Source organism: Hymenobacter sp. HD11105 (genome assembly GCF_054051685.1).
In genome coordinates this window covers 173,014-230,684 of sequence record NZ_JBSWBR010000005.1, presented here as the reverse complement: position 1 = coordinate 230,684, position 57,671 = coordinate 173,014, and the positions used below count along the sequence as shown (strand labels likewise).

Annotated in this window: 49 protein-coding genes, 1 tRNA gene and 1 pseudogene (2 of these 51 only partly in view); 38 read left to right on the top strand and 13 right to left on the bottom strand. The window is 52.3% G+C overall.

The window, feature by feature from the left end; genetic code table 11:
* The 9 genes from ACW9KT_RS16695 to porN form a co-directional block, all read left to right on the top strand.
* Positions 1-190, top strand: partial view of a hypothetical protein gene (locus ACW9KT_RS16695; RefSeq protein WP_457082426.1) — the end only. The gene continues 227 nt to the left of window position 1, outside the view; the window shows 190 of its 417 coding nt (coding positions 228-417); its start codon lies beyond the left edge, outside the window; it ends in the stop codon at positions 188-190.
* 66 nt (positions 191-256) lie between these two features.
* Positions 257-1,324, top strand: coding sequence for an MraY family glycosyltransferase (locus ACW9KT_RS16690; RefSeq protein ID WP_457082424.1), 1,068 nt, complete (start codon positions 257-259; stop codon positions 1,322-1,324).
* Positions 1,325-1,400: 76 nt separating this feature from the next.
* The gene (locus ACW9KT_RS16685) at positions 1,401-2,525 is read left to right on the top strand and encodes a DUF4271 domain-containing protein (protein WP_457082422.1); all 1,125 of its coding nucleotides are present in this window, start codon (positions 1,401-1,403) and stop codon (positions 2,523-2,525) included.
* A gap of 76 nt (positions 2,526-2,601) precedes the next feature.
* On the top strand, positions 2,602-3,432 hold the full coding sequence (locus tag ACW9KT_RS16680; RefSeq protein ID WP_457082420.1) for a uroporphyrinogen-III synthase: 831 nt from the start codon (positions 2,602-2,604) through the stop codon (positions 3,430-3,432).
* A 140-nt stretch (positions 3,433-3,572) separates the two neighbouring features.
* Positions 3,573-4,568, top strand: coding sequence for a PorP/SprF family type IX secretion system membrane protein (locus ACW9KT_RS16675; protein ID WP_457082418.1), 996 nt, complete (start codon positions 3,573-3,575; stop codon positions 4,566-4,568).
* A 237-nt stretch (positions 4,569-4,805) separates the two neighbouring features.
* Positions 4,806-5,825, top strand: coding sequence for a T9SS ring complex lipoprotein PorK/GldK (gene porK, locus ACW9KT_RS16670; protein WP_457082416.1), 1,020 nt, complete (start codon positions 4,806-4,808; stop codon positions 5,823-5,825).
* Positions 5,826-5,898: 73 nt separating this feature from the next.
* Entirely contained in the window at positions 5,899-6,702 is an 804-nt protein-coding gene (porL, locus tag ACW9KT_RS16665; protein WP_457082414.1) for a type IX secretion system motor protein PorL/GldL, read from the top strand.
* Between the two features lie 61 nt (positions 6,703-6,763).
* Positions 6,764-8,344, top strand: coding sequence for a type IX secretion system motor protein PorM/GldM (porM, locus tag ACW9KT_RS16660; protein ID WP_457082412.1), 1,581 nt, complete (start codon positions 6,764-6,766; stop codon positions 8,342-8,344).
* Positions 8,345-8,390: 46 nt separating this feature from the next.
* Positions 8,391-9,275: a type IX secretion system ring subunit PorN/GldN gene (gene porN, locus ACW9KT_RS16655; RefSeq protein ID WP_457082410.1), complete on the top strand. Its 885-nt coding sequence runs from the start codon at positions 8,391-8,393 to the stop codon at positions 9,273-9,275.
* Between the two features lie 106 nt (positions 9,276-9,381).
* On the opposite strand, the gene uvrC is transcribed toward porN, so the two are convergent.
* From uvrC to porW, 3 genes are all read right to left on the bottom strand, one after another.
* A complete protein-coding gene (uvrC, locus tag ACW9KT_RS16650) occupies positions 9,382-11,193 on the bottom strand; it encodes an excinuclease ABC subunit UvrC (protein ID WP_457082408.1) in 1,812 nt (603 codons plus the stop codon).
* Between the two features lie 210 nt (positions 11,194-11,403).
* Complete coding sequence (locus tag ACW9KT_RS16645) at positions 11,404-13,737, bottom strand: penicillin-binding protein 1A (RefSeq protein ID WP_457082406.1); 2,334 nt, start codon at positions 13,735-13,737, stop codon at positions 11,404-11,406.
* A 75-nt stretch (positions 13,738-13,812) separates the two neighbouring features.
* Positions 13,813-16,830: a type IX secretion system periplasmic lipoprotein PorW/SprE gene (gene porW, locus ACW9KT_RS16640; RefSeq protein ID WP_457082404.1), complete on the bottom strand. Its 3,018-nt coding sequence runs from the start codon at positions 16,828-16,830 to the stop codon at positions 13,813-13,815.
* A gap of 219 nt (positions 16,831-17,049) precedes the next feature.
* On the opposite strand from porW, the gene ACW9KT_RS16635 reads away from it, so the two are divergent.
* The 8 genes from ACW9KT_RS16635 to atpG all read left to right on the top strand — a co-directional run bounded on the left by ACW9KT_RS16635 (position 17,050) and on the right by atpG (position 23,170).
* Positions 17,050-17,295, top strand: coding sequence for an AtpZ/AtpI family protein (locus tag ACW9KT_RS16635; RefSeq protein WP_457082402.1), 246 nt, complete (start codon positions 17,050-17,052; stop codon positions 17,293-17,295).
* Between the two features lie 97 nt (positions 17,296-17,392).
* Positions 17,393-17,785 carry a hypothetical protein gene (locus ACW9KT_RS16630; protein WP_457082400.1) on the top strand — a complete coding sequence of 131 codons (393 nt, stop codon included), beginning with the start codon at positions 17,393-17,395 and terminating at the stop codon, positions 17,783-17,785.
* A 33-nt stretch (positions 17,786-17,818) separates the two neighbouring features.
* Positions 17,819-18,889 (top strand): F0F1 ATP synthase subunit A, encoded by a 1,071-nt coding sequence (atpB, locus tag ACW9KT_RS16625; protein ID WP_457082398.1) that lies wholly within the window; start codon positions 17,819-17,821, stop codon positions 18,887-18,889.
* Between the two features lie 68 nt (positions 18,890-18,957).
* Positions 18,958-19,227 (top strand): ATP synthase F0 subunit C, encoded by a 270-nt coding sequence (atpE, locus tag ACW9KT_RS16620; protein WP_084443863.1) that lies wholly within the window; start codon positions 18,958-18,960, stop codon positions 19,225-19,227.
* 213 nt (positions 19,228-19,440) lie between these two features.
* Positions 19,441-19,938, top strand: a complete 498-nt coding sequence (locus ACW9KT_RS16615; protein ID WP_457082396.1) for a F0F1 ATP synthase subunit B — start codon at positions 19,441-19,443, stop codon at positions 19,936-19,938.
* An 84-nt stretch (positions 19,939-20,022) separates the two neighbouring features.
* Positions 20,023-20,583 carry an ATP synthase F1 subunit delta gene (gene atpH, locus ACW9KT_RS16610; RefSeq protein WP_457082394.1) on the top strand — a complete coding sequence of 187 codons (561 nt, stop codon included), beginning with the start codon at positions 20,023-20,025 and terminating at the stop codon, positions 20,581-20,583.
* A 9-nt stretch (positions 20,584-20,592) separates the two neighbouring features.
* Positions 20,593-22,173 (top strand): F0F1 ATP synthase subunit alpha, encoded by a 1,581-nt coding sequence (gene atpA / locus ACW9KT_RS16605; RefSeq protein WP_457082392.1) that lies wholly within the window; start codon positions 20,593-20,595, stop codon positions 22,171-22,173.
* Positions 22,174-22,276: 103 nt separating this feature from the next.
* On the top strand, positions 22,277-23,170 hold the full coding sequence (atpG, locus tag ACW9KT_RS16600) for an ATP synthase F1 subunit gamma (protein ID WP_457082390.1): 894 nt from the start codon (positions 22,277-22,279) through the stop codon (positions 23,168-23,170).
* A gap of 77 nt (positions 23,171-23,247) precedes the next feature.
* On the opposite strand, the gene ACW9KT_RS16595 is transcribed toward atpG, so the two are convergent.
* Positions 23,248-23,976 (bottom strand): HAD family hydrolase, encoded by a 729-nt coding sequence (locus tag ACW9KT_RS16595; protein WP_457082388.1) that lies wholly within the window; start codon positions 23,974-23,976, stop codon positions 23,248-23,250.
* 181 nt (positions 23,977-24,157) lie between these two features.
* Between ACW9KT_RS16595 and pafA the strand changes: the two genes are divergently transcribed.
* From pafA to ACW9KT_RS16575, 4 genes are all read left to right on the top strand, one after another.
* Positions 24,158-25,867: an alkaline phosphatase PafA gene (gene pafA, locus ACW9KT_RS16590; RefSeq protein ID WP_457082386.1), complete on the top strand. Its 1,710-nt coding sequence runs from the start codon at positions 24,158-24,160 to the stop codon at positions 25,865-25,867.
* A gap of 176 nt (positions 25,868-26,043) precedes the next feature.
* A complete protein-coding gene (locus ACW9KT_RS16585) occupies positions 26,044-26,631 on the top strand; it encodes an inorganic diphosphatase (protein WP_133274276.1) in 588 nt (195 codons plus the stop codon).
* 86 nt (positions 26,632-26,717) lie between these two features.
* Positions 26,718-27,401 carry a DUF6766 family protein gene (locus tag ACW9KT_RS16580; protein ID WP_457082384.1) on the top strand — a complete coding sequence of 228 codons (684 nt, stop codon included), beginning with the start codon at positions 26,718-26,720 and terminating at the stop codon, positions 27,399-27,401.
* A gap of 66 nt (positions 27,402-27,467) precedes the next feature.
* A complete protein-coding gene (locus ACW9KT_RS16575; protein ID WP_457082382.1) occupies positions 27,468-28,358 on the top strand; it encodes a UbiA family prenyltransferase in 891 nt (296 codons plus the stop codon).
* A gap of 40 nt (positions 28,359-28,398) precedes the next feature.
* On the opposite strand, the gene ACW9KT_RS16570 is transcribed toward ACW9KT_RS16575, so the two are convergent.
* Complete coding sequence (locus ACW9KT_RS16570; RefSeq protein ID WP_457082380.1) at positions 28,399-29,913, bottom strand: NAD(P)H-hydrate dehydratase; 1,515 nt, start codon at positions 29,911-29,913, stop codon at positions 28,399-28,401.
* A gap of 193 nt (positions 29,914-30,106) precedes the next feature.
* Between ACW9KT_RS16570 and msrB the strand changes: the two genes are divergently transcribed.
* Both msrB and sdaAA read left to right on the top strand, forming a co-directional pair.
* Positions 30,107-30,565, top strand: coding sequence for a peptide-methionine (R)-S-oxide reductase MsrB (gene msrB, locus ACW9KT_RS16565; RefSeq protein ID WP_457082378.1), 459 nt, complete (start codon positions 30,107-30,109; stop codon positions 30,563-30,565).
* Between the two features lie 176 nt (positions 30,566-30,741).
* Complete coding sequence (sdaAA, locus tag ACW9KT_RS16560) at positions 30,742-31,650, top strand: L-serine ammonia-lyase, iron-sulfur-dependent, subunit alpha (protein WP_457082376.1); 909 nt, start codon at positions 30,742-30,744, stop codon at positions 31,648-31,650.
* 58 nt (positions 31,651-31,708) lie between these two features.
* Here the strand turns inward: sdaAA and ACW9KT_RS16555 are convergent, their stop codons facing one another.
* The 4 genes from ACW9KT_RS16555 to ispF form a co-directional block, all read right to left on the bottom strand.
* On the bottom strand, positions 31,709-32,803 hold the full coding sequence (locus ACW9KT_RS16555; protein ID WP_457082374.1) for a hypothetical protein: 1,095 nt from the start codon (positions 32,801-32,803) through the stop codon (positions 31,709-31,711).
* A gap of 102 nt (positions 32,804-32,905) precedes the next feature.
* Positions 32,906-34,279 carry a LutB/LldF family L-lactate oxidation iron-sulfur protein gene (locus ACW9KT_RS16550; protein WP_457082372.1) on the bottom strand — a complete coding sequence of 458 codons (1,374 nt, stop codon included), beginning with the start codon at positions 34,277-34,279 and terminating at the stop codon, positions 32,906-32,908.
* 231 nt (positions 34,280-34,510) lie between these two features.
* Entirely contained in the window at positions 34,511-36,205 is a 1,695-nt protein-coding gene (locus ACW9KT_RS16545; RefSeq protein ID WP_457082370.1) for a M28 family peptidase, read from the bottom strand.
* A 103-nt stretch (positions 36,206-36,308) separates the two neighbouring features.
* Positions 36,309-36,788, bottom strand: coding sequence for a 2-C-methyl-D-erythritol 2,4-cyclodiphosphate synthase (ispF, locus tag ACW9KT_RS16540; protein WP_457082368.1), 480 nt, complete (start codon positions 36,786-36,788; stop codon positions 36,309-36,311).
* Between the two features lie 240 nt (positions 36,789-37,028).
* Between ispF and ACW9KT_RS16535 the strand changes: the two genes are divergently transcribed.
* The 5 genes from ACW9KT_RS16535 (at position 37,029) to ACW9KT_RS16515 (ending at position 44,286) form a co-directional block, all read left to right on the top strand.
* Positions 37,029-37,643: a TetR/AcrR family transcriptional regulator gene (locus ACW9KT_RS16535; protein WP_457082366.1), complete on the top strand. Its 615-nt coding sequence runs from the start codon at positions 37,029-37,031 to the stop codon at positions 37,641-37,643.
* Positions 37,644-37,676: 33 nt separating this feature from the next.
* Entirely contained in the window at positions 37,677-39,230 is a 1,554-nt protein-coding gene (locus ACW9KT_RS16530; RefSeq protein ID WP_457082364.1) for a TolC family protein, read from the top strand.
* Positions 39,231-39,335: 105 nt separating this feature from the next.
* Positions 39,336-40,454: an efflux RND transporter periplasmic adaptor subunit gene (locus ACW9KT_RS16525; RefSeq protein ID WP_457082362.1), complete on the top strand. Its 1,119-nt coding sequence runs from the start codon at positions 39,336-39,338 to the stop codon at positions 40,452-40,454.
* Positions 40,455-40,471: 17 nt separating this feature from the next.
* Positions 40,472-43,903 carry an efflux RND transporter permease subunit gene (locus ACW9KT_RS16520; protein ID WP_457082360.1) on the top strand — a complete coding sequence of 1,144 codons (3,432 nt, stop codon included), beginning with the start codon at positions 40,472-40,474 and terminating at the stop codon, positions 43,901-43,903.
* 110 nt (positions 43,904-44,013) lie between these two features.
* Positions 44,014-44,286: an acyl carrier protein gene (locus ACW9KT_RS16515; protein WP_457082358.1), complete on the top strand. Its 273-nt coding sequence runs from the start codon at positions 44,014-44,016 to the stop codon at positions 44,284-44,286.
* A 563-nt stretch (positions 44,287-44,849) separates the two neighbouring features.
* On the opposite strand, the pseudogene ACW9KT_RS16510 reads toward ACW9KT_RS16515, so the two are convergent.
* Positions 44,850-45,203 (bottom strand): annotated as a pseudogene (locus ACW9KT_RS16510) (YkvA family protein); the annotation flags it as partial.
* Positions 45,204-45,375: 172 nt separating this feature from the next.
* Positions 45,376-45,996 (bottom strand): C40 family peptidase, encoded by a 621-nt coding sequence (locus ACW9KT_RS16505; protein WP_457082356.1) that lies wholly within the window; start codon positions 45,994-45,996, stop codon positions 45,376-45,378.
* A gap of 317 nt (positions 45,997-46,313) precedes the next feature.
* Between ACW9KT_RS16505 and ACW9KT_RS16500 the strand changes: the two genes are divergently transcribed.
* Positions 46,314-46,673 (top strand): hypothetical protein, encoded by a 360-nt coding sequence (locus ACW9KT_RS16500; protein ID WP_457082354.1) that lies wholly within the window; start codon positions 46,314-46,316, stop codon positions 46,671-46,673.
* Between the two features lie 210 nt (positions 46,674-46,883).
* Here ACW9KT_RS16500 and ACW9KT_RS16495 read toward each other — a convergent pair whose 3' ends face one another.
* Positions 46,884-47,678, bottom strand: a complete 795-nt coding sequence (locus ACW9KT_RS16495; protein WP_457082352.1) for an SDR family NAD(P)-dependent oxidoreductase — start codon at positions 47,676-47,678, stop codon at positions 46,884-46,886.
* A gap of 193 nt (positions 47,679-47,871) precedes the next feature.
* Here ACW9KT_RS16495 and ACW9KT_RS16490 point away from each other — a divergent pair, with 193 nt between their 5' ends.
* From ACW9KT_RS16490 to ACW9KT_RS16475, 4 genes are all read left to right on the top strand, one after another.
* A complete protein-coding gene (locus ACW9KT_RS16490) occupies positions 47,872-48,690 on the top strand; it encodes a hypothetical protein (protein ID WP_457082350.1) in 819 nt (272 codons plus the stop codon).
* 224 nt (positions 48,691-48,914) lie between these two features.
* Positions 48,915-49,463: a fasciclin domain-containing protein gene (locus ACW9KT_RS16485; RefSeq protein ID WP_457082348.1), complete on the top strand. Its 549-nt coding sequence runs from the start codon at positions 48,915-48,917 to the stop codon at positions 49,461-49,463.
* Positions 49,464-49,673: 210 nt separating this feature from the next.
* Positions 49,674-50,123: a Fur family transcriptional regulator gene (locus tag ACW9KT_RS16480; RefSeq protein WP_457082346.1), complete on the top strand. Its 450-nt coding sequence runs from the start codon at positions 49,674-49,676 to the stop codon at positions 50,121-50,123.
* 182 nt (positions 50,124-50,305) lie between these two features.
* On the top strand, positions 50,306-54,223 hold the full coding sequence (locus tag ACW9KT_RS16475; protein ID WP_457082344.1) for a PAS domain-containing protein: 3,918 nt from the start codon (positions 50,306-50,308) through the stop codon (positions 54,221-54,223).
* 106 nt (positions 54,224-54,329) lie between these two features.
* On the opposite strand, the gene ACW9KT_RS16470 is transcribed toward ACW9KT_RS16475, so the two are convergent.
* Positions 54,330-54,402, bottom strand: a tRNA-Thr gene (locus tag ACW9KT_RS16470).
* A gap of 193 nt (positions 54,403-54,595) precedes the next feature.
* On the opposite strand from ACW9KT_RS16470, the gene ACW9KT_RS16465 reads away from it, so the two are divergent.
* From ACW9KT_RS16465 to ACW9KT_RS16445, 5 genes are all read left to right on the top strand, one after another.
* The gene (locus ACW9KT_RS16465) at positions 54,596-55,048 is read left to right on the top strand and encodes a hypothetical protein (RefSeq protein ID WP_457082342.1); all 453 of its coding nucleotides are present in this window, start codon (positions 54,596-54,598) and stop codon (positions 55,046-55,048) included.
* A 67-nt stretch (positions 55,049-55,115) separates the two neighbouring features.
* Positions 55,116-55,880 (top strand): FkbM family methyltransferase, encoded by a 765-nt coding sequence (locus ACW9KT_RS16460; protein WP_457082340.1) that lies wholly within the window; start codon positions 55,116-55,118, stop codon positions 55,878-55,880.
* Positions 55,877-56,170, top strand: coding sequence for a hypothetical protein (locus ACW9KT_RS16455; protein ID WP_457082338.1), 294 nt, complete (start codon positions 55,877-55,879; stop codon positions 56,168-56,170). The genes ACW9KT_RS16460 and ACW9KT_RS16455 overlap by 4 nt, the downstream gene beginning before the upstream one ends.
* Before the next feature lie 78 nt (positions 56,171-56,248).
* A complete protein-coding gene (locus ACW9KT_RS16450) occupies positions 56,249-57,004 on the top strand; it encodes a GAF domain-containing protein (protein ID WP_457082336.1) in 756 nt (251 codons plus the stop codon).
* A gap of 236 nt (positions 57,005-57,240) precedes the next feature.
* Positions 57,241-57,671, top strand: partial view of a YfhO family protein gene (locus ACW9KT_RS16445; protein ID WP_457082334.1) — the start only. The gene runs 2,122 nt beyond the window's last position; only the first 431 of its 2,553 coding nucleotides appear in the window; the start codon lies at positions 57,241-57,243; the stop codon falls past the right edge of the window.

Here is a 57,671-nt window from a genome sequence, read left to right as displayed (position 1 = left end):
TCCGTATAGCGCAGTGCCAGTCGAGCCCATTGATCCTGACCTTTTTCATCTGAACAACCAATACTGGGTGAGTTACTACCGCGGGCCTCAGATCTTCGATAAGAAGTTCATTTTTGTGCCCGACTCTATTGTGCCCGCCAACTTAATTCCGATTGCTCTGCTAGGCCGCGAAGGCGTGCTGCACGGGTAAGCGTTTACGCGCAGACGAACAGGACGTATGCTGTCGTTTGCTACTTCATTTTTGAGCCGATACGTGATGAATGCCATTGGAATTACGCTGGGGCTATCCTTTTTGTGGTCCTTCTTGGTAGCCCTGTTTGCGGTGCCATCTATCATCTACATTGCCCACCTCAAGAACATGCTCGACACGCCTAATGTGCGTACCGTGCATGAATCGTTGACGCCTCGCTTGGGTGGCGTAGCGGTGTTTGCGGGCTTCATGTCGGCTCTAACCATCTTCGCTGACCTCAACAACGGCGTCCAACAGCTATTAGCTGGCTGTATCGTGTTGTTTTTTGTGGGCTTGAAAGATGACTTAGTTACTATCTCGGTCACCAAGAAATTTGTGGGTCAGCTACTTGCCACCGGCATTGTGATGGTAATGGCGGATGTGCGGATCACCAGCTTTCAAGGGATTCTGGCGGTGCATGAGTTGCCAGTAGGCGTTAGTTATGCCTTCACTTTTCTGGTAATAGTAGGCATTACCAACGCTATTAATCTCATTGATGGCTTGGATGGCTTGGCGGGTACTGTTGTGATTATTATTGTCACCACGCTCGGCTATTTCTTCTACCGCTACGGGGGCTCTGATTTTGGTAATTACGTGTATGTATCGGTGTGCGTAGTTGGGGGGATTTTAGGGTTCTTGCGCTATAATTTTCACCGGGCCAGCATTTTTATGGGCGATACCGGCTCGTTGGTGTGCGGCTTCATCGTGTCTATTCTTACTATTCAATTTATTGAAATGGGCGCTCAACTAGGTCAGCCTTTTGGAGCTTCCGCGCCCTCAGTAGCGGTTGGCATTCTGTTCGTGCCGCTGTTTGATACACTTCGAGTTTTCTTGATTCGCATGATGGCCGGTCGCTCTCCTTTTTCTCCCGACAAAAACCATGTGCATCATCGTATCCTCGCTATGGGTTTTCAGCAAATCAGCACCGTCATGCTACTCGGTTTGCTGAACTTAGTGGTGATTCTGTTTGTCATCAATTTTGCGGAGTTAGGCAATACCGTACTTATCGCCGCACTAGTGGGTTTTTCAGTATTGCTAAGCGTGTTCTTGGGGGTGTATCGGAGCCGGACAGCTCAGCAGCGAGTAGCATCTTAAAGGAGTGATAGGCAGCGGTAGACAGCAGTGGCAACTGAGATTCTGGGGGGCATTTTTATGCCTCTTATGGATTATTTTGCCCCCCACCGCTACAGCTGCAGAGTACCAACCCTTACCACCCACGCCCCGCACTGGCCTTTCCGCCGAGTGGCTAATATTTGATGCTCCTCAGAACCAATTGGTTCTTTATCTGCCCGACTATCATTCCCCCGCCACTGCCTATTATCAATGGGTAAGCATTCGACCAGGACAGAGCATCCCTATTACCTTCACCGCCCGCAAGGATCTGAGTATATTCCTGGATAATCAGCTAGTATTCACTGCACCTTCCCCTGCGTCTTATTCGCTTAACCTAGGGCAGCTTTTGCCCCCCGATACCCCTCCTGGCCAGCATTTGCTGTGTATATGGCACCCAGCGGTACCCCCCGATTTGACTTCGTTCACCAATGCTTCCGTGTTACCCGTGGTAGCTAAGGGCACTATCAAAACGTCGCCATTTCAGGCACAGCTTCGAGTGCGAGGTCATCAAGGACAGAATGTGTTTTTATGCTTCTTGCTTCTGATTGGGCTATTGTATGGCGGTATTCGGGCCGCCTACCAGCCGAGTTTTGCCCGCATCTACCAGTTTGAGCGTCTTTTAGGCAAGACTAACAATGACGAAGCCTTCCTGACAAAGCCAACTATCACCTGGCTGAATTTGCTATTAGTATTTGTCTTTTCGCTCTCCTTTGCTCTGCTATTGGTTGCCATTCACACCAATATTCAGAGTATCGTAATCCTTCGACGTCTTTTTGATGTCCCTGAATCCGCTATCGTTATCCGAGTGCTCTTATATGCAGGCTTAGTGGCAGCATTTGTACTCGGAAAATATTTGTTTCTAGAGTTGATGGGCTACATCTTCGACGTGACGCCCCTAGTTATGGTTCAGTACCGCGAGTTTGTCCGGACTATCCTGTTTATGGGCTTATTTCTACCCGTGGTTATGCTCTTCTATCTAGCCCTCAATCAGACACTGCCAGAGATGGTGCTCTGGATATCCAATGGGGTGGTTTCCTTAATGTTGGTGGGCACAATGATCCGAATTACGCGTACGCTGCATCGTCGCACCTCCCTCCTTAATTTGCATTTGTTTTCGTACCTTTGCGCCACGGAAGTAATACCCCTTACGATACTACTGAAACTGATCGTTTTTACGTACTAATATTACTTAGCGTAGCTATTATGTTACGTTTCGCATCCTAATTTATCGCCCCAGAATTACCCACTTACCCACCTCTATGGCCGAGAGCAAAGACAAACCGGGGACGGGCCGGCACGCCAAGCGCATCTCCAGCATCCTTGTCACCCAGCCTAAACCGACTAGTGACGTATCACCTTACTTTGCCATTGCTGATAAGTATGGCATTAAGGTGGATTTTCGGGAGTTTATTCAGGTTGAGCCAGTATCCTATAAGGACTTCCGCAAGGACAAAATCAACATCGCAGAGCATACGGCTATCATCTTCACGAGCCGCAATGCTGTTGATCACTTCTTCCGCATTTGCCAGGAGGCTAAGTTGGAAATGCCAGCTGAGATGAAGTATTTCTGCATTTCGGAACAAACGGCTAACTACCTGCAAAAGTATATTGTGCTGCGTAAGCGCAAGCTGTTTGTTGGACAGCGCACTGCTGCTGACCTTTTTGATGTTATTAAGAAGCATAAAAGCGAAAAGTTTCTGTACCCTTGCTCTGACATCCGTAAGGATGACCTTCCGGAGTTTATGCGGGCAAACAACTTCAAGTTTACTGAAGCCGTTATCTACCGCACTGTAGCCAGCGACCTTTCGGACCTGACAGATGTGAAGTACGATTGCATTGCCTTCTTCAGTCCATCCGGGATTAGTTCTCTATTCATTAACTTCCCTGACTTTGAGCAGAACGGAACCCGGATTGCTGCTTTTGGTCCTACTACAGCAAAGGCAGTGCTTGATGCCGGCTTGGAGCTTGATATTGAGGCTCCGCATCCTAATGCTCCTTCTATGACAGGTGCCATTGAGCAGTATATTCGCTTTCACTACGGCCCCGACGCAGGTAAAGAGAAGAATCGTACGGATAGGCAAAATGCCTAAAACAGCGTTTTAAAGCCATTTTTGAAGGCTAAGTAAGCCCAGCCGCTCATTTGATGCGCAGACTTTTTTCCATAGATTTGGAATCAGTTACGTAGGGTAAAATGTCCTACTAAAAACCTGTGCTAAAATTGAGTGCCTATATGAAGAAATATGTACTAGGTGCTGTGGTTCTGCTTGTAGTAGCAACCAGCACCGTCGTTGCTCAGCAACAGCCTCAGTTTAGCCATTATGGGTTTAATGGTATGTACCTCAACCCCGCCTATGCAGGCATAAAGGGACAAGGAGAGGTGCTAACCATCGCACGTGAACAGTACTTCAACTATAGCGGAACTTTTGATCCGGGCGGCAACGACCGGACCTTCTTGTTATCAGCATCTTTACCTGTTCGGGTGCTAGGTGGGGGAGTAGGAATGAACATCTATCGTAATACAATAGGTGAGTCCAACGTAACAACAGCAGCGCTTTCTTATTCCAAGCACTTCAAAGTAGGGGAAGGTTTGCTTGGATTTGGTGCGCAAGGCGTATTCAATAATCTGGGTAAAGGCACCTACCGAGCTAATGATGCCGATGATCCAAGCGTGCCTTTCGAAAGCTCCGATAGTAAGATTGATGCAGGCGCTGGCATATGGTATGAGGCCCCTAAATTTTATGCTGGTTTAAGTGTTAATAACTTGCTTCGCTCTCGTTATCAATTTCAAACAGAGGGCAGCAACCAAAGGACTGCATCTTACATTGGAGAAAATCATGCTTACCTAACAGCGGGCTACAATATCGAGGTGAGTTCATCCGTTGTTGTAACACCCACGTTTATCGGCAAACTAGTCTTGCCAGGAAAATTCGGGGATGATGATAAGTTTACTTTTGATAACAACTCATTTGAAGTAGGAGCAAGAGCGACTTTGCAGGAAAAGTATTGGGCTGGGGTAGGTTATCGTTATGGTGAATCCTTCACTGGTCAACTGGGCATGAGTTTTGCAGAAAACAGCGCCTTCCGTGTTGGGTATGCATTCGATCTTATTGCATTTAATCAAGATGCAAGGGCATTCAGCTCACACGAAATAATGTTGTCTTACCGCTTGCCTAAAATGGGGCCTGCTACACGTCCAGCAATTCGCACACCCCGCTACAGTTTTTAAAGGAGTTGCCGCATTCAAGAATTAATTATCGTTTTGAGTGCACAAAACCTTAATTCAAACAAATTTCTTTTCAGTTCCTAGTTTTTTTATCACTATACCGGAACCTTTTTCGGTATTTAAATGATCCTGACAGGTCGGGCACGAAGCTTGCATACGGTTGCAGGAATCATTAAATTTGCCAATTGTCAAAATTGTAATCTTCTGGTATCGCCGCCCAATAGCCTTTTTTTACTTCAGATGAATAAGTTTCTCAAATTGCCTCTTGTCGCCTTCGTGGCACTTTTAGTAGGAGGTTGTGGTTTTGGCAAAAGACCGCAGGGTGACCTGATTGGAGCGGAGGACCGTCCAGATTTCAATCCACAGGAAGTACCCTTTGGAATGGTGCCTTGCCCCGGTGGAACATTCCATATGGGACAAACCGATCAAGACATCTCTGCCTCCATGGTCAACATGAATAAGCAAGTGACTATTGCTGGCTTTTACATGGACGAGACTGAAATCACGAATAATGAGTATCGGCAGTTTATGAATGCCATTCGTCAGGACTCTATTGATGTGCTAGGCGAAGAATATGTGATGACAGAGTTGTATCCCGATACTACAGTGTGGGTACGCGACTTTACTTATCACATGGGTGATCCACTCATGGAGTACTACTACACCCACCCTGCCTTCGACGATTACCCAGTGGTTGGTGTGGATTGGTTCGCTGCTAAGTATTTCTGCAACTGGCGTACCAAGCACAAGAATGCTGCTAACGTGGAGGCTGGATCAGCTCCAACACCCAATTTCCGCTTGCCTTCTGAGGCCGAATGGGAATACGCTGCTCGTGGTGGCCGAGATTTGGCTACTTATCCCTGGGGAGGTCCTTACCTACGCAATTCGAAAGGATGCATGCTGGCCAACTTTAAGCCAGGCCGGGGCGACTACGCCAGCGATGGTTACGCTTACACTTCAGCAGTGGGTAGCTTCTTTCCCAATGACTTCGGTCTGTACGACATGTCGGGCAACGTAGCTGAATGGTGTGATGACGCCTACATGGAAGCATCAGTACCAGTAGTATGGGACATGAACCCTACAAACCCTGATGATAACGAACCTCGGAAAGTAGTGCGTGGTGGTTCATGGAAGGATATTGCTTACTTCCTCGAGACTGGCACTCGCAACTTCGAATACCAAGATTCGGCACGTTCTTACATTGGTTTCCGCACTGCCATGATTCAAATTGGTATGGGCACTAACCGTCGCTTGAACTAACTAACACATATTATTCTCTTCTACTTTTTCACACATTCTTCATCCTTTCCAACTTCTTCAATTCTTATTTAAAATGGCAGCAAAAGGCGGTAATTTCTTCTTTGATGTGGTCATGCCCAAGGTATATGGCATAGGGGCAGCGGTCGTAATCATTGGAGCATTGTTTAAGATTCTGCACTGGAAAGGTGCTGATTTGATGTTGATGGTAGGTCTGGGAACTGAAGCCTTGATTTTCTTTCTTAGTGCTTTCCAACCCACGTCAAAGGATCCTGATTGGGGCTTAGTTTACCCTCAGTTGGCTGAAGGCTACGACCCTTCCACTGGTGATGCAAGCTTATCTACCAATAACGGTACTGGCCTGACTCGTAAGCTGGACGATATGCTGAAAGATGCTAACGTAACACCAGCCGCTATTTCGTCTTTGGGCGAAGGCTTGAACCGTTTGAGCAATACTACCCAGCAATTAGCCTCACTAGGTGAAGCTACTAATGTGACAGAGGAGTATACCACGAGAGTGCGTACTGCTACCCAGTCATTAGAGCGCATCACTGCTTCTTATGCTAATACTGCAGAAGCTATGACGGCCATGTCGAACGCTACGGCTGATGCAAAAGAATACCACCTGCAGGTACAGAATGTAACCAAAAACTTGGGCGCTCTGAATGCAGTGTATGAAATGGAACTCCAGGATGCTAATACGCACCTGAAGTCAATGAACAAGTTCTACGGTACGTTGAGCCAAGCTATGGAGAACCTCACTGAAGCTGGTAAGGAAACTGACCAGTTCAAGCAAGAGGTTACTAGCCTCACTACCAATCTTCATTCCCTCAACCGCGTGTATGGCAATATGCTGAACGCGATGCGTGCTACTAGCTAGTATTTATACCGCAATAGCCAAGAAGGGTTCTGTTCACACAGTTATAGATTAGGAAAATAAAATGGCGGGAGCAAAAGAGACTCCACGGCAGAAGATGATAGGCATGATGTACTTGGTACTGACTGCTCTTCTGGCCCTACAAGTCAACTCAGCAATTTTGCTGAAGTTTAAATTTCTGGATGATAGCTTGTTGGGTGTCAATGATAAGACTTCCACTGCTAATGCCAACACAGTAAAAGGAATTGCCGCTACTGTACAAAAAAACCAGAACCAAGCGCGTGACTTAGCTGTGCTTAAGCAGAGCGAAGAAGTACGTCAGGAGACGGCTAAAGTAGTAGCTTATCTACGTGGCGTTCGTGAGCAACTCATGACAGCTACTGAAAATAAAAGCAAGAACGAGTATAAGAACATGAGTGCCGAGGATAAAGTAGCTATCACCATGCTTGGTGGTAACCGTAATGGAGCTGCTTATCCACTAAAAGATGAGTTGAACAAGTACTCAGCTTATATTAAGCAGTACGTGCCAAACGCTTCACCATTGGCTCTTGACGCAAAAGAGGACCCAATGGTTATCGACCCAGAGCAGAAGAACAAGAACTTCGCTGAGTTGAACTTTGAAAACACGCCTGTGGTAGCTGCTTTGGCTGTACTTTCTCAGAAGGAAACAGAAGTGTTGAAGTATGAAGCTGATGCATTAAGCGCTCTAGGTGCCAAAGTAGGTGCTCAGACCATCGTTTTTGATAAAGTAGGTGCTTTCGCTAGTGCTGAATCAAACACAGTAGCTGCTGGTACTAAGTACAGAGCTGAACTGTTCCTCACTGCTTCAGCTAGTACCTTACGTCCTTCTATGACAATGAATGGTACTCCCATTCCTGTTGGTCCCGATGGCAAAGGTAAAGTTGAGTTTACTGCCACTCCTGGCGGCTTTGATGCAGCTGGTAATGCTAAAAAGCAATGGGTTGGAACTGTACGCTTCAAGCAGAACGGTCGCGATACCACATTTAAAGTACCGGTTTCGTATACCGTAACTAAGCCTGTAATGCAGATTCAATCTGCTTCAGTACAAGCTCTGTACTTTAAGTGCGGCAACAAACTGAATGTACAGGTGCCTGCCTTAGGTGCTCAGTATAAGCCAAGCTTCTCTGCTTCGGGTGCATCGGTTATTACAGGCTCGAAAACGGGTGATGTAACTCTGGTTCCGAATTCTAAACAAGTGACACTGAGCGTGAGCAGCAGTGGAAACGCTATCGGTTCGCAGACTTTCGAGGTACGTCCAATTCCAAAGCCCGAAATCAAATGCATCGTAGGTGGTCGTGAGGCCAATGAGAAGCAGGGCACGCCAATCACGGCTGTACGTAACATGAGCCTAAAGGCCATTCCAGATGCAGGATTCCAGACTTTTCTGCCTGAGGATGCTCGCTACCGGGTAACTCAATACGAAATTACACTAGTACGGGGTAAGCGTCCAGCTATGCCAGCGCGTACCATCAATGGTCCTGACGCTAACCTTAATGATGTAGTAAACTCGGCGCGTGAAGGTGACCGTTTATACATCGAAGTAAAGGAAGTTCGTCGTTTGAACTTCCAAGATCAGCAGGAAGAAGTGAAGGTGTCGAAGCAGTTCAATATCCCTCTTATCTAGTCGTTCACTCCTGAACTAACCGTCGCTTTTAATTGCTTATCACGGTATGAATAAATTCCTTTCTTTCGCCGCACTGGCGGCTGGCCTAACACTGTCGCTGACAGCTTCGGCTCAAGAGCAAGCCACTACTGCGAGCAGCAACGGCTCGTACCGGCCCATTCCAAATTCGGATATCATGTTCCGGAAGACGATTACACGGGCAGTTGATTTGCGTGAAAAGCAAAACAAACCCATGTTTTCAGAGGGCAAGGAAATCAGCCGCGTGATTCTGGAAGCAGTAAAGCGTGGTGAAATTCAGGCTTACCGGAATGACTCGCTGACGAGCACGTTTACACCAGCTGAGGTATCAGCTAACATGTCGTTTGCTGAGTCAACTAACGAACTGAGCGAGGAGGAAAAAGCTGCTGGCTTTACTGAAGCTGCTTCTGATGATGGTTGGGGTGCGCCTGCTAAACCTGCTGCCAAAGGTAAAACGGCAGCAGTTGCCGCTCCGGCGGCGCCTGCAAGCTATGAATATCGCCCTAAAGATATCTACCAGATGGAGCTGAAGGAGGATATGATTTTCGACAAGAAACGGTCACGGATGTATCATGACATCAAGACCATCACTCTTTTGGTGCCTTCGACGCTCAGCTCCAATACATCAGGTATTGAAAAGACAATTGGCACATTCAAGTACAGCGACTTGGTGAAGATGTTCCGCAATAATCCAGATAAAGCCATCTGGTTTAATCCGCAGAATGACGCCCAGCACAAGAATTTGGCCGACGCTTTCGAGTTGTGGTTGTTTAACTCCTACATCGTGAAGGTATCTAACCCCAGCGATGCTCGTTTAGATGAAATCTATGGTGGTCAGCAGCAAGGTATCCTTGCTTCGCAACAAGCCGCCGCTGACTTAATCGAATACGAGTATAACTTGTGGAGCTTTTAATTCAGCCACTCTAAGTCATAAGAAAGCCCCCCAGCGATGTTGCTGGGGGGCTTTTTTATGACCTTTATAAAGTTAAGCTTCAATACTTATTAAACGTTTGGCAAGGTTATTCAGAAGAGGACTCTTGTTGCTCAAAATACGTAAGCAGTACGCGTGCCTTCGCTTTACCAATTTCTGCTACAAGCTCAGCTTCACTAAGCTCTCGGATTTTCTTAACTGACTTAAACTTGCTCAGCAGCTTGTCAGCGGTAGCTGGGCCGAGACCTTTCACGCCGGTTAGCTCGGTTTTGAGAGTGGCTGCATCACGCCGGTTGCGATGGAAGGTAATACCGAAGCGGTGTACCTCATCGCGCATCCGTTGGAACAAACGAAGCGACTCACTTTTCTTGTCGATATAGAGTGGCAGCGGGTCATTAGGAACGTAGATTTCCTCCAAGCGCTTAGCGATACCGATGACAGGAATCTGTCCCCATAGGTTTAAATCCTTCAGCGCTTTAACGGCCATGCTAAGTTGCCCTTTACCACCATCTACTATCACAAGCTGTGGTAAGGAGGCGCCTTCATCCACCAGCCGACGGTAGCGACGCGACACTACTTCATACATGGAGTCGAAGTCATTAGGACCTACAACAGTCTTGATATGGTAGTGGCGATAGTCCTTCTTGCTAGGCTTGGCGTTGCGAAAGCACACCATAGCAGCCACGGGATTGTCACCTTGAAAGTTCGAGTTATCAAAGCATTCGATGTGCTTAGGTAATTCGGTGAGGCGTAGATCCTTTTTAATAGTCTCCATGATGCGCACCTCGTTAAGGTCTTTGGAGCGGTCATTCATGCTCTCCTTCTCCTTGCGGAGATAAAGCACGTTTTTTATGCTTAGCTCAAGCAGCTTACGCTTATCGCCAATCTGGGGGGTGGTGACAACGACGCCGGGCAAGGGCAGAGGCGGCAGAGCGACGTTAGTCAGAATCTCCTTAGATTCACTGTCAAACTCCTCACGCATCTGCATTATCATGGGGGGCAAAATTTCCTCGTCGAGCTCGTCGAGCTTCTTTTGAACCTCTACTGACTGCGTATGAATGATAGAGCCATTCATCACTTTGAGATAGTTGATGAAAGAGCTTTTCTCATTAGAAGCGATGGAGAAAACATCAATATTCGATAGCGCGGCGTTCACTACCGTTGACTTTGCTTGGAACTCGTCCAGTCGATCCAGCTTCTTCTTAAGCGTGTGGGCTAACTCGTATTGCTGTTCTTGCGCGGCTGCCATCATTCGCTCCCGGAAGTAAGCTTTAGGCACCGTCAGGTTACCACTCAGGATGCTGCGAATCTGCTGGATGTATTGATTATAGGTCTCCTCATCCTGAAGTGCCTCGCAAGGACCTTTACAGTTGCCCAGATGATATTCCAGGCAGACTTTGAACTTGCCCGCTGCCACATTTTCGGGGGAGAGATTATACGTGCAGGTGCGAAGTGGGTACAGAGCTCTAATCAGCTCAAGCACCACATTCATAGCCGTCAGGTTGGCATAAGGACCGTAGTAGCGTGAACCATCGTTGATCTTCTTCCGTGTTGGCAGAAGACGAGGAAAACGCTCATTTGTAAGACACAGATAAGGATATGTCTTGCCGTCCTTTAGGAGAATATTGTACTTAGGCTGATGCTCCTTAATTAGGTTGTTTTCAAGCAAAAACGCATCTGACTCACTATCAACAATAGTGAACTCTATGCGCTTTATGTTCTTGACTAGCTGTTGGGTCTTCTTATTGTGGTCCTGCTTGGTGAAATAGCTGCTCACTCGCTTGCGCAGATCCACTGCCTTCCCAACATAGATAATGCCTTCGTCGTCGAAGTATTTGTATACGCCCGGCCGATGAGGAAGATGACGGATTTGTTCTTGAAGGTGGGCTTTAGCGGCCATAGAGGGAATCGCAGATTAACGCTGATTTATACTGATTTCTCCAGACTTTCTTTTAACAACGAAGCCACAAAAGACTGTTTCTAGTAGAAATACGCTTACGAAAAGCACTGAGGTTCAGGCGTGACATTGTTTGTTGAATGTTGTAGCAACAAAAAACGTGGCTAGTAAGTCCCAACCACGTTCTGTAAACTCCAGCAATGTAGGCCAGTTCTAGATTTCCTGACCGTTTAGTGCATCGAGGTCTGTTTGATTGAGCTTTTGATCATATGGGATTGTATCGCGCTGGCCTCCATAGTACCGGCTGCAATCAATTTCTATGCTTAGGGGGCGTTCTGGCTTAGCAAAAGGCGCTTTGCTGACATCCAGATTCTTATCGGCGTACACTTTACGCATAAATAAGCCATAAATAGGCAGCGCAGCGCGGGCTCCCTGACCATAGGAGCCATCGCGGAAGTGAATGCTACGGTCTTCACCGCCTACCCACATACCGCATACAAGGTTGGGCGTAACACCCATAAACCAGGCATCAGAATAGTTGGAAGTAGTACCGGTTTTGGCACCTATCTCATAAGGAAATTTGAAGCCGGTTTTGAGAATGGTAGATGTGCCGCCGCGCTCGGTGGTAGAAGCCTGAAGCATGTGAGTCATCAAGTAAGCTGTCTCTTCACTTAACGCCTCACGGGTCTGGGGGACAAATTCGCGCAACACGTTACCGTTTTTATCTTCGATCCGCGTCACCATCATCGGCGCGGTCCACACACCCTTGTTCACGAATGTGCTATAAGCACCGCACAACTCATAAATGCTCACATCGCTGGAGCCAAAACCGATAGCAGGAACAGCCTCAATGGGAGACGTAATGCCTAATCGTTTAGCATACGAAACAATGGTTTCGGGTCCAACTTTCTGGACTAGAAAGGCAGTAATCGAGTTCATCGACCGCGCCAAAGCCTGACGGATAGTGAACGTGCGACCCGTGTAGGTGCCCTCAAAGTTACGCGGCGTATACGCGGCGCGGCCCGCTTCAGCCGGGAATGTGACCGCTAAATCCTGCACCTGATAGCAGGGGGAATAGCCTTGGTCGATAGCGGCTGTGTATACAATAGGCTTGAACGTAGAGCCAGGCTGACGCTTACCTTGCTTTACGTGGTCGTATTTAAAGTATTTGAAATTGGTACCGCCTACCCAAGCTTTAATCTGCCCGTTCAGAGGGTTCATTGCCATAAAGCCAGCGTGCAGATAGCGTTTGTAGTAGGCCAAAGAATCAAGCGGCGACAAATTCATCTCTTTCTCACCTTGCCAAGTGAACACCATCATCTTGTTCTTCTTGTTCAGGTAGTAATTGATGGAGTCTTTGTTGCCATCGTAGCGGATGGTAAGGGCCTTATAGCGCTCTGTGCGCTTAATAGCTGTTTGCAGGAAATTAGGAATTAAGCGGCCCGTTTCATCACGCCAAGGCTGTTGGCCCTTCCAATGGTTATTGAATAGCTTTTGCTGCTGCTGCATATGCTCAGCTACCGCACTCTCGGCGTACTTCTGCATACGTGAGTCAACGGTAGTGTAGATTTTTAAGCCGTCGGCGTATAGATCATGACCGGTTTCGCGGGCCCATCCATGCAGCCATTTACCTACTTCTGTTCGGAAGTAAGGCGCTATGCCTTTGCTGGCACTCTCCACATTGTAGTGCAATACAATATCTTTCGCAACAGCTTTGGCATACGTGGGTTGATCAACGTATCCATACTTTAACATTTGGCTCAATACCCAATCGCGACGGCGCTTCGAGCGTTCTGGGTTACGCACCGGGTTGAACCAAGAGGGGCCATTGACCAAGCCTGCCAATAGTGCCGATTCTTCTAAGGTCAGATTCTTAGGCTGCTTGTCGAAGAATGTTTTGGCCGCCACGTTGATACCATATGCGTTGGAGCCAAACTCGGCGGTATTCAAATACATGCGCAGGATTTCACGCTTTGTATAGTTGCGTTCCAGTCTAACTGCCAAGATCCACTCTTTGGTCTTGGTGATAAGCATGCGCAGGCCTTGCACATTACTCAGCTTACCATCATTCAGGTCTTCGCGCGTACGAAAAAGTAGCTTCGCCAATTGTTGAGTAAGCGTAGAGCCACCTCCACTTTTCCCACCAGTTACAAAGCCTGTTACTACGCGCCCCATAGCTTTCAAGTCAATGCCCGAATGACTCTCGAAGCGCACGTCTTCGGTAGCAATAAGGGCATCAACCAAGTTCTGCGGTAAATCTTCGTAATCTACGGGCGTACGGTTCTCACGAAAATATTTGCCCATCATCACTCCGTCAGCGGAGTAAATCTCCGAGGCTAACTCGCTTTTCGGGTTTTCCAGCGTCTTCAAGTTGGGCATGCGCCCAAACAGGTTCATGAAGTTCACGCTTACCGCCAGCACATATAGCACGAATCCGATAAGGCCGAAGCTGAACAACAGCCACAGAGTACGAGTAATGCCCGTGAAACGCCCCGAGCGCTGAGGCTTGCGAGGCTGGGCTTTGGTTTTAGTGGCAGGAACGGCCATTCTCTTTAAGAATTATAAACTATGAACCTAGAACCAAGAGCGAGGGTGCAGCCAGAAGACTAACACCTTTCTTTATCAATTCTTGATTTCTCTTTCGTAGAAGCGTTGATATTCAGCTACATCCTTTGTTTTGAGGAGCAGGGGTAGATTATCAATACTGATAATCATGGTTTGGTAACCCAGTCCGCGCAGTCGACTTAGGGGCGACTGGGGGCCGCGCAGCTTTAGAGCATAGCTCTGAGCTACTTTTTGACCCGACAATGTTTGTACCACTACCAATTCCAGCGAATCGCTGAGGGTTGCGGGCTGCACTTGCAGGTTGTTGGCTCGAAAGTACCGATTGTTGTAGGCAGTAAGTACCGTTGCCAGGTCGGGGAGGGGAGCAGAGCCCTTTGGAAAAGCCAGCACTACAGCGTGGCCCAGCGCCGGATTGTTTAGGTAAGGCGTTGCTGGCGGAGCGGGGGGGGGCGCAGGCGTTGTTGCCAAATTGCCCCCCACTGGGGCTGCCGGGTCCGTAGCTGCGGGCGTAGCAGGCGTAGTAGCTGCCGCGGGTGCTGTTGGCGGAGTGGAGGCAGGTGGCGGTTGGAGTTGAGGCGACGCGGTGGGGGACTTAGAGACTACTGAAGCGGGTTGCGTGGGGGCAGGAGAAGCAGAACCTGCCGCCGTTGGTAGGGCCGGTCCAGGCTGGGCGGGAACTACTGGTCGGGCAACAGTGGTGGTAGGTGCAATAGCCACGCGCCGTTTGTTCTCTACCTCACCGGGGCGGAAAGCCGATACGGGGGGCTTTTCTGTGGACGCCAAGGCACCCGTAATGGCACCCGCTTTGTAGCTCTGATACGTTTGGAGCAAGGCTAAGGCCTGAGGCGCTAAAGAACTGCTTGGGTATTCCTTGTAGAATTTCTCCACTGCGGCTTGGGCAGATAGTGGCGGCTGCGTACGGATGCTAAGCAGCGTATTAAGGAACGCTACCCGGTCGTTTAGATCATTCTCGGGGTATTGCTTCTTTACTTGTGCCAACAAAGATTCTGCTTTCTTAAAATCTTGTTTTTTATACCGTACAAAAGCTGAATCTATAAGGGTACCAACCTGCGCGTTTACAAGGGATGTCCGACGCAAGTACTCCGGGTCAGCTACCAGACGGGCAAAAGATGAGTTAGGAAATGCTTGACGCAACCGTTGGCTGTAAACCTCCGCTTTTGGATCGTTCTGATTCTTATAAATCAAATACAGGCTGTAATAAACCTCCGGCAAATGAGTGCTGTTGGGGAAGGCTGCTACCAGCCTCTCATAGGTTTCGGCCGCGCGAGTAGGCTCGCGCAACTGTTGGTTATAAATGCCCCCCAGCGCAAATAGAGCCTCTTCTGTCAACTTTTGTGAGGCTTGCAGCTGTGGTGGCGTGAGGGGAATAGCCTGGCGATACTGAGCCACGAGTCCGCTGACAACGGATGCCTCATCATTAGGGGCAGCCTGATTGGTGCCCGTAGCGGCATTCACGTTCGTGGCGGTCCCAGTAATAGAAACTGGCACGTTGCCGCCCCTATTGGTGACGGCCGCGCCACTAAACTGGCTGCTGACTCTCCAGTTGTCTTGCAACTCCCGGTTGCCCCAGCGCCGGATAAATTCTGATCGAGCCACGCTTAACGCCGCCGGATTATCAAAGTACCACTGAGCACCTGTGCCCGTATTAGCAAAAGCCACGGGGTCAATATCTGGGTTGCCAGCGCGGGTTTCGCTTACACCAGTGTAGGCCTGCGCTTGCTGCTGTCGCACGGCCTGTGCCTGCTCCTGAGTAAATAAGCGCTCCGCTTCTTTCTTTCGCTCAGCTACCTCAGCCGTCGCATACTCCGTTAGGCGTGTGCGCAATGCCACTGTGTCCAAGCGAGCCAGCTTTTGTAGGCTGTCCTGCGTTTCAACAATTGTGATTTGCTTGGCAAACTCTTGCAGAATCTGAGCGCGCTCAGACGTAGCTGCAAACTCGGGCGCCGTAGGGGGCAAATTTTGCACCGCACTGTCGTAGTAAGCGGCGGCCAACTGGTAGCGCTGGAGGTTGTCATAATAAATACGTCCGGCCAACAGATACGTGTAGGACCTTTGCACCCGATTAGGCGTAGGAACCTGCAACGACTGCTGAATTAACTCCAGCGCCTCCGGATAGCGTTGCTGCCGATAATCCAGCCTTGCCATCTCGTAGAGAATCTTGTCGCGGTACTCTTTATTATTAACGTCCTTAAGCAGTTTAGCAAAATACTTATCCAACCTTGCCCGGTCCGTATTCAAATCTGATACCTGACCCAGCAACAGCTTAGAGTAAAAATCTAGCTCGTAGGGTGGATTGCGCTTCAGAATATTGTTCAGCTCGGCATACGCTTCCTTGTCTTGGCCTTGAGACTGGTATAGCTGCGCAAGAATATAACGCGTGCGCGAGCGCTCATTTTTAGGCTCTATATAAGGAATGGCCTTAGTCAGGTTCTCAATAGCCAGTTTCGGATTGTCGGTCAGCAAATGATACTCTGCCCGAGTCAAAAACAACTCGCGAGCGGTGCTCTCACGGCCCTCCTCCTTATCCAAGACATCTGATACTGCTGAGGCGTTATCGTACTCTTTCAGCGCCAAATAAGTGCGCATAAGCCAAATCAAGGCCTGCTGCTTCACATCAGCATCCTCGCTGCTGCCGTTGATATAGCGGAAGGTTTTGGCAGCCTCGTCGTACTCCCTCTTATAATAACGAGCCTTACCAATCACCAGATAGCTATCGTCGGTCCAAGCACTGCCCGCTTGGTGCTGGATGGGTAAAGAAGCCTTTTTAATAATATCGTCGAGGTCAGCGGTTATTTTAGTTACTGTCGCGTCGTCCAGGGTTGGGAAGAGGGGAAGAAACCTGTTATAGTCATTGAGGCGGGCCGCATAAAGCGTGGCTTCCGTCGCGCGCAGCTTTTCGCGGGCTAGAAAGTAGCCGTTGTCGCGGGCCACAATGTTCTGGTATGTGCGCCCCACCACCGATTTGCGCTCCGAGGAGCAGGCTCCTATGCCAACCACTAGCAGCAACAAAGCCAGTGGAGTTGAAAACAGCCGAAATAGCGGAGTAGTAGTCAAAATAAAAAGCAGATCAAGGCGGTGGGTCGGTAGTTAAACGTGCCCCCCAGACCGATTCGTTCGGTCAAGTTGGAGGGCATTTTCTTCTCAACGTCGGGCTTCGGGTAAAATTACGGCTTTTTCCCGCCTCTCTTTTCACCCCCACACAATTGTAAGGAATTGGTACTCGCTTTTACGTGTTGAAAAGTCATACTTTTGCCCCCCATCCTACTATTTCTGATGCCCGCCTCTGTTCCTCCTCCAGACAAGCCATCCAATTCTAATCCCGATCGTTTACGCGCTTTTGCTAAGTATTCGGGGTTGGGGTTTCAGATGCTGGCCATTATTGGTTTGAGCGCATGGGCTGGTACTGCCCTCGATGAACGTTTTCAGAATGATCGGCCCTGGTATACCATTGCTTTGATGCTACTCGGTGTTTTTGCCGCTATGTATCAGGTTATCCGCTCCCTCACCCGAGATTCATAATTTGTTTTTCACCGGATCAAAGCCTTTTTTACAGCCGCACCTTTATTTATAGTATTCATAACCAACCTCTACCCTTAAGGCAACAATACTAAACCCAATGATTTTCCTGCGGCAATTTTTCCTGTTTTGCTTCCTGCTGGGGGGCATTTATTATGCTTTGGCCACCCAATTTGGCACTACCGTCATTCATCCGCTCACGATTTACGTATTCGGGTTCTTTGCTCTTCTAACACTTATTACTTATTGGGTCACATCGCGGCTCATCCGCGCCAACCCCGATAATTTTATGGGTGCCTACTTTGGGTCGATGGTCGTGCGCCTGCTTTTGTCGGTAGGCTTAGTGCTGACCTTTCTATATAAAGGAGGTGCTCAGGAGCGCCCAGGGCTATGGACCTTTCTGGGGGGCTTTTTTATCCTGTATTTTCTCTTTGCCGGGTTTGAAATCTGGAGCGTCCTGAGTAACTTGCGCCCGTTTTCAAAACAGGGTTAGTCCAATATCCTGCTCCCACCTAAATCACTCTGAATGAAGCGTTTACTGATAGCTCTCTTTTGCATTCTTTCGCTTCCTGTTTTTGCTCAAGAGCATACGCCTACGATTGAAGAAGCTACCGACTCGGAAGCCTTCAGTCCTGGCGAGATGATTCTACACCACATTGGCGACGCCCATGAGTGGCATTTCGCTACTCTCGGCGACCAAAAGGAGCACGGCATTCACTTCACTATTCCGCTGCCCATTATTGCTTTCCAACCCGGCAAAGGCCTGAGTGTATTCTCCTCCTCACGGCTGGCCGAAGGCAAAACCTACAATGGGCTTAAGCTAGAGCACGAGCACCTCGTAGCTGAAGACGGTGGCAAGGTGTACGATTTTTCGATCACCAAAAACGTAGCTTCACTGTTCCTCAGTGCCGCGTTGCTATTAGGTGTTTTCTTTACCGTAGCTGGTAGCTACAAAAAGAACCGCGGTGGTGCTCCGAAGGGCATTCAATCTTTCTTTGAGCCAATCATCATCTTTATTCGGGATGAAGTTGGCAAGAAGGCCATTGGCCCTAAGTACGAGCGCTATATGCCTTACCTGCTCACCGTGTTCTTCTTTATCTGGTTTAGCAACCTGCTAGGCTTGTTACCCGGTGCTGCTAACCTCACCGGCAACATTGCCGTGACGCTAACGCTGGCCGTTCTGACGCTGCTTATCACGCTATTCAGCTCTAATAAGTACTACTGGGCGCACATTTTCGCCACTCCCGGCGTGCCTAAAGCATTGTTGCCCATCATGATTCCAGTGGAATTGATTGGCGTAGTTGTTAAGCCGTTTTCGCTCATGGTACGTCTGTTTGCTAACATTACAGCTGGCCACATTGTAATTCTGAGCTTCATCAGCCTAATCTTTATATTCCAAAGCGTAATGATTAGCCCAGTTACGCTAGCTTTCGGTTTGTTCATTAACATGTTGGAACTGCTGGTTGCTATTCTCCAGGCTTACATCTTCACCCTGCTTACCGCCATGTATATTGGCGGTGCTGTAGAGGAGCATCACCACGATGCCGATTTACAGATTGGCGGTGACAACGCCGCTGCTCCGGCCCACGGTCACTAAGTCCTATTTGATTGCTTTTTCACTCACTCTGATTTTTTCGTTTTTCACTTCCCTCTAATTCTTGTTTTATGCTTCTTTCTCTGTTTTTGCAGGCTGTCAGTGACGTTTCCAATTCGGTTGGTCTAGCCGTAATGGGTGCCGGTATCGGTGCCGGTCTGGTTGCTCTTGGTGTTGGTCTGGGTATCGGCCGCATCGGTGGTAGCGCCATGGAAGCCATTGGCCGTCAGCCCGAAGCTGCAGGTCGCATCCAAACTGCTATGCTGATCGTAGCGGCTCTGATCGAAGGTCTGGGTCTGTTCGCAGTCGTAGTCTGCTTGCTGATTTCCTTCAACCTCTAGAGATAGGGGCACCCACCTGGGCAGCCCGCTGCGCGTCGCTTCGGCGCACTGCGCGGCGGGCTGACTTGGCTTTTTAGTAGTAAGTATTTAGTAGCTGGTAGTAGGCGCTGAATATAGAATTTATCTACTGCGTCGGTGGAGCTACTTGCTCAGTTGCAAGCAGCACTACTTCCCGATTACTTCATACTGACCACCCATACTAACTACCGCTTTATGCCTCCCTTAGTAACCCCCGAATTAGGCCTGATCTTCTGGCAGTTGGTGATTTTTGGCCTAGTGCTACTGTTGCTGGCTAAATTTGCTTGGCGTCCTATTCTTGCTTCCCTCAAGGAGCGGGAAGATTCCATCGAAAATGCACTGCGCATGGCTGACCAGGCCAAGCTAGAAATGCAACAGCTGAAGGCTGGCAATGAAAAATTACTGACTGACGCTCGCCAGGAGCGCGATAAGATTATGCAGGAAGCCACACAAATGGCAAACCAACTGATTGAGCAAGCCAAAACCAAAGCAAATGAAGAAGGCGGCCGCATGATAGTGCAGGCCCGCGAAGCCATTCAGAACGAGAAAAACGCTGCGCTAGCCGAAGTAAAAAACACGGCTGCTCAGCTTTCTATCGACATTGCCGAGCGTATTCTGCGCCGCGAGCTAGCCGATTCTAGCTCTCAGCAGCAACTCGTAAACTCGTACCTGAAAGACGTAAAGCTCAACTAAGGAGCTAAGTGTTAGGAGCTAGGAGCATCTACTTACATGGTATTTCTTTCAGCTTCTAGATTCTAGCTTCTAATTCCCACAAAAATGTCTGAACAACGAGCTGCTTCCCGCTACGCTAAGTCTATGCTAGACTTGGCCCAGGAGCGGGGCAACCTGCCGCAGGTGAAAGAAGATATGGATCTGTTTGCCAAAACTTTGGAGCAGAATCGTGACTTACGTCTTTTGCTGCGCAATCCCATTGTGAAGCACGACAAGAAGCTAGCCATTCTACGCGCTATTTTTGGTGGTAAGGTGTCGGAGGTGACAGAGAAATTCTTCACCATCATCACTCAGCACAACCGCGAAAGTGCCTTGGAATGGGTGGCCACTGAGTTTCAAAGCCAGTACGAACACATGCGTGGTATTCAGGTAGCTCAGGTTACGACGGCTCAGCCCCTGACTCCAGCTTTACGTGAGGAAGTAAACCAACTGGTGCGCCGCCAAACTGGCCTCCAGAGCATTACGCTTACCGAAAAAATCGACGAATCGCTTATTGGTGGCTTTGTGCTGCGCATAGGTGACCAGCAGATCGATGATTCGGTGCGCAACCGCTTGCGCAAGCTGCGCGGCGAGTTCTCTAAGAACCCCTACCAACCCCAACTATAACTCAGCATCATGGCAGAAGTACGTCCGGATGAAGTATCCGCCATCCTGCGGGAGCAGTTGTCCAATTTCAAGACCGCAGCCGAATTAGAAGAAGTCGGCACGGTGCTGCAGGTGGGCGACGGTGTGGCCCGCATCTACGGACTGGGCAACGCCCAGTCGGGGGAATTGCTAGAATTTGAAAACGGCCTGCAAGCCCTGGTTCTAAACCTCGAAGAAGACAACGTAGGTGCCGTAATGCTCGGCGACTACAGCGACATTCGCGAGGGAGCCACGGTACGCCGCACTAATAAAATTGCCTCTATCAAAGTAGGTGAAGGCATCATTGGCCGTGTGGTTAACACGCTTGGCCAACCCATAGACGGTCGGGGTCCGATTGCTGGTGACGTATACGATATGCCTTTGGAGCGCAAAGCTCCTGGTGTTATCTACCGTCAGCCGGTAACTGAGCCTTTACAGACTGGTATCAAGGCTATCGACGCTATGATTCCGATCGGCCGTGGTCAGCGTGAGTTGATCATCGGTGACCGTCAGACTGGTAAATCAACCGTAGCACTTGACGCTATCCTGAACCAGCGCGAGTTCTTCGAGCGTGGTGAGCCTGTATTCTGCATTTACGTAGCCGTTGGTCAGAAGGCCTCTACGGTTGCGCAGGTAGTAAATGCCCTCCAGCGTGGTGGTGCCATGGACTACACGGTGGTGGTTGCCGCTTCGGCTTCTGACCCAGCGCCAATGCAGTTCTTTGCTCCCTTCACAGGTGCCGCTATCGGAGAATTCTTCCGCGATACTGGTCGTCCAGCTCTGGTAGTGTATGATGACTTGTCGAAGCAGGCAGTAGCGTACCGTGAGGTGTCACTGTTGTTGCGTCGCCCTCCAGGCCGCGAAGCGTATCCTGGTGACGTGTTCTATCTGCACAGCCGCTTGTTGGAGCGCGCTGCGAAGATCAACGCATCCGACTCCATCGCTCGCGACATGAACGACTTGCCCGAGAGCATTAAGCACTTGGTAAAAGGCGGTGGTTCGCTGACGGCTCTTCCCTTGATTGAGACGCAAGCTGGTGACGTATCGGCTTACATCCCGACCAACGTAATCTCGATTACGGACGGGCAGATCTTTTTGGAAACCAACTTGTTCAACTCCGGTGTGCGTCCTGCTATCAACGTAGGTATCTCGGTGTCGCGCGTAGGTGGTAACGCCCAGATCAAGTCGATGAAGAAAGTGGCCGGTACGCTGAAGCTGGATCAGGCTCAGTTCCGCGAGCTAGAAGCCTTCGCTAAGTTCGGCTCCGACCTTGATGCTTCTACCAAGCTCACCATTGAGCGTGGCCGTCGCAACCTAGAGATTCTGAAGCAGCCCCAGTTTTCGCCTGTAAAGGTGGAAGACCAGGTAGCTATCATTTATGCCGCTACCAATGGCTTGCTGGACAACGTGCCCGTTGAAAAGGTACGTGCCTTCGAAACCGAGTTCCGCCAGGTAATGCAGACTCGTCACCCTGAGGCCCTCGCGTCATTGAAGGCTGGCAAGCTCGATGACTCCATCACGAATGCTATCCGTCAGGTAGCCAAGGATTTGTCGGCGTCTTACGCTAAGTAATTATTGTTGTCAGTTGTTGGTTGTCAGTTGTCAGGACGAGGTATAGAACCCTCTTCTAAACTGGCAGCCAGCAACTAGCAACTGACAACTGATTTTCATAAGAATGGCTAGCTTAAAAGAAGTCCGCAGCCGCATCATATCGGTGCAAAGCACGCAGCAAATCACCAAAGCCATGAAAATGGTGGCGGCGGCCAAGCTGCGCCGTGCGCAGGATAACATCCTACGTATGCGCCCTTATGCCCAGCGGCTCAACAGCATTCTGAGCAACCTGACCAGCTCCATGGAGAATGAGGTAGCTAGCGAATACAGCGCGCAGCGTGAGGTGCGTCGCGTACTCGTTATCGCTATTACTTCTGATCGTGGCTTGGCTGGCGCCTTTAATAGCAATATTTTCAAAGGGGTAAACCAATTGCTAGCTAATCGCTACAGTGCGCAGGCTGCGGCCGGCAACGTAACGGTTCTGGCCATCGGTAAGCGTGCCCACGAGTACTTCGTGCGCCGCCGTATGCCGATGGTGGGTAACTACAACCACGTATTCGGCGCCTTATCATTCGATACGGTGCGTGTAGCGGCTGAAGAGGCCATGCAAGGTTTCCGCTCCGGTCAGTTTGATGAGGTAACGATAGTATACAACGAGTTCAAAAACGTAGCGACTCAAATCGTACGGACTGAGCAGTTGCTGCCACTCGTGTCTGTAGAAGCACCTGTTACGGCTACTCCAACTGCCAACGTTGACTACATCTTCGAGCCTTCGAAAGAGGAAATCGTGCAGACGCTGATTCCGCAGTCGTTGAAAATCCAGCTGTACAAAGCGGTGCTGGAAAGTAACGCTTCGGAGCATGGTGCCCGCATGACTGCCATGGATAAGGCTACTGAAAACGCTGGCGAACTACTGAAGTCATTAAAGCTGACTTATAACCGTACACGTCAGGCCGCTATTACTACTGAGATTCTCGAAATCGTAGGTGGTGCTGAAGCGCTGGCCGCAAGTCGTTAAGAGTATAAATTCATTTCAAAAAAGCCCCCCAGAAAACTTCTGGGGGGCTTTTTTATGCTGTACAATGTTGGAGCTCCTTACTCCATTTTCGCATACTTGCGCTGAGCCATCTGTTTGTCGGGTTTAGGTGCTGTTGGGTGCTGGTCTAAGAGGTCGAATATATCCTGGGGAGTAATTTGGGTGAAGTCTTTTATGACTTTCATAGGATTTTGAAACTTGTCGGCCTTAACGCTAGTGCTAAGGCAAATGCAGCGCATACCTGCTTTGTAAGCCGATTGCTCGCCCAATAGGGCATCCTCGAAAACAACGCACTGCTTAGGTGGGACGCCGAGTTGCCGGGCCGCGGTGGTAAAGGTGTCGGCATGAGGCTTACCACGCTCCACATCCGCTTTGCCCGTAATAGCATCGAACAAGTGGCGTATGCCAAGGTGATCAACGATGTAGGCGATGGTTTCGGGAGGCGAGCCGGTGCCCAATCCAATCTTGAAACCGGCAGTGCGAGCTGCTTCTAGAAAAGCGGTTAGACCAGCTATTTCGCGGCGCTTGTTCCAGTATAGTACTCGGTACAGAAACTCGCGCTGGTCGGCATACTTCTTTAGCTCTTTTTCAGAAGGAGGATTGCGGAAAACGGTTTTTAAAATATTAGTAGCGGGCATGCCATTCAACCGCTCCAATAGTCGGCGAGCATTAGTAGTTAAGCCATGTTCACGAAAAAGCAACTGGAAAGCGCGGGCTTGGTAGGCGGTGTTATCAATCAGCACTCCATCCATATCGAAGATGAGGGCATAGTCGGAAGCATGAGACATAAGCTGGAAAATTAGCCTGTACGGTGGTCGTAACTAAATAATAATCTGCTCTGTGTACGGCAGACGGGCTATTTAGGCTGCTAGGGCCGAGATTACGGGCTCAGGCGGCTATCTTTGCGCCCGCAAACGCTGACTTCTGTTTCCGACCGCTCAAAGCCAGGCGGTTACACACGCTATTGATTTGAAAAAGAGCCTGTTCCTATTGCTGACTGCTGCCCTGGCAGTGCCGGCATTTGCCCAAAAAAAGAGTAAACCACTTCAGCGCCCAAAACTCGTGGTGGGCATAGTGGTGGATCAAATGCGCTACGACTATTTGTATCGCTATTGGGACAAGTACGGTAACGGCGGGTTCAAACGTCTGCTGGGGGAGGGCTTTAGCTACGAAAACACCCATTACAATTACGTACCCACCTACACCGGTCCTGGTCACGCCAGCATCTATACCGGTACTACGCCCTCGGTACACGGCATCGTGGGCAACAACTGGTACGTGCGCGAAGAAGGTCGCGCCACTTATGTAACCGAGGATAAAACGGTGCAATCGGTGGGGGGCACAATGGAAGCGGGGCAACAATCGCCACGCCACATGCTCACCAGCACCATTACCGATGAGCTTCGGCTGGCTACTAACTTTCAGGCGAAAGTAATAGGCGTGTCCGTAAAAGACCGGGGTTCTGTTCTGCCAGCTGGTCACTCGGCTACTGGAGCGTACTGGTACGATGGCGTAAATGGAGCTTTCATTACCAGCACTTTCTACCAAAATGACCTGCCAGAGTGGGTAAAGCAGTTCAACAGCCGCAACTTGCCGGCTCAGTACCTCGACAAGCCCTGGAACACGCTGCTGCCAATTGCCCAATACACTGAAAGCACGGCCGATGATGTAGCTTGGGAAAGCCCTTTTCGAGGCGAAGCGAAGCCTGTGTTTCCGCACGATTTGCCTACGCTTAGTGCCGCTCCCACAGCTCAAACCAAAACCACCCTGCAAGCTGCGGGCGAAAAGCCCCCCGTGGCTTCCGTCCGCAACCTAGATCTGGTTCGCTCTACACCCTTTGGCAATACGCTTTCCCTGGATTTTGCCCTGGAAGCTATTAGGGCCGAGCAGCTAGGCCAGCGCGGCGTAACCGACTTTTTGGCTCTCAGCTTTTCCTCGCCCGACTACGTGGGTCACCAGTTTGGGCCTAACTCCATTGAAGCCCAAGATACGTACCTGCGCCTAGACCTAGAAATAAAGCGCTTACTAGAATACTTAGATAAAACAGTAGGTAAAGGCAACGCGCTGGTGTTCTTATCAGCGGACCACGGCGCGGCGCACAACCCCGATTTTCTGCGTAGCCATCGCATTCCGGCCGGCTCGGTGGGGCCACGCGTCATGCGCGACTCCTTGCAGCGGGAGCTAGTGCGTCGTCACGGGGCTGGTAACTGGGTGTTAGCCTACGATAATCAGCAGGTGTATCTCAATCGGCCCCTTATTGCCCAGCGTAAGCAGAACCTGCGGCAGTTTCAGGATGAGGTGGCCGATGTAATGCTCCAGTTTTTGGGTGTAACGCGGGCTATTACCGCCGACGATTTGCAGAAATCGCATTGGGAAAGCGGAATGCTGATGTATCTTGAGAACGGCTTCTTTCCTAAGCGCAGCGGCGATGTAATGGTGGTGCTTGAGCCCGGTTGGCTTGAGTCATATGCGTATCCGGTGAATAGGGGCACTACGCACGGCTCGGCTGGCAACTACGATACTCATGTGCCGCTCGTATTTTGGGGTTGGCAAGTACGCCATGGCGAATCGCGGGCCCCGGCTGCCATCATCGATATTGCGCCGACGCTAGCTAGCTGGCTCCACATTCAGGAGCCGGATGGCTGCACCGGTAAGCCTTTGGTGGAAGTTCTGCGTTAGGAGAATCTGCCCGATTATTTCAAGTTAAAATTGACTTTTTAAGCTTATCCCACATCTTCGGGTAAGTTATTCCGTACGCACCTCCGGCCGATTAATTCCCGCTTTTCAACTCGCACCCGTAAGAGGTGCTCCGCTTTACCTTCTGATTTTAAGATTTTACCTTCTCTTTCATTGTAATGACTCATTTTAACCCCTGGCACGACGTAGAGCGCGGCGATAATGCTCCGAACGTTGTAAATGGCATCATCGAAATCCCAAAAGGCTCAAAAGGCAAATACGAGTTGGATAAGGCCAGCGGCCTGCTCAAGCTGGACCGCGTGCTGTTTTCGGCAGTTCATTATCCGGCCGCTTATGGCTTTATTCCGCAAACTTATTGCGACGACAAAGATCCGCTTGATATTCTGGTGATATGCTCCGTTGATGTGGTGCCTATGTGCATCATTGAGGCTAAGGTTATTGGCGTGATGCAGATGATCGACCAGAATGAGGAGGACGACAAAATCATCGCGGTAGCGGCCAACGACATTTCAGTGAATCACTTCAACGACATCGCCGATTTGCCCCCCCATACCCTGCGCGAGATGCGCCGCTTCTTCGAGGACTACAAAGCTCTGGAAAACAAGCAGGTATCGGTAGAGCGCTTTATGGGCCGCGAAGATGCTTACCGCATCATTGCCGATAGCATCAAGCTCTACAACGACACATTTCCCCTTGGTGGTGCCACGCCTCCTGTGAAGCCCCGGCCCGCCGGCGTAGAGCTGTAAGGTTAGCTCAATTACCGCTAAAAACAGCCCCCAGGTAAGTCTTACCTGGGGGCTATCTTTTTGGTTGCGCTGTCGTATGGCCCGATATGCTAACCCACCCGCCCTCCTCGCCCCTGCTGCGCTGGCTTTATGAAAACAGCCTTTTGCTTTTCGTAACGCTGCTCATTCTTCTTTCGCTGGCGGGACAGCTTTTCACAGGGTGGCACGACTACAATGATGAACTGAAGCAAATGGATCTGGTCCAGCTCACGCTCAGTCAATATTTCCAGTCAGGGCATTTTATTGAAGCCACGTTCGAGAATTGGGAAAGCGAGTTTTTGCAGATGGGCCTGTACGTAGTGCTTACTGTTTGGCTGCGTCAACGAGGCTCAGCTGAGTCCAAAAAGCTGTATGAGGAGGAAGAAGTAGATCAAGAACCTGACCCCAACAAGCCCGACGCTCCGGGCCCCCTGAAGCGCGGCGGCTGGATTCTGAAGCTGTATGAGCATTCTCTGAGCTTGGCTTTTCTATTCCTATTCTTGGGTTCTATGTACCTCCATGCGCTAGGAGGAACTGAGGTATACAACATCGAACAGGCGCACGAGGGCGAACCCTTAATATCGGTGTGGGGTTACCTAAAAACGTCGCGGTTTTGGTTTGAGTCCTTGCAGAACTGGCAAAGCGAGTTCCTCTCTATTGTCTCAATCGTAGGCTTATCCATTTTTCTGCGTCAAAAGGGCTCACCCGAGTCGAAGCCCGTGGATGCGAGCCACGACGAAACCGGCAAGTAACTCGAGCCGTCTTACCTTTGTTTCCCTGCGCCGGGCGTTGTGTTACTTACGTCGGCACGTTGTGTTATGCCCCAAGCCCACGACAAATCGTACGCACCTTCTACCGCCTGGCCCGTCCTCAAACGGTGGACTGACGCGGTGCTTTATAGCAGCGTGCTAGTATCGGCTGCAGCGGCGGGACTTACGTGGGCTACGTTTCTGTTTTGGCGCGTGGACATACCGCTTCGCCTAGGAGCCTTGATTTTTGCCGCTACGCTTTTCCTGTATAATATCGACAGCGTACTGCCTTACAAACATCGGCAGCAAGCCATTCTTTCGGAGCGCAAGCTGTGGATGATTCAGCACCGGCGCGAGTTGTTTATGGTGGCGCTGGGCGCTTTGGCGGTGGCTGGGGGGCTTTTTTGGCTCGATGGCTGGCAATCGTTAACCGGGTTTCTAAGCCACCTCGCTGTTATCTCTTTGCTGTACTCGTTGCCCGTAGTCCGGCTACGGGGCCGGTGGCGCGCCCTCCGCGATTTTCCGTTGCTCAAGGTCTTCCTGATTGCTTATGTGTGGGCCGCCGTCACCGTCTGGATTCCGGCCTTGTACCTGCACAAAAGCTTGACTACGCCAGTCGTGCTGGTGCTGTTTGCGCGCCGGTTCTTCTTTATTCTGGCGCTGGCTCTGGTGTTCGATATTCGCGATTATACCAAAGATATTTTGAGCGGTACACGCACATTTCCGGGGCTTTTTGGTATTAAAGCCACCAAAATACTGGCTTTGCTGGCTTTAGCTGTAGCTGGCATTCTTATTCCCCAAGGCGTCACGCATGTGTATCTGCTGGTGCTTACCGTGCCTACTGCCCTAGCAGCCCTTATCGTGTGGTACGCCGACGAAACCCGCCCCGATTATTACTTCGCCCTGTTGGCCGATGGAATAATGGTTGTCCAATTTCTAGCGGTGTACTGGGTGTCCTAATGGGCCGGTTATAAGCTACTTAGTAAGTATTGGCACCTCATCAGAAGGCTTCCTTTGTTGTCAATTCAACCAGCGCGGGGCCAATAAACCCCACAATATCGCCTGCAATCAGGCCCGCTTCACCTGTTTCTTCGGCGGCTAAGTCGCCGGCTCGGCCGTGGGCATAAATACCTACTAACGCTGCATCGAGTGGGCTGAGGTGCTGGGCGCGTAGGGCGGTAAGGATGCCCGTGAGCACGTCGCCGGAGCCGCCGGTAGCCATGCCGGGGTTGCCCGTGCTATTGAAATACAAGGTGCCGTCGGGAGTGCCTAAGCAGGTATTGGCTCCTTTGAGCACGGTGTAGCAGTTATGCTCCTGGCAGAAAGTACGCAGCAATTCTAAGCGATGATAATCGTCGCGGGCCGGACCAGTTAGTCGTTCAAATTCCTTTGGGTGGGGAGTAAGGAGGGAATCAGCCGGCAGTTGGCTCAGCAGATCAGGGTTTTCGGCTAAGATGTTCAGCGCGTCGGCATCAAGTACTAGGGGCACTTTTGCGTCGCGTAGCAATTGAGTTAGAACCTGCTGGGGGGCATTTTCTTTGCCGAGGCCCGGCCCGATACCCACAGCGGAGTAGGGAGCGAGATCAGGAAGCTCGGAAACAACATCAGTATTAGGGTCGGTGAGACACATGGCTTCGGGCACGGCGGTTTGCACCACGGTGTAGCCGACCGCAGGCACCCGTAGGGTCAGCAGACCCACGCCGCTACGCAAGCAGGCCTGCGCTGCTAGCACGGCGGCTCCTATTTTACCCGCACTTCCAGCCAGTAGCAGTGCGTGCCCGTAGGTACCCTTATGCGCAAAACGCGCCCGCGCTGGGAGTCGCCCGGCCAATAAGGTGGCATCAATAAAGTGCATCCGTACTTCCGCTTGCTCGATAAAAATTTTATCTAAGCCAATGGGTAGCACATGCCAACTGCCCATATACTCAGCATTATGAGGCAGCAGAAAGGCTAGTTTAGGTAGCTCAAAGCTGACGGTATACCGTGCGCGCACCACAGCGCAATCGGCTGGCTGAGGGGCATCAGCGAAGAGGCCCGAAGGAATATCTATGGCAACTACCCGGGTCTGCGCGGCATTGAGGTGATGCACTACGGTGGCGGCTAGCCCTTCTAATGGACGAGTAAGACCCGTACCAAATAAGGCATCAATCACAAGCGTGTTAGCGGGGATAGGGGGCAAATTTTCCGTCGATAACTCGTTGACACTAACGCCGGGGGGCATTTTATCATAGTTTCGCTTAAAATCAGTGGATTGTTGGTCAGCAGGCAGCAGAAGCACGCGCACCATATAAGCACGCTCGTACAGCAGGCGAGCTGCCACCAGCCCGTCGCCTCCGTTGTTGCCGGGGCCACACAGCACCAGGATTTCCCCCGCCTCCTGGGGCGACTGGCGAGCGGTAAGCCAATCAGTGAAGGCAGTGGCGGCGCGCTCCATGAGAGCTTCGGAACTAATGCCTTCTGCTTGAATAGTGGCCTGGTCGGCGGCGCGGGTCTGAGCGGCGGTGAGGATTTTCATGATAAAGTGTAGCGTGAAAATCAAGCGGGCGTTGCATAACGATCGAACTTCTTACTTCCAAAGTCTAGAGAAACCGGAAATGATAATGCATACTAAGACCTTTACTGAAGCTCAGCTAGCTAATTAAACTTCTCCGCCTCCCAGGGCGTTTGACAACACAAGCAACCCATTCCTCCGAACCAACCCCAAGACCATGCAAACCTGGAACGACGTTATCCGCCTTGCCAATAATGGAAATTTGCCCCCCGAGCGCCGCGTAGAAAAAACGGCCGCCGAGTGGAAGGCCCAGCTTACGCCTGAGCAATACCACGTGACGCGGGAGCACGGCACGGAGCGCGCCTTCAGTGGCGAATATTGCGAGGCGCACGAGGCCGGCCTATACGCCTGCGTATGCTGCGGCACCCCGCTCTACGACTCGCGCACCAAGTTCGAGTCGGGTACGGGTTGGCCAAGCTTTACCCAGCCGGTGCAGGAAAACGCCATCAAATACAAAAAAGACACGAGCTACGGCATGACCCGCGTAGAAGTGCTCTGCAACGTCTGCGACGCTCACCAAGGCCACGTATTTCCGGACGGCCCTGCGCCGAGCGGCTTGCGCCTGTGCATCAATTCGGCCAGTGTGCAACTTGTGCAGGAGCCGCAGAAGGCATAATTTAGGATAGTTAGAATAGCGCTAACCACAAAAAGCAGTTGCTCTAAAGTAGAGTAACTGCTTTTTTGCGTCTGAGTGAGCAGTGCCGCCGCCGAAAATATCGCGATTTTTGCACCCCTCTCGGCTATTCCGCGTTGAGTTAGTGAGATTCCACCCACTTTTGCCTCCCACCCACTATGTCCTTATTATTCACTGATTTTGCCAGCTGGGAAGCGCACTGCGCGCGTACCAGTGAGCCGCTCTACCAGCCCGTACTGGCCTACGAAATAGAGCAGAAAGGCCGCACCGAGGAAGAAATATGGGCCGGCGTACAGCGAGCCTACGATGTGATGCGCGAAGCCGTGCACACCGGCCTCACCGAGGATATGACTTCTCGCTCAGGCATGGTAAATAACGGCGCCAAAAAGATTGCGGCTTCGCCGGTTACGGTATTGTCACCCGAGTTCAAGCAGCTTATCACTAGAGCTTTAGGCGCCAAAGAAGTAAACTCTTGCATGGGCCGAGTGGTAGCAGCGCCCACGGCTGGCGCCTCGGGTATTCTGCCTGGCGTGCTGGTCACGCTCCAGGATCTGCATAAGCTGGAAGACCGCTCCATTCACGAAGGCCTGCTGGTAGCGGCCGGCATTGCCCTGATAATTGAGCAAAATGCCTCCCTAGCTGGGGCCGTAGGCGGTTGTCAGGCCGAAACGGGTAGCGCGGCGGCTATGGGTGCCGGCGCCATTGTGTACTGCCTAGGTGGCGACGTAGAACAAACTTTCGCGGCCGTAGCCATCACCATTCAGTGTATGCTCGGCCTCATCTGCGACCCAGTGGCGGGGCTGGTGGAAGTGCCCTGCGTGGTGCGCAACGCTTCGGCGGCGGCTATTGCGTTTTCCTCGGCGCAGATTGCCATTGCCGGCGTCAACCCGGTTATTCCCGTCGATCAGTGCGTGATGGCGCTGGGCGAAGTAGGGCAGAGTATGGAAACCCGCTACAAGGAAACCGCCCTCGGCGGCTTGGCTAACACGCCCCGCGGCCGCGAAATAGAGCAGCGCGTGCTGGTGCAGGATATCAACATCCTGCCGGACGAGGAAAATACTTACTGAGTTAAATTTATTGATAGAAAAGCCCTTCAGAAGATTTCTGGGGGGCTTTTTTGTGTCTCTACCTGACCCTGATATCAATTTCTTCGATATCAGCCTTTTGCGGGGCGATGGGGTTTAGCGGTGGGGCCATAGTAAGCTTGGCAACATATTCTACGGCGTGTGTGTAGCGGCTTCGCAACAAGTGAAATTTTTCCCAAGCCGCTTCTTTATCGGCTATAAGTGGAATATCCGTGTCGGCCAGGAGTTTATAGGCCCGCATAAATTCGACGCGGGTAGGATCCTTCATAGGGTCGCTGACGCCTACGTAGGGCGCTGGCACTGAGCGAGTGCGCTCCTTGAAGTAGCGGGAAATTCGGTTGAGGGCAATGCAGCCAGCCTTAAAGCACAACTCAATGCGGGCGTCGCGCGGCTGATCAACGGTGCTCATAACAAGAGCCGCCGCATCGAGAATGGTGCCCATAGCCGTAATCCAGGACCGGCCGGGCTGAGGCGAGCGAAAAAAGGCCAGAATAGGCAAGGAAGTATGTGTTTCCTCCAGCTCCATAAACCAGCCTTCCCAGGCTTCCCACTGGGCCCCGTGGTCGAGCAGAGAGCCGCTCCGGTGCAGCCATACTAGTAGCCCAGGGGCCGAAACGGGCGTGCCCGCTCGCCGCTCCAGGCGCGCAACTACCAACTCACGGCGCGAATAAGCTTGGTAGATAGTAGGCAGGTAAGAAATCAGCAGCGTGATGAGCAGCAGACCCAATGTAGCTTCTGAATAGCTCAAAATGCTGCCCGCCGTAGATACCGCCTTTTCGGAGCCCAAGGTCAGTAAGGCACTATTGCTGAATTTGAAGCACGCCAGCCACGAGCCTTCCCCAATAGCCCAGTAGATAGCCGTATAGCCCACCGCCACTAGCAGCAGCCAAACGATATCCAGTGCCACCAAGCTGATGGGGGCATACATGGCCATGATCCGGTCGCGCTGGGCAAATGTGTTGAACAGGGAGGTAAGACCCGCAAACAGCCGCCGAATACTCAGATACGTCCACCTATTAATAATAATGACGTCATTGCGCGGCAGTACGAAGGCCCGAATAGCCCCCACAACGGTATAAATTACTAATGCGCTACCGGCCACAAAAGCCAGCACGCGCAGCAACAAATCGAGCATAAAGCAGAGAAGTACAAGGCAAAGGGCGTCGCTTCTCTACTCCCGATTAGGTAGCAGGGTTTGTGGGGGGCAAAAATTTATTAGTCAGGGCGGTAGGCGCCGTTACTTGCGCTCCCGCCACAGCTTGTTGAACGACTTCGGGGCCACTTCCAGCGCGTCGCGGCGCTTGCTCCAGCCAACTTGGGTCAGCATCCGCATTAGTACCCAGTTTTTGGCTTTGGCGGGCAGCAAGTTCAGCAGGCGGCGGCTTTTCATGGTGCGCATCCAAAGCTGGATGGCAATGCGCTCTTCCTTGTCGTTCAGATTTTCCTGCACGCTTTGCTGCCGGTTTTTGAGCAGAATATTGTGGATATTAATCTTCACCGGACACACCGATGTGCAGGCCCCGCACAGGCTGCTGGCGTAGCTCAGGTGCTTGTTCTCGGCCATGCCCGACAAGTGAGGCGTAATGACAGAGCCGATGGGCCCGGAGTAAGTAGCCTCGTAAGTATGGCCGCCAATATTCTTGTAGACCGGGCACACATTCAGGCAAGCGCCGCACCGAATGCAGTGCAGAGCCTCACGTTTGTCGGGCTGGGCCAGCAGGTTGGTGCGGCCATTATCGAGCAATACCACGAACATCTCATCTGGGCCGTCCTTCTCCAGCGGCTGGCGCGGACCTGTATAGATGGTGTTGTACACCGTGACTTGCTGCCCGGTGCCACTGGTGCTGAGCAGGGGCCAGAAGAGGTTCAGGTCCTGCATGGTCGGAATCACCTTCTCGATACCGACGATGGCGATATGTGTGCGTGGGAATGTAGCCGACAGGCGGGCGTTGCCTTCATTCTCGGTTACGGCTACGGCGCCGGTGTCGGCAATCAAAAAATTGCCCCCTGTAATGCCTACTTCCGCCGAGGTGTATTTGTCGCGCAGCAAGTGGCGAGCGGTGAGCACGAGCTTTTGAGCGTCGTCGGTGTGCTCAATACCGAGGTGCTTGACGAAGATGGCGGCAATATCGGCCTTGCTCAGGTGCATGGCCGGCGTCACAATGTGGTAGGGCCGCTCGCCGTTGAGCTGCACGATGTACTCGCCCAGGTCCGTCTCGACCGACTCGATGCCGTTTTTTCCCAGAAACTTGTTCAGGTGAATCTCCTCGGTGGTCATGCTCTTGGCCTTCACCACCGTGCGGGCGTGGCGGCGGGCCATGATTTTGCCAATCTCATACAAGGCTTCCTCCGCATTCTGCGCCCAGATAACCTTGCCGCCCCGCTCGGTGAAGTTGCGCTCGAACTCCAGCAAATACTTATCAAGGTTATTAATAACCTTAGACTTCAAGTACGACGCCCGCTCCCGCGCCAGCTCATGGTCGTAGTACCAAGTGAGGCCGGTTTGTACGGCCGCGTTGTACTTGCCAATGTTGAAGCGAATCTTGCGCCGGTGTTCCAAATCAAAGGCTTTGGACTCCGAATCGGCGAGAAATTGAATGACTTTAGTCATGGCGGCAAAGGGAAAGGCTGCCTGCCGGAGCAAGCAAAGGGAAGCAACTGGTAACTCTGAATTCTACCTTAAAGTTACGCTTTACGCCCACGACTCCCGCAACATTTCCTCTTCGGGATATTGGCAGAAACTCTTGAAATACGCCCCTAAGCTCAACTCTGCTAGCTTACTACGCCACCACAAAAAAAGCCCCCCAGAGAAACTCTAGGGGGCTTTTCACCAACTAATAGATTAAGGTTTGTTGGAATCAACCACGATGCGCTTGTCGCGGTTGGCTAGCTCCCAGGCGGTATAAAACACCAGTTGAGCCCGCTTTTCCATTTTGGGAAACTCGATTTTGTCTACCTCGTCGCCGGCACCGTGATAGTCATCGTGCACGCCGTTGAAATAGAAAGCTACGGGAATTTTGTGTTTAGCAAAATTATAATGGTCGGAGCGGTAATAGAAACGGTTAGGGTCTTCGGGGTCGTTGAAACGGTAATCCAGACCAATGTTCGTGTACTTCTTGTTGGCCGCCTCGTTGATGGCGTGGAGCTCCGACGATAATTTGTCCGAGCCAATCACGTATACATAATCGCCCTTGCCCTCGTGCTCCTTATCGGTACGGCCTATCATGTCAATGTTCAGGTCAGCAATGGTTTGAGCGAGCGGAAACACCGGATGGTCGGTGTAATACTCAGAGCCAAGCAAACCCTTTTCTTCGCCCGTCACGGTCAGAAACAGGATGCTGCGACGCGGATTGAAACCGTCTTTCTTGGCTTGGGTAAAGGCCTGCGCCATCTCGATTACGGCTACTGTGCCCGAGCCGTCGTCGTCGGCGCCGTTGTGCACTTCCCCATCGATGATGCCGATGTGGTCGTAGTGGGCCGATACCACCAAGATTTCATCCTTTTTGTCGGTGCCCTCCAGAAAGCCTAATACGTTTTCGGTGGTGAAATCCTCGTTTTTCTTGGTCGCGTTGATGCTCACCTTAGCCGGCTTAAAGGTGCTGACCACTGGCTTGCCAGCCTTGCCTACCGACGTTTGGTATTGGGTGAGTGCAGCGGGCGTAGCGCCCAGCATTTTGCCCCCCACGGCCGGCGACACGAAGAACGTGGCTACTCGAGGCGTGGAAGTGGCCGGAGCTTCCTTAAAAGCAATGCTTGGCCGGCTGATGTAAGGACCCATGCGCGCGGCCAACTTCTGGAAGTTATTGTTGGGGTCGGTATCAATGAAGAAGATGCTGCGGGCGCCTTTCTGAGTAGCCAGGGCAGCTTTGGCGCGGTAGTCGGTACCCCACTTGCTGGGAGTGCCATCCTTGCCGAGCGCGGGCTGCTTCTGCGCGTTCATGGGCTCACCCATCAGCACAATCAGGTCTTTGCCCTTCACATCACCTAGGCTTGTGTAGTCGGAGTAGCCTTCCTGCTCGATGCCGTAGCCGGCAAATACAGGCTGAATAGCCGTTTCCTGCTGAAAGGGCGAGTTGCCAAACCCGTAGAAATCGGTCAGCCACTTATAGGTCTGGGTCCCGACTTTAAGCGTGGCGCCATCAGCCCAGGTGGAGCGCACCATGGTAAAGTGCTGCAAGTACGGGTTGTCTGAGCCTTGCACCGGGCCCGTCAGGCCTAGCTCCTGAAACTGCTTGCTGATGTACTCAGCGGCCATTTTCTGACCTTTCTCGCCGGTTTCGCGGCCTTCGTAAGCGTCGGAAGCCAGGATGGTGAGGTGCTGGCGCAAATCGGCCTGGGTGATGGAGCGTGCGTAGGTGCTGGCCACATCCTTGTTGTCGGCAGCGGTGCCGGTGGGGTTTGCGCCTTCTTTGGTAGGAGCCTCGGTGCGCTGCTTGCGCTTTACTTTGACTTTACGCTTGGTGGGCGCATCTTGAGCCACAGCGGAGGTGGCGCAGCAGGCAGCCAGCAGCAAGGCGTAGAACGTTTTTTTCTGCATAGAATAAAAAGAAGTGGGAATAAATCGGGGAGAAAGACGCAGGAAGTGCGGAAAAATTGCCTAGCGCTTGGTTGAACTTCAATTTTGCCCCCCAGCTATACTGCTAGGGCTTACTGATGAGCACGGAGGCGTAAGCGGCCACACCTTCCTGCCGTCCCACAAAACCGAGCTTTTCGGTAGTAGTGGCTTTGATGGAAATATCGTCGGCGTCAATCTGCATTACCTCGGCCAGCACCCGCTGCATCTCGGCAATGTGCGGATTGACTTTAGGGCGCTCCAGACAAATGGTGGAGTCGATGTTGCTGATACTGTAGCCCCGCTCGCGGATCAGGCGCACTACTTCGGCCAGCAGGCGTTTGCTGTCGATGCCTTTGTACTGTGGGTCGGTGTCGGGGAAGTGGAAGCCAATGTCGCGCAGGTTGGCCGCGCCCAACAGGGCATCGCAGATAACGTGGATGAGCACGTCAGCGTCGGAGTGGCCTAGGGCGCCGTGGGTGTGGGGCACCTGAATGCCCCCCAACCAGAAGGGGAGGCCCTCCTGGAGCTGATGGACGTCGTAGCCGAAGCCGGTACGGATTTTCATGGAAGAAAAAAGTGAGGCGAAGAGTGGAATTGAGGAGCAAGTTACGCCAAAGTAGAAATGACGCCCACGGTCAGCTAAAAGCGATGAATTTGCCCCCAGAAAAAAAAGTTGACGATTAATAAAGTAACCAAGGGTTACCTGCGTCTTTCCAGTCGATAAATAGCCGAAGAAGAGTTAATAAAAAATTAATGGAAACTTTGGATTCAATGAAAGTTTCCTGCGTATCTTTGTCCCAGAATTATGGAAATCAAAGACCGCATCTTACAATCAGCTCAGACGCTATTTATGCGCAACGGAATCAAGAGTGTTTCGATGGACGACATCGCGACGCACTTGGCCATGTCAAAGAAGACCTTGTACAAATGGTTTGAGAATAAGGATCAGATCGTGCATGCTGTTATTGTCAACTTTTTATCGCAGGAAGAAGAAGACTGTGCTGGCATGGCTGCCAACTCGGCGAACGCGCTACAAGAGTTGTTTCAGATGATGGAATGGAGCAAGCAGCTAATGGCTAACATTCACCCCAGCATCTTCTACGACCTGCAGAAATATCATCCTCAGGCGTGGCAGGTATGGGTAGACCATAAAAACCAGTTTATCCTAAAAAGCATCATTAACAATCTCCATCGCGGCATTACCGAGGGTGTGTACCGCGCCGACCTAGATATAGAAGTGCTTTCCCGCCTCCGGCTGGCCCAAATAGAATTGGCCTTTAACCCCGACTTCTACCCACCCCGCCAGTTTGATCCAAGCCGAGTGCAACACATTTGCCTTGAGCACTTTATGCTTGGTTCGGCCACTCTTCGGGGTCACAAGCTGATAAATGAGTACCGTCATGTGACGGAAGAAGAATAAGGACAACGATTCGCTTACTGCTTCCCGCTTATTATGAAAAACTCGCTTCGCCTTCTAATGCTCGCCTTGCTGCTGAGCTTTCTGGGGCTGCACCAACTACTCGCCCAAACGCCCTCTCAGGGCCAGTCGCCAGCTTCTAGCGCGCCCATGTCGCTGAGTTTACGACAGGCCATCGACTACGCCTTGCAGAACAAGTCGACCCTTCAATCTCAGCGCCTCAACGAGCAGATTGCCTCGGCTCGGATCAATGAAGTGAAAGCCAGCGGCTTACCCCAAATCAACATTGGGGGCGGCGTGACGGACAATTTCAAGCTCCAGCGCCAGCTCGTCGATTTTGGTGCCTTTGCGGGCGGGGCTGGCAGACTTGACGGCGCTAACCTCACTCCCGAGCAGCTAAACAGCGTGCGAGACGGTCAGAGTGTAGTGCTGCCGCCAGTTTACACACCAATAGAGTCGGACGGGCCGCAGCCATTAGCTTTTGGTCTGCGCTACCAAGGCAATGCTGCGATAAATGCTTCGCAACCCCTATTCAACGCTTCCGTTTTTCTGGGGTTGAAAGCCGCCAAAGTATACGAGAAGCTAGCGGTGCGCCAAAGCCAGCAAACGGAGATTGAGGTGGTGGAACAGGTGTCGAAGGCTTACTACAGCACCTTGGTTGCTGGTGAGCAGCTCCAGTTGCTGGCCCGCAATGTGCAACGCCTCGATACCCTGCTCTACCAGACGCAACAGACCTTTAAGGAAGGCTTTGTCGAAAAGCTGGATGTGCAGCGCTTACAAGTGCAGCTTAATAATCTGCGCATTCAGCAGCAGAACGCCGCTCGCCTGATTGATTTGAGCGTGGCTTTGCTCAAGTTTCAAATGGGCCTCGACCAGCGTCAAGCTGTCAACCTCACCGACCGCCTGGACGCAGCCGTAGTGGAAGCTGAGCGTAACCGCCTGCAAAGCGCCGGCAATGAGTTCGACTATAGCCGCCGCATTGAATATCAAGTGCTGGAATCTCAGCGTGATTTAGCCGCGCTTGATGTGCGTAACCGTCGGGCTGGCTATCTGCCTACGCTCAACCTTACTGCTAACTATGGCTTCATCGGCTCCGATCCGCGTCTGGGTGGGCTGATGGATTTCCGCGGACCTGACTCCCGAGCTACCACGCCTACCGGCCGACAAATTCTGAATCAAAACTGGTTTGGCTTCGGTAACTACGGCCTGGCGTTGCAGATTCCGGTGTTCGATGGCTTTCGCAAGCGCTCTACTATTCAGCAAGGCAAACTTGCGCTAGAGCAAGTACAAAAGGGCTTTACTACCCTGCAGCAAGGTATCGACTTGGAACGCCGCCAGAGCGAGACCAGCCTGCAAAATACGCTCGACGTGCTGGCTAACCAGAAGGCCAACCTCGAGCTAGCCACGGAGGTAGCGCGGGTAGCCAAAATCAAGTTTCAGGAGGGCGTAGGCTCTAACCTGGAGGTGATTACGGCCGAAACCGACTTGCGCCAGGCCCAAACCAACTACTACACTTCGCTCTATGACGCGCTGGTGGCTAAGGTCGATTTCGATAAAGCCGCCGGTACGCTGTATCAGCCTAACAAATAAATATAGCGGCGACTGGGGGGCTTTTTGCTCCATCGGTGCACAATAAATGCCCCCCAGTCGCACTCTTTTTCATCCTTTCAGTTAGTTAGTGAATCGCCTTTACCCATGAAATACAGCATCACTCCCGCCATTCTTGCTTTGACGCTTCTGGCTGCCTGCGGGCAGAAGGATCCGCAGGCTGAGCTGGCCGCGCTGAAAAAAGAACAAGCTGAAAACCAGGCGAAGATTGCCGCTCTGGAAGCCAAAGCTGGTCCGGCGGCTCCTTCTGCGGCCCTGACCGCTGTGCCGGTATCAGTCCTGAACTTGAAGCCCGCCGATTTTCGCAGCTACCTAGAAGTGCAGGGCCGTATCGACTTTGATCAGAACGCTACCGTGTCGGCCCGCTCGGCTGGCTCACTTACCACTTTGCGCGTGCAGCGCGGCGACCGGGTTCGTCAGGGCCAGGTGCTCGCTACCATCGACGCTGGCGTGCTGGACGCTAATACCGCCGAACTACGTACCCGCCTCGATCTGGCCCGAGTAGTTTATGAAAAGCAAAAGCGTCTTTGGGACCAGCAGATTGGTACCGAGATTCAGTTTTTGCAGGCCAAAAACAACTACGAGTCCTTGCAGCGCAACCTTAGCACTCTCAGCCGGCAGCGCGAACTGTACAACGTGACCGCACCTTTCGCGGGTACCGTAGATGAGGTATTGCCAAAGCAGGGAGAAGTGGTAGCTCCTGGCACGCCGGTGGTGCGATTGGTTAGCAGTACGGGGGGCAAAATTTTGGCCGACGTATCGGAAAGCTACTCGGGCGGCATTAAGGCTGGCGACAAGGCCATCGTCACGATTCCAGATATGGGCAACCAGGAGTTTCCCGCCACGGTGCGCGTGGTAAGCAGCTCCATTAACCCTACCAGCCGCACGTTCACGGTTGAGCTGCGCCTCAACGGCAAAGCCGACTTGCAGCTGCGTCCCAATATGGTAGCCATCGTGCGCATCGAAAACTATACTCGCCAGAATGCCACGGTAGTACCCGTAGACTTGGTACAGCGCGATGAGCAGAACAGCTATGTGTATGTGGTAGAGCAAAAGGGCAACACTCCCGTTGCTCGTAAGCGCGTCATCCAGACGGGAGCTACTTACAATGGTGAAGTAGAAGTGACTAGTGGCCTGGCCGCCAATGATAAAGTTATTTCCGCCGGTTATCAGAATATCAATGAAGGACAGGTTGTAAGCCTGTAAAAGCTAGAAACCAAGCCATGCAGGAACTAGAAAAAGAATTTGGACCAACCAGTTGGTCCATTAATAACAAGACCAGTATCTACATCATCACGGTGATACTGTGTATTGCGGGCATCTTTGCCTACATTAAACTGGGCAAGGAGAAGTTTCCGGATATCGTGATTCCGCGTATCATCGTGGCCACGATTTACCCCGGTACCTCGCCCACTGACATCGAGAACTTGGTGACGCGCCAGCTTGAGAAAGAAATCAAGAGCGTGAACGGGGTGAAGAAAATTAACTCCACCTCCAACCAAGACTACTGCATCGTGGACGTGGAGTTTGACTCCGGCGTGGACGTGCAGTACGCCAAGCAGCTCATCAAGGACGCCGTGGACAAGGCCGGTAACGAGTTGCCCAACGACTTGCCTTCGCCGCCAACGGTGAACGAGATAAACTTCTCGGAGATGCCCATCATGAACATCAACCTGGCCGGCAATCTGCCGCTGAGCCAGCTCAAGAAGTTCGCTGATGATTTCCAGGATAAAATTGAAGCGCTGCCCGAAATCACCCGCGTCGACATCGTGGGTGCTCTGGAGCCCCAGGTAAACGTGGACGTGGACCTGAACAAGCTGCGGGCCTCGCGCCTAGGTTTCTCGGATATTCAGCGGGCCATTGGCTCGGAGAACGTCACCATTTCGGGTGGTTCCATTAATGTGGGCAACCAAAAGCGTGCCGTGCGCGTGGCTGGCCAGTACACAAAGGCCTCAGATATCGCTGACATTCAGATCAAGAACCTGAACGGCTCGGCTGTGCGCCTTGGCGACATTGCCACGGTAGAGGATGCCTTCAAGGACCGCGAATCATACGCCCGCCTCGACGGCAAAACTGCTATTGCCCTAAACGTGGTGAAGCGGCAGGGCGAAAACCTAATTGATGCTTCCGACAAAATCAAGCAGATTGTAGAGGAGTCGAAAACGTCGCTGCCCAAGGAGTTGACCATCACCATCACCGGTGATACCTCCAATGACACCCGCGTAACGCTGCACGACCTCATCAACACCATCATCATTGGCTTCCTGCTGGTGACGTTGATTCTGATGTTCTTCATGGGCACCACTAACGCGCTGTTTGTGGGCCTTTCGGTGCCGCTTTCTATGTTCCTGGCCTTCCTGCTCATCCCCATCTTCGGCTTCTCGCTGAACATGATTGTGCTGTTTGCCTTCTTGCTGGCACTGGGAATTGTGGTGGACGATGCCATTGTGGTTATCGAAAACACCCACCGCATGCTGCACGAGCATCCCAACCTGGATACGCCGAAAGCCGCCAAGTTTGCGGCTGGGGAAGTATTTGTGCCGGTGTTAGCTGGTACGCTTACTACCGTGGCGCCCTTCGTGCCGTTGCTGTTCTGGCCTGGTATCGTGGGTTCCTTCATGTACTACCTGCCCGTGACGCTTATCGTGACACTGATGTCGTCGCTGGTGGTGGCCTTTATCATGAACCCGGTGTTTGCCGTGAGCTTTATGCAGCGCGAAGACCACCACAACGAGGAGAACAAGCCCAAACTGACCCGCACCTTCCTGATTTCTATGGGTGTGCTGGCTCTGATTGCCGTGGTTGGCTACTTGTTCCGCTCGCCTTTCGTCGGCAACCTCATGCTGACCATCATCCTGTTCTGCTTCCTCAACGTGTTCGTGTTCTCGAAGATGATTGCTTGGTTCCAGACCCGGGCCCTACCGCGTTTTCAGAATGGCTATGCCAGCTTGGTGCGTTGGGCTATTAGCCACCCGGCTCTAGTAATGGTGGGCGTAGTGGTGCTGTTCTTCGGCTCGTTTGGGGCAGTAGCTCTGCGCGGACCTAAGGTAGCTTTCTTCCCTAAAGGCGATCCCAAGTTCGTGTATACCTACTTGAAAATGCCCGTCGGTACCCGCGTGGAAGTGACGGACTCGGTGACGAAGGAGCTTGAAAACCGCATCTACGGTGTTATTGGCCGCAACAACCCCGACGTGGAATCAGTGATTACTAACGTGGCCATCGGCGCGACCGACGGCACTGAAGGGGGCGCACCGGGAGTGTCGCAGTCTCACCTTGGTAAGGTTGGCGTGGCGTTCAAGGAATTGAGCGAGCGCCGAGGCCCGGCCACCAGCACCTATATGGACAAAATCCGGGAGGTAGTGAAAGGCATTCCTGGCACCGAAGTCTCGGTGGATCAGGAAGCTAGCGGGCCTCCTACTGGTAAGGAAATCGCCATTGAGGTTGCCGGTGACGACTACGTGCAGCTGGCGAAGCTTTCCAAGAAGGTAACGCAGTACATCGACTCGCTGAAAATCGGCGGCGTGGAGCAACTGCGCTCTAATCTGGAAGACCGCAACCCGGAAATTGCCGTCAACATCGACCGTGCCCGGGCCAACCGCGAAGGCATTAGCACTGCCCAGATTGGTATGGAAGTGCGAACGTCTATTTACGGCTCGGAAGCCAGCAAATTCAAGACGCCCGACGATGAGTACCCTATTCAGGTTCGCTACGCCAAGCCTTACCGCGACGACGTCAACGCCATTGTGAATGCTCCGCTGACCTTCCGCGACGCTACGGGCCAGGTGCGTCAGGTGCCGATCAGCTCGGTGGCCAGCGTAACGTACGGCACCACCTATGGTGGCATCAAGCGCAAAGACGTGAAGCGGGTTATCACCATCTCCTCCAACGTTCTGAACGGTTTCACTGGCCCCGACGTGGTACGCGAAATCCAATCGGCACTCGATAATTTCCCCACGCCCCCCGGCTACACCATCAAAATGGGTGGCGCTCAGGAAAACCAACAGGAAACCAGCGACTTCCTGCCCCTAGCAGGCGCGCTGGCGCTGGGTCTCATCTTCCTCATCCTCGTTACCCAGTTCAACTCCTTTAGTAAGCCGCTGATCATCTTGTCCGAGGTACTGTTTTCCATTGCCGGAGTGTTCTTCGGGTTGGCTATTACGGGCATGGACATCAGTATTGTAATGACTGGTGTAGGAATTATTGCGCTGGCGGGTATCGTGGTAAAAAATGGCATTCTGCTGGTAGAATTCACGGATATGCTTCGCTCTCAGGGCATGCCGCTACGGGAAGCTATCGTGCTTGCGGGTCGTACCCGCCTGAATCCGGTGATCTTGACGGCCACTGCCGCCATTCTAGGACTTATCCCACTTGCAATTGGCTTGAATATTGATTTCTATGAGATGTTCAACTCTTTCGAGCCGCACTTCTTCATCGGAGGCGAATCGGTAGTGTTCTGGGGGCCGCTTGCCTGGACGATTATTTTCGGGCTTAGCTTTGCAACCATTATTACCCTAGTAGTAGTCCCTGTAATGTATTTGATCAATGAACGGCTCCGCGCCAAGATTACCGGAAACGACCCCGATGCCCCAGTAACGCCCCCCGCCGACGCAGAAGAAATTCGCGCCACTCGCCCACCTGTTTTAGCTGAAGCTTAAACTGTAAGACACGAGAAATGAGAAGTGAGACGTTTGGTTGATCAACACCAATTAAACAAAGTCTCGCTTCTCAGGTCTCACAGTCTACCCTCTGTATACCTCCCCTTATTATGATCCCCTCCTCTACCTCCATCCCTTCTACCATCGAGCAGCAAGTGCTGCGTATTATCAGCAAGCGCAAGGCTATTAAGCCCACGCGCCTGCGTATCGGCAGCAACCTAAGCCGTGAACTCGGCTTTGACACGGTTGATGTTGTTGACATCATTCTCGAACTCGAGCGTAGCTTTAAAATCACGATCCCCGATGAAGTGCCCCTGAGCACGGTTGGTGATCTGGTTAGCTATGTCGCTTCACACACAGCCGATGTCCGGCAGGTAGCGTAACTGAGAGAAGACACTCACGAATGAACACAAAAAAGCCCCCCAGCCTAGGCTGGGGGGCTTTTTTGTGTTCAACTCAACTCTTTTTAGCGGACATTGCCACCCGAGTCGTTCGAGCTGTCGTTGCGGGTACGGCTACCGTCGGTGTTATACGTATCGTCGGCGTGGGGCTGTACGTTCGTTTTGGGCACCGTGTCGTTAGGGCCAGTCAGGCTGGGGTTAGGATTGCTGCTATCGGGCGAAGAGATGCCCGAATCGGTGTTAGAATGTGGGTGGCTGGAACCAGCCGCCGGATGGTCAATATCGACGGTACCCATACGTTTGGCCGACTCAGGCGCTTCCACTCCATGATTCGGATTGCGGTCTTGGGTGTGGTCGGGCGAGGTCTGGGGGGCATTTTGCGGCTTCGGCCCCGACTCTGATGTAGTGCCATCAGAGGAGGTGAGCGTAACAGCTCCACCGGAAGGGCTATCCACTGGGCCGTCGGTGTGAACTACGGTTGGGCGAGTCCTTTCCCACTCCTCGAAATGGTCCATTTCAGTCTTCAGCTTTGTGGTAAACCAAGCCAGCAGCGCTACGTCATCGAGCAAGCCAATGACCGGAATGAAGTCTGGAATCAGGTCAATGGGGCTCAGGAAATAAATAAGTACCGCCACGGCCGCCACCACGGTAGTTGAAGGCAGGCCCGTATACTCACCTGATATGGACGTGCGCACCAGCCGGAACAGCACTTGCAGCGTTTCCCAAGCTTCCTGGGCCAGCGTGCCTAGTTCGTTTTTCTCGCTAGCTTTCTGATAGGCGTCATTGAGGAGCTTTTTAATGCGCAGCGGCTTCTTTACGTATTCTTCCGCCTTACCAAGAAAGGTTTTGAAGAGGGGAGAAGAGGCGATTTGGTCGCCGTTAGGGTTCGGGGTATTCATAAGGAAGGGAATTGAAGAGTAGAACCAAACCAATCCGCGCTGGACTGGCAGTTGCCTGTTCTATACTGTTAATGCTTAAAATGGTTTTAGGTCCAAATTCGCCCCGAAAATCAACAAAAAAGCCCTACTCTTTGGAGTAGGGCTAAATACCGGGAAAATAGTTGGCGGCCAGTTAATTAGTCTCAACGCGGCCGGCCGCATAGAAGTTGCGGCTATAATAGGCTTGGCGTAAGGAACTTATCATAACACCGCCATTGGTAGCTGAATGGGCGAACTTGCCGTTCTTTAAATAAATGCCCACATGGTAAATAGGCTGGCCGGGCCCGCGGCGGAAGAATACTAAGTCGCCTTCTTCCATTTCGTTCTTGCTGATGCGCTTCACGCTCTGAAACATGGAGCGGGAGCTGCGTTGCAGGGTAATGCCATAGACTTCTTTGAAGACCCGGGTCACGAAGCCGGAGCAGTCGGTGCCGCGGCGGGTGCTGCTGCCGTAGCGGTAGGGCGTCCCGAGCCAGTCAGTGACGGTACGCAGCAGGTCTTTATTTTCGTCGAAATTGAGCTCTAAACCGAGAGTTTGCTCGTAGTAATGATACGCTAGCGAATCGCGGGAGCTGGGGGCCGAGTTGTTGGCCGGGGGAAGGTCGGAATTATTCGGGTTCCAAGCGGGAAAAAGAGAAGCTTCAGCGATAACAGGGCTAGAAGCGGTGCCGGGTTCAGGGGCGGGGGTTCGTTCGTAAAAGAAGGAGAGAGTAAGCGAAGCAGCGGCGAGGCAATACAGGAGGCTATGTTTCATTGTCCGTCGTAGGGGAGCGAAATCGGGATTCGGGCGTAGCCGCAAGCGGCGAAAAGTGGGTCGTATGAGCTAAAAAACTCTGGGCTGAATGCCCAATAAAAGGTGGGTAAAAAGTGACTGTTTGGGGGCCATTTCCGACCGTTTGTGGTTGGCCCTGCGGGTTAAAGCTAAGCCATAAAAAAACGGTCGTCCAAGTTTACCCCCTTAAAAGGGGTAAAAAACTTTATTTTAGACAAGTTTATGACAGAAAATTCATAGCTCAACTGTCATCTCAACTCAACCGTTTGGCGTATACTACGCCGCTTAAATTGCAGGTTATGTCCTCACCCAGAATCATTGAAAACTCACCCTTCGCCCGCATCGCTCGTATCGTGCTGCAGTCGCGGAGTGTGGCCATGGTTTTAGGCAATACTATTCACCTAAGTGGGGCCACCCGCGAGCAGTTTCTACAAGATCCTTACTGGGTTGCCCATGAGATGTGCCATATCCGCCAATTCCGCGAACATGGACACTTGCCGTTTTTGTGGAAGTACCTGGTGGAGTCGGCGCGGGTAGGGTACTTCAACAATAAGTTCGAGGCCGAGGCCCGCGTTGCTGGACGCGAGGAAGCCCACCTGTACGCTGGTGGCAAGCCCCTGCCCGACCCCGATCAAATGCACAAAGGAGCACGCGGCTAAGCCAGAGCTTACTGTTGGCTAAAGAGCTGCAATCCGACTTCCATCAGCAGCCAGCGTAGTGTGATCCACAAAGTAAGACTTAGCAGTTCTCAAAGTGTAAAGACGAAAGGCTTGAGTTAAGCTGGGGGCATTTTAGAGCAAACAAAAAAGGTTGCCGCCTTCCTCATCGGAAAGCAGCAACCTTTGCTAACTGTTCAGCTTGGAATAAGCTTACTTCTGCTCCTCAAACATCTTGCGCATACCAGCTGCCACCAGACTATCGGGCGTGATGTTGCTGAGCATGGCCTGAATCTTATTTGTGATGCCCGAAATGACGCGCATCTCACCGTTCATCAGCGCCGCGTAGCCATCCTTGGCTACATCCTTAGCATTGGCTAGGCTGCCTTGGGCTGCGTTGGTGTCCTCGGCGCCGGCGCGCTCGAAGAAGTCGGTGTCGGTGGCGCCGGGGCACAGGGCAGTGACCGTTACACCCGAATCTTTTAGCTCATTATGTAAAGCTTCCGAAAACGATAGTACAAACGACTTGGTAGCCGAATACACGGCCATATTGGGCGAAGGTGTATAAGCAGCGGTAGAAGCAAGCTGTAGAATACGGCCCTGTCCGCGCTGCTTCATGTCGCGCCCAAATAGGTAAGTCAATTCTACAAGCGCCGTAATGTTGGTTTGAATAACGGCCACATTACGGGCTGGGTCAGCTTCGAGGAAGGGGCCATACTCACCAAAGCCGGCGTCATTCACGAGCACATCTACCTGCAAGCCATGTTGCTTCACGGCGTCGTACACGCGTTGTGCCGCCTGGGGCTGACTTAAATCCTGCGTAATAATTGTAGGCTCCAAGTGATGAACACTGCGCAGATGATCGGCAAAATGACGCAGCCCATCCACGTTCTGATCGACTAAGATGAGCTGGTAGTTATCCTTGGCAAAAAGATGAGCCAATTCTTGGCCTATACCACTGGCAGCCCCCGTAATAAGGGCTACGTTTGATTGAGAAGAAGACGTCATAAAAGACTGTTTTTAGGGTAGTTATTGAGAGCAGGATATACCTGACTTACTCATACTCAACAGGAAATGTTATGACTCGACAACAGGAAAAAGTACAGCTTATTCGCAACCCCACCCCCCACAAATACGATATAGAAGCTAGTCCGACCCGCCGGTCGGATGTAATTTTCTGATCTATCCCTCTTCCCTAGTTATGGAAAACAAGCCCAATCAACCGAACACTGGATCTAATCCCTCATCTGCTGGCGCAAACGCTGGTGGTGCTTCACAAAAATCTTCTTCGGCACAAGGTGGTGCCAATAAGCCTTCGGGTGCTGCTGGTTCGGCTAGCACTGCCAGTGGCAGCGCAAACGACTCAGGCGACCAGCAGGATAACCAAAACCAAGGCCAGAGCCAAGGCGGCCAGCAAGGCGATGCTGGCATAGGCGGTTCAGTGAAGGGCTTGGCAGATCAGCTTGGACTAAGCGACAAGCTCAACCAGATCCAGATCCCTCAAGCGGTGAAAGATCTTATTCCTCAGGCAACTACGCAATTCAATAAGCTCACCACGACACAGCAAATTGTAGGTGGTGCATTGCTCATCGGTGGCCTTAGCTGGCTAGCGTTGCGCTCAAAGAGCAGTGACAAAGGCTACAAGAGCTACAAAGGCAAGAGCGGCAAAAAAGATAAATCGGCTTATCGTGGCTCTAGCAGCAGCGAGTCGGGCAAATATGGCTCTACAGGCAGCTATGGTTCCAGCAGCTACGGCTCAGGCGGCAGCTACGGTTCAGGCTCCAGTGCAGCTTCGGGCAGCTCTAACTCGGGCTACCGTCCAGCACCAAGCAGCGGCTCCGGCTCAAGCTCTAGCGGCAGCACTTACCGCTCGGGTAGCAGCGACAGCAACAGCGGCTACCGTTCAGGCAGCAGCAGCGGAAGCGACTATGGCTCCTCTTCGGGCAGCCAGTCAGGCTACCGCGGTGGTAGCGGAATGGGCAGCAGCTCATCCGGCTCCGACTATGATAGCAGCTTGTAAGTAAATGCCCCCAGGGCATAAAAAAAGAGCCGGACGTGAATATCACGTCCGGCTCTTTTTTTATGCCCTGGGGGCATTTCAAGAGGGTTTACATGCGGGCTGAATAAATGAGATATAGAGTTGAACTCATTGACTATAAAGTATTAAAACCAATTAATCTCAACTATTCGATAGCTCGACGGTTGTTGGATGAATTAACACATTCCAACCACCTCCTTTTATCTATGAAAAAGAAACTGATCATCCTTAGCGCTTTCACTATCGCGCTGCTAGGAACCAGCGGTGTCGCAACCGCCCAAACCATGTCTTCGACCCCAGCAGCCACAACTTCGGGCACGGGTACCAACAAGGATTTGGCTGCTAGCGCTGCCTTGTCCTCCGAACACACTACGTTGCTCAAAGCTCTGCAAGCTGCCGGCTTAGCCGATCAGGCAAAAAAGGCGGGCCCCTTCACGGTATTTGCCCCGGATAACGCCGCTTTTGAAAAGCTACCCGCCGGCACAGTGGACAACCTGCTGAAGCCCGCCAATAAAAAGCAGCTTAGCAAAATCCTGACTTACCACGTGGTGCCTGGCAACGTAATGGCTGCCGACCTGAAAGACGGACAGACGATAAAAACCATTCAGGGTGAGTCGCTTACCGTAAGCATCGCCGGCGATGTTGTAACCATCAGTGACGCCAAAGGTGGCAAAGCAACCGTCACTACCCCCGATATCAAAGCCACCAACGGCACTGTGCATTCCATCGACGCCGTACTAATGCCCGCTAAGTAAGCATCAGTAACTAGTATTATTTGATAGATCAAAAAAGGCCTGCTTTTATGGAGCGGGCCTTTTTTCTGGGGTAAGAAGCAGAGGAGAGCGCCGGAGTTGGCCCAAAGCATAATTCTTCGATGAGCTGGCTACTAGGCCGTATTTTTGTTGGTTATGTAGATAAACCTTTCGCTTCTGCGTTAGGCTACCTTTACCACTTCCCTTATCTGTATGGTGTCTTCTGATCCTGTTACGGCCTTACTTACCCAACATGGCCTACGGCAAACAGTCGTGCGACAAGCTGTGCTGCGCATCTTTTTGGATAAAGCCTACGCGCTGTCTAATCATGATTTGGAGCAACATCTGGACGCCAGCACTGATCGGATTACGCTGTATCGTACCCTGAAAACCTTTGAGGAGAAAGGCTTGATTCATCGGGTTATCGATAGCACCGACGTGCTGCGCTATGCCTTGTGTTCGCGGGCGTGCCGCCCAGAGGCCCACGCCGACAACCACGTGCATTTTAAGTGCTCTACGTGCGAGCACACGTACTGTCTCAATCAGGTTGATATCCCGGTTGTGCCGTTGCCATTCGGTTTTCAGGGTGTAGCGCGCGAGTATCTCGTGACGGGAGTTTGCCAGCAATGTCAGCCTGCAAGTAGCTCGCTACGCAGCCACTAAGCCAGACTCTAAAACTGCTTGCACTCATAGATTAGGAAACGTGGGGGGCTTTTTTCAAGTAGGCTGTTGTGTTCAGTAACTCCAGAGCTACGCCCGATTCGCACGTCGTTTTCTATTCACGGTAGTATCCTTCATTCACTACCGCGCGTTATCGTACCTAAGAATTCCCTGCCTCGCCCGCTATGCCCGATTTGCCCGCGTCGTTGACTTCCTCCGCAGACAACCTGTTTCAAACCTTGTTAGAAGTCTCGTTGACTGCTGTCAAGCTGATGCGGCCGGTAGCTGGGCCCAACAATGAGCTGGCGGACTTTGCTATTGAATACCTAAACCCAGCCGGCCAGACGATGACCGGTCTGCCGGAGCGCCCCGAGGGTACTTTGCTTTCACTATTCCCGGTGGCTTTGGCCACCGAACTTTTGCCCTTTTACCGGCGCGTATTCGAAACAAGCCGGGCCGAGCGCTACAGCACCAGTTATCAGCAAGCTGGCGTAATCAAGCGCGTGCAGCTGGCGGCCCAGCGTAGTGGTGAGTTGCTGGTAGTAAACCTCACTGATGAGGTCGCCGACCGAAGCCTGAGTGCGGTAGAGGAGGCGCTACGCGAAAGTCAGGCTCGCGAGCGGGAGGCGCGCGCAATAGCTGAGGTCCAACACCAACAGCTCGACACGCTAATCATGCAAGCGCCAGCTTGTATTGCCCGTCTTGCCGGGCCCAGTCACACCTTCACCGTTGCCAATCCGCTGTATCATCAGCTATTCGGTGGCCGGCAACTGGTAGGTAAAGGTATTCGCGAGGCCTTGCCCGAGCTGGCGAGCGAGCCTTTTTTTGGTTTGCTGGATACCGTTTATCGTACCGGGGAAACGTTTTACGGCAATGAGATTCCGATTTACCTCGACGGGGCTATTCCTGGCCAATCGGAACCACGGTATTTTTACTTCATCAACCAAGCAACCCAAGATGCAACGGGTAAGGTAGATGGCATTCTGGTGTATGCCTACGATGTAACCGAGCAGGTGCTCGCTCGTCAGATGCTGGAGCGTAACAAAACGCAGCTTCAAGCACTGAACGACGAGCTGAAGGAAGCAAACGAGAAGTTGGGGGCCGCGACGCGCCAGGCGGAAGAAGCTCGGGCCGAGGCAGACCTGCAGCGCCAACAGCTATATAACATCTTGATGCAGGCGCCAGCAATGATCTGCATGTTTGAGGGGCCCGAGCACCGATTTAGTCTTATCAATCCGTCGTATCAACAGTTAGTGGGGGAGCGGCCTCTGCTGGGCCAGCCTATTCGCCAGGCCATGCCGGAGCTAGCAGGGCAGCCGATTTTTGAGCTGCTCGACCGCGTATACCGCACGGGTGAGACTTTTTATGCCCAGGAAATGCTAGTGCAACTCGATCATACTAATACGGGCAGCGACCTGGGCGAGAACTACTACAACTTCGTTTATCAGGCCACGCGCAACTTGGCGGGCGCGGTAGAGGGCATTTTGGTATTTGCCTACGAGGTAACAGCCCAGGTAAAAGCGCGTCGGCAGGTAGAGCTTAGTCGCCAGCAAGTGCAGAACCTGAATGAGGAGCTTGCCGCCACAAATGCGGAGCTGCAAGCGGCTAACGAGGAGTTTTTAGCCAGTAACGCTGAGCTGGTGCGTACCCAGCAGCAACTGAAACAGCTCAACATCGAACTGGAAAACCGCGTGCAGGAGCGCACTCAAGCGTTGCAGCGGGCCCAAACAGAAGCCGACCGCCAGCGCCAGCGGTTGGATCGCCTGTTTATGCAAGCGCCAGCGGCCATTTGCATGCTTTCCGGCCCCGATCTGGTATTTGATTTAGTAAACCCAGGCTACCAAGAATTATTTGCCGACCGACAGCTACTGAATAAGCCCATTCTGGAGGCTATGCCAGAGATAGAAGGAAACGTTGTATACAAAACGTTACGCCTTGTATATGAAGTAGGAGGAACACATCACGAACAGAACCTACTTATCCCCTTTGCTCGACCCGAGGACGGGGTGCTGGAAGACCGCTACTTCAACTTTATTCAGCAGGCCCGCTATGATGAGTATGGCCACATTGATGGGGTGCTGGTCTTTGTCTTTGAGGTAACCGAGCAGGTGCAGGCCCAGCAGCGAGCCGACGTGTTACAAGCGGAAGTGCTGGCAAGTGCCCAGCGCTTAGCTCAGGAGCGCGAAACGTTTTATCAGGTATTCGAGCAAACCCCCGCTTGCATCTGTGTACTGCACGGGCCCGAGCACCGAATAGAGTACTATAATGAGGCGTATCAGCAGTTGTTTCCGGGCCGACAGATGTGGGGCCGCACTATCGCCGAAACCCAGCCGGATGCTGTAGCCCAGGGTTTTCTAGCCCTGCTCGACAACGTGTACCAGACCGGCGAGACTTTTTATGGAAATGAATTGCTGCTGACTATTGATCAGCTGGATGGTAAGGTCCCCAAAGACACTTATTTCAACTTCACTTATCAAGCATACAAAGAGAATGGAAGCGTCATTGGGGTGTCAGTCTTTGCCTACGACGTAACTGAGCAAGTGCGTGTGCGCCAACAGCGCGATGCACAGCGGCAACAGCTAGAGCAATTGTTTATGCAGGCCCCAGCCGCCATATGTATTCTCCGGGGGGCTGATTTGGTGTATGAGTTAGTAAACCCAGGTTATCAACAACTATTTCCCGACCGTACGCTATTAGGTAAGCCCATCTTAGAGGCATTGCCTGAAATAGCCGAACATGTTGTCTATCAGACCTTTCGGGAGGTGTACCAGACCGGAGTATCACATGAGGAGAAGGCGCTGCTTATTCCCTTAATGCGGCCCAATGATGGTCTTTTAGAAGACCGCTACTTCAATTTTGTTCAGCAAGCCCGCTATGATGAGCAAGGCTGTGTGGATGGCGTGCTGGTTTTTGCCTTTGAAGTAACCGAACAGGTGCAGGCGCGGCAGCAAGCTGAGCGTAGCGAGGCCCGTTTCCGACGGTTGGCCGAAACCACCCCGATGATTGTGTGGGAAGCCGACGCAGCAGGCCACACGACGTATCTGAGCCCACGTTGGGAGCAGTTTACAGCTACGGCCAACGGGCAGGGCTTGAGTTGGAAGGAGTATATTCACTCCGACGACCAGGAGCCTTTTGTTCAGGCCTGGCTGACGGCGGTAAGCACCCAACAAACTTTTCAGGCTGAAGCGCGTCTGCGTCTAGCGGCTACTGGCGAGTACCGTTGGTATCTGGACCGGGCAGTACCTGTGCGCGACGCCGCGGGCGTAGTTGTACAATGGGTGGGTGCTGCCACCGATATTCACGAACAGAAATTAGCTGCCAAGGTTCTGCAACGGCTTACCCACAAGCTGCGCAAAGCCCGCGACGAGGGTTACGCGCTTAATAGGGAACTGGAGGCCACAAATCAGCAGCTCACGCGCACCAACATCGACCTGGATAACTTTATCTATACGGCTTCCCATGACCTGAAAGCTCCCATCACCAATATTGAGGGCCTGCTACATGCGTTGGAAGCACAATTACCTGTTCTTGATCAGAGCGGCGATATTCCCTTCATTTTGGCTATGATGCAGGGGGCGGTGGATCGGTTCAAATCTACTATTGATCATCTTACAGATGTGTCGAAGCTGCAAAAGGAGCACGACCAACCTGCCGTGAGCGTGCATTTGGGCGATGTAGTGGAAGGCGTACGCCTGGATCTGCTGCCTTTGCTTGAGCAAACCCAAGCTCACTTGGAGGTAGATGTGCAGGCTTGTCCGGCGCTCTCTTTTTCCGAGAAAAACCTGCGCTCGGTGGTGTACAACCTGCTTAGCAACGCTCTGAAGTATCGCTCGCCCGACCGCCCAGTGCAAGTCCATGTTCGTTGCCGCACCGAAGAGGAGTACATTGTGCTGGAAGTACAGGACAACGGCTTAGGGCTAGATTTGAACCGCCAGCGCCAATTATTTGCCATGTTCCAGCGCTATCATACCCACGTGGAAGGCTCCGGTATTGGCTTGTATATGGTGAAGAAGATGGTAGAGAATGCGGGGGGCAAAATTGAAGTCGAAAGTCAGGTGGGCGTAGGGTCCACTTTCTCGGTATTCTTCCGAAATGAAGGATAGTAAGCGGCGTTGGGCTGTATGCTAATGCTGGGTGCTGGCCACCGCTTTCGTCTAATTGTGAGAAGCAAAAAGCCCCCCAGAGAATTTCTGGGGGGCTTTTTTAATGAGCCTCTTATTGGACTCGAACCAACGACCTGCTCATTACGAATGAGCTGCTCTACCAACTGAGCTAAAGAGGCGATTCCCGTGTGGCTGTAGCCGCGTAGGAAGGCAAAGATAGGCAGGCGCTGGAAACTAGTGCAAGGCTGGGGGGCAATTTTTCTGACCTCAACCGGTAATTGGAGCTGCGCAACGTACCCTTTCATTTATGCGTTTGGTAAGTGTCAGCGTATCCTAAAAGTGAAATTATTTGGCATCTGACCCTTATAGTCAATGAAATCTGCTTCTGTATTGCGCGCCTTGGGCAACGGCTTGGTGGGCGCCGTGGTGCTCACGGCCATCCACGAAACCGTCCGCCATATTATTCCGAAAACCGCCCCGCGCATGGATGTGCTAGGTATGCGCGGCCTGCGCAAGCTGCTGGGCAAAGCAAATGCCCCCCAGCCCGACCACGACACGCTCTTTAACCTGACCATGGCCGGCGACATTCTTTCCAATGGCTTGTATTACAGCTTGGTAGGTGCCGGTAAAAATGCCTGGCAGCGCGGCGCCGTGCTCGGCTTAGCAGCCGGCGTAGGCGGCGTAGTGCTGCCCGGCCCCATGGGCTTGGGCGAGGGCCCCAGCAACCGCACCACCCAAACTAAACTCATGACCGTAGCCTGGTACCTGCTCGGCGGCCTAGCTGCGGCGGGCGCGGCGTGCGCAACCCGCAAGCGCAAAAAATAACCGTTGTGCTTCGCAACGCTGCGGATAATACCACAACGCAGGCGCAGGTGCTACCTTTGCCGCTATAATGGTAAAACAGCTCCGCAAACTTCTGGTCCAGACCCTCGGCTTCGAGCGCTACATCCGTTTCGTGAGCCGCGTATACCTACGGCTGGTAGGAGCGGGCTGGGGGCGAGCTAAGTACCCAGAGCTATTTTTCCTGGAGAAAATCATCCGGCCCGGCTTTGTGTGTCTGGATATTGGCGCTAATCTGGGTTACTACTCAGTGGCGTTGTCGCGGCTGGCCGGGCCTACGGGCAAGGTGCTGGCCGTGGAGCCTATTCCGGCTTTTCAGAAAATATGGGAGGATAACGTACGCCTCAGCGGCCACGACAACCTCGTTCTGCTGCCTTACGCGCTTGGGGGGCAAAATACCACTGTGAAAATGGGTACGCCCGAGCGCGACGGTTTGCTCCACCACGGCATGACCAAAGTTGCGGCCTCCAACCCCAACGAAACCTACGCCCGCACCTACGAGGTGCCCATGCGCGTGCCCGACGAGCTGCTGGCCAACTTGCCCCGCCTGGATTTTGTAAAATGCGACGTCGAAGGCTTTGAGCACGAGGTGTTTCGCCATTTGCGAAATACGCTGCGCCGCTTCCGGCCTCTTATCCAAACGGAGCTGAATGGCCTGGAAAACCGTCAGGCAGTGGTAAAATTGCTCGCTGAGCTGGGCTATAAACCATTTTTGCTGTCGGCGCGTTCTGAACTTGTACCCTGCTCGGATGCGCAACTCACCAGCGCCGTCACGGCCGATTTTTACTTCCAACCCGACTCGAGTTCCCGCCCATGACCAAGTTCTTTCTCACCCTGCTCATCATCTCGCTGCTCGTGCGCTTTGTGCTGCCCGTGGTGTTGCGGCTGGTGGTGGGGATGTTCATCAAAAAGCAAGTGCGCCGCTACGGCCAGCAGTTTGGCCAGGCGCCGCCGTTTGGGGGGCAAAATTCACCTTTCGGCCGTCCGCCCGGCCCGACCCCCGCGCCCGGCGAAGTACGCGTGGAGTACGTGCCACCTCAGCCCAAAGCCCGCCCCGATACTGAGTTCAAAGGCGGTGACTACGTGGAATACGAGGAGGTAAAATAACCCACCTCATTACGCTAAAAACTGGCCTTGCCGGATGCATCTGTGCATTTCTGGCACTAGTACCAATACCTACTCCTTATGACGTTATCTGCTTCTAGCTCGCTGGTGCCTGCTAATGACCCACAGCGACTAGAGGCCTTAGCTCCCTACTTGGTGCTAGGTACCGCGCCCGATGCGGTGTTTGACGAGGTGGTTCGCCTGACGGCCAAGCTGTTCAACGCTCCTATTGCGCTGGTGTCGCTGGTGGAGGAAGGCAGTGTTTGGTTTAAAGCCAACTTCGGCTTAGCCGGCGCCGAACGTGTAGCTCGCAACGAGAGTATGTGCTCGGTGGCCATATTACAGGATGGGACTACCATCTACGAAGATTTGCTCCTTGCGCCCTGTCAGCTTACCAAGCCCGATGTGGCGGAGGCTTTGCAACTTCGCTTTTATGCCGGGCACCCATTGCGTAGCGCCGATGGCCACCATATTGGTGCCTTATGCGTAATTGACCGTCAGCCCCGCATCCTGTCCATCACCGAACAACAGCGGTTGCAGTCGTTGGCAGACGTAGTGATGAAGCTGCTCGACCTGCGGTTGGCTTTGAAGCAGCATCCGCCCCACTCTAGTGCTATGTGGCTCCAACTGTATCATCACCTGGACGAATCGCTCACGCGCTTGAATACCTTAGCGGAACTAGCTCGGTGGGAGGAATCGGTGAGCACGCCCGATGCGCTCACTTATCAGCAGTCTATTGAGGATGAAGCGGAACTGATTATTCAGCTCCTGGACAAGCAGATTTCGGCCACCCTAGCAACGGTGCTCGCCTTGAACGTGAGCGAAAAAGAAGCGTAAGCCACCCGATTGGTTCGTTTGCCTGCCGGAGCGGTGATTTAAAAGTAGCAGCTCCGCAAAAATGCCCCCCAGCTTTCCTAGTTTCAAAACCGGGTGGCTGGGGGCATTTTTATGCTGGTCAAATTCGTTCTGTAACCACCGCCGGTTTCCCCGAATAAAATAAACGACCTACCTTCGGCGTGCTTTGCCGGGCCCTAGGGGGCTTTTTGGCTGATTCTCGATTCTTTCGTTTGCTGATGACTACTGTTTCTCCCGTTGCCGTGCCGCTGTGGCGGCGGATGCTGCCCCACCTGCTGGCCGTGCTGTTTTTCCTGGCCCTGGTATTCGTGTACTTCTCGCCCCTGGTGTTGGATGGCCAAACCCTCGCCCAGCACGACATCGTGCAGTTCCGGGGCGGCTCGCAGGAAGCCGCCACCTACCGCGATGCCACTGGGCAGGAAGCTCTCTGGACTAACTCTATGTTCAGCGGCATGCCCACCTACCTGATCAGCACCCGCTTCCCCGGCGACTTATCGGTGTATCTGCATCAGATTTTTACCTTGAATCTGCCGGCGGTGGTGGCCAACTTATTTCTGGCTTTGCTCTGCGGCTACATACTTTTTGTGTCATTGGGCGTGCGGCCGTTGGTGGCAGTGGTGGGCGCTATTGCGCTGGGCTTTACCAGCTA

What these genes read in the sequence shown, in the direction of transcription:
- ACW9KT_RS16690 (WP_457082424.1), top strand. Translation starts at nt 257, where the DNA reads ATGAATGCCATTGGAATTACGCTGGGGCTATCCTTTTTGTGGTCCTTC.
- ACW9KT_RS16680 (WP_457082420.1), top strand. Translation starts at nt 2,602, where the DNA reads ATGGCCGAGAGCAAAGACAAACCGGGGACGGGCCGGCACGCCAAGCGC.
- ACW9KT_RS16675 (WP_457082418.1), top strand. Translation starts at nt 3,573, where the DNA reads ATGAAGAAATATGTACTAGGTGCTGTGGTTCTGCTTGTAGTAGCAACC.
- porK (WP_457082416.1), top strand. Translation starts at nt 4,806, where the DNA reads ATGAATAAGTTTCTCAAATTGCCTCTTGTCGCCTTCGTGGCACTTTTA.
- porL (WP_457082414.1), top strand. Translation starts at nt 5,899, where the DNA reads ATGGCAGCAAAAGGCGGTAATTTCTTCTTTGATGTGGTCATGCCCAAG.
- porM (WP_457082412.1), top strand. Translation starts at nt 6,764, where the DNA reads ATGGCGGGAGCAAAAGAGACTCCACGGCAGAAGATGATAGGCATGATG.
- porN (WP_457082410.1), top strand. Translation starts at nt 8,391, where the DNA reads ATGAATAAATTCCTTTCTTTCGCCGCACTGGCGGCTGGCCTAACACTG.
- uvrC (WP_457082408.1), bottom strand. Translation starts at nt 11,193, where the DNA reads ATGGCCGCTAAAGCCCACCTTCAAGAACAAATCCGTCATCTTCCTCAT.
- ACW9KT_RS16645 (WP_457082406.1), bottom strand. Translation starts at nt 13,737, where the DNA reads ATGGCCGTTCCTGCCACTAAAACCAAAGCCCAGCCTCGCAAGCCTCAG.
- ACW9KT_RS16635 (WP_457082402.1), top strand. Translation starts at nt 17,050, where the DNA reads ATGCCCGCCTCTGTTCCTCCTCCAGACAAGCCATCCAATTCTAATCCC.
- ACW9KT_RS16630 (WP_457082400.1), top strand. Translation starts at nt 17,393, where the DNA reads ATGATTTTCCTGCGGCAATTTTTCCTGTTTTGCTTCCTGCTGGGGGGC.
- atpB (WP_457082398.1), top strand. Translation starts at nt 17,819, where the DNA reads ATGAAGCGTTTACTGATAGCTCTCTTTTGCATTCTTTCGCTTCCTGTT.
- atpE (WP_084443863.1), top strand. Translation starts at nt 18,958, where the DNA reads ATGCTTCTTTCTCTGTTTTTGCAGGCTGTCAGTGACGTTTCCAATTCG.
- ACW9KT_RS16615 (WP_457082396.1), top strand. Translation starts at nt 19,441, where the DNA reads ATGCCTCCCTTAGTAACCCCCGAATTAGGCCTGATCTTCTGGCAGTTG.
- atpH (WP_457082394.1), top strand. Translation starts at nt 20,023, where the DNA reads ATGTCTGAACAACGAGCTGCTTCCCGCTACGCTAAGTCTATGCTAGAC.
- atpA (WP_457082392.1), top strand. Translation starts at nt 20,593, where the DNA reads ATGGCAGAAGTACGTCCGGATGAAGTATCCGCCATCCTGCGGGAGCAG.
- atpG (WP_457082390.1), top strand. Translation starts at nt 22,277, where the DNA reads ATGGCTAGCTTAAAAGAAGTCCGCAGCCGCATCATATCGGTGCAAAGC.
- ACW9KT_RS16595 (WP_457082388.1), bottom strand. Translation starts at nt 23,976, where the DNA reads ATGTCTCATGCTTCCGACTATGCCCTCATCTTCGATATGGATGGAGTG.
- ACW9KT_RS16585 (WP_133274276.1), top strand. Translation starts at nt 26,044, where the DNA reads ATGACTCATTTTAACCCCTGGCACGACGTAGAGCGCGGCGATAATGCT.
- ACW9KT_RS16580 (WP_457082384.1), top strand. Translation starts at nt 26,718, where the DNA reads ATGCTAACCCACCCGCCCTCCTCGCCCCTGCTGCGCTGGCTTTATGAA.
- ACW9KT_RS16575 (WP_457082382.1), top strand. Translation starts at nt 27,468, where the DNA reads ATGCCCCAAGCCCACGACAAATCGTACGCACCTTCTACCGCCTGGCCC.
- ACW9KT_RS16570 (WP_457082380.1), bottom strand. Translation starts at nt 29,913, where the DNA reads ATGAAAATCCTCACCGCCGCTCAGACCCGCGCCGCCGACCAGGCCACT.
- msrB (WP_457082378.1), top strand. Translation starts at nt 30,107, where the DNA reads ATGCAAACCTGGAACGACGTTATCCGCCTTGCCAATAATGGAAATTTG.
- sdaAA (WP_457082376.1), top strand. Translation starts at nt 30,742, where the DNA reads ATGTCCTTATTATTCACTGATTTTGCCAGCTGGGAAGCGCACTGCGCG.
- ACW9KT_RS16555 (WP_457082374.1), bottom strand. Translation starts at nt 32,803, where the DNA reads ATGCTCGATTTGTTGCTGCGCGTGCTGGCTTTTGTGGCCGGTAGCGCA.
- ACW9KT_RS16550 (WP_457082372.1), bottom strand. Translation starts at nt 34,279, where the DNA reads ATGACTAAAGTCATTCAATTTCTCGCCGATTCGGAGTCCAAAGCCTTT.
- ACW9KT_RS16545 (WP_457082370.1), bottom strand. Translation starts at nt 36,205, where the DNA reads ATGCAGAAAAAAACGTTCTACGCCTTGCTGCTGGCTGCCTGCTGCGCC.
- ispF (WP_457082368.1), bottom strand. Translation starts at nt 36,788, where the DNA reads ATGAAAATCCGTACCGGCTTCGGCTACGACGTCCATCAGCTCCAGGAG.
- ACW9KT_RS16535 (WP_457082366.1), top strand. Translation starts at nt 37,029, where the DNA reads ATGGAAATCAAAGACCGCATCTTACAATCAGCTCAGACGCTATTTATG.
- ACW9KT_RS16530 (WP_457082364.1), top strand. Translation starts at nt 37,677, where the DNA reads ATGAAAAACTCGCTTCGCCTTCTAATGCTCGCCTTGCTGCTGAGCTTT.
- ACW9KT_RS16525 (WP_457082362.1), top strand. Translation starts at nt 39,336, where the DNA reads ATGAAATACAGCATCACTCCCGCCATTCTTGCTTTGACGCTTCTGGCT.
- ACW9KT_RS16520 (WP_457082360.1), top strand. Translation starts at nt 40,472, where the DNA reads ATGCAGGAACTAGAAAAAGAATTTGGACCAACCAGTTGGTCCATTAAT.
- ACW9KT_RS16515 (WP_457082358.1), top strand. Translation starts at nt 44,014, where the DNA reads ATGATCCCCTCCTCTACCTCCATCCCTTCTACCATCGAGCAGCAAGTG.
- ACW9KT_RS16505 (WP_457082356.1), bottom strand. Translation starts at nt 45,996, where the DNA reads ATGAAACATAGCCTCCTGTATTGCCTCGCCGCTGCTTCGCTTACTCTC.
- ACW9KT_RS16500 (WP_457082354.1), top strand. Translation starts at nt 46,314, where the DNA reads ATGTCCTCACCCAGAATCATTGAAAACTCACCCTTCGCCCGCATCGCT.
- ACW9KT_RS16495 (WP_457082352.1), bottom strand. Translation starts at nt 47,678, where the DNA reads ATGACGTCTTCTTCTCAATCAAACGTAGCCCTTATTACGGGGGCTGCC.
- ACW9KT_RS16490 (WP_457082350.1), top strand. Translation starts at nt 47,872, where the DNA reads ATGGAAAACAAGCCCAATCAACCGAACACTGGATCTAATCCCTCATCT.
- ACW9KT_RS16485 (WP_457082348.1), top strand. Translation starts at nt 48,915, where the DNA reads ATGAAAAAGAAACTGATCATCCTTAGCGCTTTCACTATCGCGCTGCTA.
- ACW9KT_RS16480 (WP_457082346.1), top strand. Translation starts at nt 49,674, where the DNA reads ATGGTGTCTTCTGATCCTGTTACGGCCTTACTTACCCAACATGGCCTA.
- ACW9KT_RS16475 (WP_457082344.1), top strand. Translation starts at nt 50,306, where the DNA reads ATGCCCGATTTGCCCGCGTCGTTGACTTCCTCCGCAGACAACCTGTTT.
- ACW9KT_RS16465 (WP_457082342.1), top strand. Translation starts at nt 54,596, where the DNA reads ATGAAATCTGCTTCTGTATTGCGCGCCTTGGGCAACGGCTTGGTGGGC.
- ACW9KT_RS16460 (WP_457082340.1), top strand. Translation starts at nt 55,116, where the DNA reads ATGGTAAAACAGCTCCGCAAACTTCTGGTCCAGACCCTCGGCTTCGAG.
- ACW9KT_RS16455 (WP_457082338.1), top strand. Translation starts at nt 55,877, where the DNA reads ATGACCAAGTTCTTTCTCACCCTGCTCATCATCTCGCTGCTCGTGCGC.
- ACW9KT_RS16450 (WP_457082336.1), top strand. Translation starts at nt 56,249, where the DNA reads ATGACGTTATCTGCTTCTAGCTCGCTGGTGCCTGCTAATGACCCACAG.